This is a genomic window from Luteolibacter sp., from assembly GCF_039920825.1.
In the GTDB taxonomy this organism is placed as follows: Bacteria; Verrucomicrobiota; Verrucomicrobiia; order Verrucomicrobiales; family Akkermansiaceae; genus Luteolibacter.
This window is the reverse complement of record NZ_JBDSCX010000002.1, coordinates 1-45543: the sequence shown is the minus strand read 5'-3', so window position 1 is coordinate 45543 and position 45543 is coordinate 1. Positions and strand designations below refer to the sequence as shown.

Annotated in this window: 40 protein-coding genes and 1 tRNA gene; 26 read left to right on the top strand and 15 right to left on the bottom strand. The window is 57.5% G+C overall.

Annotated elements, in window-relative coordinates; genetic code table 11:
* Positions 1 to 185: 185 nt before the first annotated feature.
* Positions 186 to 2459, bottom strand: a complete 2274-nt coding sequence (locus ABIQ96_RS00250; RefSeq protein ID WP_348212515.1) for a transglycosylase domain-containing protein — start codon at positions 2457 to 2459, stop codon at positions 186 to 188.
* Between the two features lie 64 nt (positions 2460 to 2523).
* Between ABIQ96_RS00250 and ABIQ96_RS00245 the strand changes: the two genes are divergently transcribed.
* Positions 2524 to 2955: a cytochrome b562 gene (locus ABIQ96_RS00245; protein WP_348212514.1), complete on the top strand. Its 432-nt coding sequence runs from the start codon at positions 2524 to 2526 to the stop codon at positions 2953 to 2955.
* Positions 2956 to 3041: 86 nt separating this feature from the next.
* Here the strand turns inward: ABIQ96_RS00245 and ABIQ96_RS00240 are convergent, their stop codons facing one another.
* The gene (locus tag ABIQ96_RS00240) at positions 3042 to 3683 is read right to left on the bottom strand and encodes a L,D-transpeptidase (RefSeq protein WP_348212513.1); all 642 of its coding nucleotides are present in this window, start codon (positions 3681 to 3683) and stop codon (positions 3042 to 3044) included.
* A 98-nt stretch (positions 3684 to 3781) separates the two neighbouring features.
* A complete protein-coding gene (locus tag ABIQ96_RS00235) occupies positions 3782 to 4942 on the bottom strand; it encodes a LacI family DNA-binding transcriptional regulator (RefSeq protein WP_348212512.1) in 1161 nt (386 codons plus the stop codon).
* Here ABIQ96_RS00235 and ABIQ96_RS00230 point away from each other — a divergent pair.
* The 8 genes from ABIQ96_RS00230 to ABIQ96_RS00195 all read left to right on the top strand — a co-directional run bounded on the left by ABIQ96_RS00230 (position 4941) and on the right by ABIQ96_RS00195 (position 15360).
* The gene (locus ABIQ96_RS00230; RefSeq protein ID WP_348212511.1) at positions 4941 to 6602 is read left to right on the top strand and encodes a ribulokinase; all 1662 of its coding nucleotides are present in this window, start codon (positions 4941 to 4943) and stop codon (positions 6600 to 6602) included. The genes ABIQ96_RS00235 and ABIQ96_RS00230 overlap by 2 nt on opposite strands.
* Positions 6603 to 6606: 4 nt before the next feature.
* Positions 6607 to 8094 carry a fucose isomerase gene (locus ABIQ96_RS00225; protein ID WP_348212510.1) on the top strand — a complete coding sequence of 496 codons (1488 nt, stop codon included), beginning with the start codon at positions 6607 to 6609 and terminating at the stop codon, positions 8092 to 8094.
* A 4-nt stretch (positions 8095 to 8098) separates the two neighbouring features.
* Positions 8099 to 8788, top strand: coding sequence for an L-ribulose-5-phosphate 4-epimerase AraD (gene araD, locus ABIQ96_RS00220; RefSeq protein ID WP_348212509.1), 690 nt, complete (start codon positions 8099 to 8101; stop codon positions 8786 to 8788).
* 20 nt (positions 8789 to 8808) lie between these two features.
* Positions 8809 to 9768 carry a sugar-binding protein gene (locus ABIQ96_RS00215; protein WP_348212508.1) on the top strand — a complete coding sequence of 320 codons (960 nt, stop codon included), beginning with the start codon at positions 8809 to 8811 and terminating at the stop codon, positions 9766 to 9768.
* A gap of 32 nt (positions 9769 to 9800) precedes the next feature.
* On the top strand, positions 9801 to 11321 hold the full coding sequence (locus tag ABIQ96_RS00210; RefSeq protein ID WP_348212507.1) for a sugar ABC transporter ATP-binding protein: 1521 nt from the start codon (positions 9801 to 9803) through the stop codon (positions 11319 to 11321).
* Positions 11322 to 11340: 19 nt separating this feature from the next.
* Positions 11341 to 12345, top strand: a complete 1005-nt coding sequence (locus tag ABIQ96_RS00205; protein WP_348212506.1) for an ABC transporter permease — start codon at positions 11341 to 11343, stop codon at positions 12343 to 12345.
* Between the two features lie 91 nt (positions 12346 to 12436).
* Entirely contained in the window at positions 12437 to 13423 is a 987-nt protein-coding gene (locus ABIQ96_RS00200; protein WP_348212505.1) for a hypothetical protein, read from the top strand.
* Positions 13424 to 13518: 95 nt separating this feature from the next.
* The gene (locus ABIQ96_RS00195; RefSeq protein WP_348212504.1) at positions 13519 to 15360 is read left to right on the top strand and encodes a phosphoenolpyruvate carboxykinase (GTP); all 1842 of its coding nucleotides are present in this window, start codon (positions 13519 to 13521) and stop codon (positions 15358 to 15360) included.
* A 49-nt stretch (positions 15361 to 15409) separates the two neighbouring features.
* On the opposite strand, the gene ABIQ96_RS00190 is transcribed toward ABIQ96_RS00195, so the two are convergent.
* The 7 genes from ABIQ96_RS00190 to ABIQ96_RS00160 all read right to left on the bottom strand — a co-directional run bounded on the left by ABIQ96_RS00190 (position 15410) and on the right by ABIQ96_RS00160 (position 22586).
* On the bottom strand, positions 15410 to 15829 hold the full coding sequence (locus ABIQ96_RS00190; protein ID WP_348212503.1) for a putative toxin-antitoxin system toxin component, PIN family: 420 nt from the start codon (positions 15827 to 15829) through the stop codon (positions 15410 to 15412).
* The gene (locus ABIQ96_RS00185) at positions 15826 to 16074 is read right to left on the bottom strand and encodes a hypothetical protein (RefSeq protein WP_348212502.1); all 249 of its coding nucleotides are present in this window, start codon (positions 16072 to 16074) and stop codon (positions 15826 to 15828) included. Before ABIQ96_RS00185 ends, ABIQ96_RS00190 begins: the two co-directional genes overlap by 4 nt.
* Before the next feature lie 204 nt (positions 16075 to 16278).
* Entirely contained in the window at positions 16279 to 16980 is a 702-nt protein-coding gene (locus tag ABIQ96_RS00180; RefSeq protein WP_348212501.1) for a DUF1080 domain-containing protein, read from the bottom strand.
* Positions 16981 to 17376: 396 nt separating this feature from the next.
* The gene (locus ABIQ96_RS00175; protein WP_348212500.1) at positions 17377 to 17802 is read right to left on the bottom strand and encodes a universal stress protein; all 426 of its coding nucleotides are present in this window, start codon (positions 17800 to 17802) and stop codon (positions 17377 to 17379) included.
* 9 nt (positions 17803 to 17811) lie between these two features.
* Positions 17812 to 19209: an Nramp family divalent metal transporter gene (locus ABIQ96_RS00170; RefSeq protein WP_348212499.1), complete on the bottom strand. Its 1398-nt coding sequence runs from the start codon at positions 19207 to 19209 to the stop codon at positions 17812 to 17814.
* Between the two features lie 51 nt (positions 19210 to 19260).
* Positions 19261 to 20031: a transporter gene (locus ABIQ96_RS00165; RefSeq protein WP_348212498.1), complete on the bottom strand. Its 771-nt coding sequence runs from the start codon at positions 20029 to 20031 to the stop codon at positions 19261 to 19263.
* A 122-nt stretch (positions 20032 to 20153) separates the two neighbouring features.
* The gene (locus tag ABIQ96_RS00160) at positions 20154 to 22586 is read right to left on the bottom strand and encodes a transglycosylase domain-containing protein (protein WP_348212497.1); all 2433 of its coding nucleotides are present in this window, start codon (positions 22584 to 22586) and stop codon (positions 20154 to 20156) included.
* On the opposite strand from ABIQ96_RS00160, the gene ABIQ96_RS00155 reads away from it, so the two are divergent.
* From ABIQ96_RS00155 to ABIQ96_RS00140, 4 genes are all read left to right on the top strand, one after another.
* Positions 22585 to 23799 (top strand): SAM-dependent methyltransferase, encoded by a 1215-nt coding sequence (locus ABIQ96_RS00155; RefSeq protein WP_348212496.1) that lies wholly within the window; start codon positions 22585 to 22587, stop codon positions 23797 to 23799. The genes ABIQ96_RS00160 and ABIQ96_RS00155 overlap by 2 nt on opposite strands.
* A 122-nt stretch (positions 23800 to 23921) precedes the next feature.
* Positions 23922 to 25805 (top strand): tetratricopeptide repeat protein, encoded by a 1884-nt coding sequence (locus ABIQ96_RS00150; protein ID WP_348212495.1) that lies wholly within the window; start codon positions 23922 to 23924, stop codon positions 25803 to 25805.
* Between the two features lie 55 nt (positions 25806 to 25860).
* Positions 25861 to 25942: transfer RNA gene (locus ABIQ96_RS00145), tRNA-Leu, on the top strand.
* 26 nt (positions 25943 to 25968) lie between these two features.
* Positions 25969 to 26169, top strand: a complete 201-nt coding sequence (locus tag ABIQ96_RS00140; RefSeq protein ID WP_348212494.1) for a hypothetical protein — start codon at positions 25969 to 25971, stop codon at positions 26167 to 26169.
* A gap of 336 nt (positions 26170 to 26505) precedes the next feature.
* Here the strand turns inward: ABIQ96_RS00140 and ABIQ96_RS00135 are convergent, their stop codons facing one another.
* Together ABIQ96_RS00135 and ABIQ96_RS00130 are read right to left on the bottom strand one after the other, a co-directional pair.
* Positions 26506 to 27009 (bottom strand): DUF2164 domain-containing protein, encoded by a 504-nt coding sequence (locus ABIQ96_RS00135; RefSeq protein ID WP_348212493.1) that lies wholly within the window; start codon positions 27007 to 27009, stop codon positions 26506 to 26508.
* A 712-nt stretch (positions 27010 to 27721) separates the two neighbouring features.
* Positions 27722 to 31786, bottom strand: coding sequence for a kelch repeat-containing protein (locus ABIQ96_RS00130; protein WP_348212492.1), 4065 nt, complete (start codon positions 31784 to 31786; stop codon positions 27722 to 27724).
* A gap of 708 nt (positions 31787 to 32494) precedes the next feature.
* On the opposite strand from ABIQ96_RS00130, the gene ABIQ96_RS00125 reads away from it, so the two are divergent.
* Complete coding sequence (locus ABIQ96_RS00125) at positions 32495 to 33574, top strand: tyrosine-type recombinase/integrase (RefSeq protein WP_348212491.1); 1080 nt, start codon at positions 32495 to 32497, stop codon at positions 33572 to 33574.
* 238 nt (positions 33575 to 33812) lie between these two features.
* On the opposite strand, the gene ABIQ96_RS00120 is transcribed toward ABIQ96_RS00125, so the two are convergent.
* Positions 33813 to 35417 carry a hypothetical protein gene (locus ABIQ96_RS00120; protein WP_348212490.1) on the bottom strand — a complete coding sequence of 535 codons (1605 nt, stop codon included), beginning with the start codon at positions 35415 to 35417 and terminating at the stop codon, positions 33813 to 33815.
* An 18-nt stretch (positions 35418 to 35435) separates the two neighbouring features.
* Positions 35436 to 35894 carry a hypothetical protein gene (locus ABIQ96_RS00115; protein WP_348212489.1) on the bottom strand — a complete coding sequence of 153 codons (459 nt, stop codon included), beginning with the start codon at positions 35892 to 35894 and terminating at the stop codon, positions 35436 to 35438.
* A 226-nt stretch (positions 35895 to 36120) separates the two neighbouring features.
* On the opposite strand from ABIQ96_RS00115, the gene ABIQ96_RS00110 reads away from it, so the two are divergent.
* The 4 genes from ABIQ96_RS00110 (at position 36121) to ABIQ96_RS00095 (ending at position 38530) form a co-directional block, all read left to right on the top strand.
* On the top strand, positions 36121 to 36567 hold the full coding sequence (locus ABIQ96_RS00110) for a hypothetical protein (RefSeq protein WP_348212488.1): 447 nt from the start codon (positions 36121 to 36123) through the stop codon (positions 36565 to 36567).
* A gap of 37 nt (positions 36568 to 36604) precedes the next feature.
* Positions 36605 to 36952: a hypothetical protein gene (locus ABIQ96_RS00105; protein WP_348212487.1), complete on the top strand. Its 348-nt coding sequence runs from the start codon at positions 36605 to 36607 to the stop codon at positions 36950 to 36952.
* 13 nt (positions 36953 to 36965) lie between these two features.
* On the top strand, positions 36966 to 37250 hold the full coding sequence (locus ABIQ96_RS00100; RefSeq protein ID WP_348212486.1) for a hypothetical protein: 285 nt from the start codon (positions 36966 to 36968) through the stop codon (positions 37248 to 37250).
* Positions 37251 to 38179: 929 nt separating this feature from the next.
* Positions 38180 to 38530 (top strand): hypothetical protein, encoded by a 351-nt coding sequence (locus tag ABIQ96_RS00095; RefSeq protein ID WP_348212485.1) that lies wholly within the window; start codon positions 38180 to 38182, stop codon positions 38528 to 38530.
* 16 nt (positions 38531 to 38546) lie between these two features.
* On the opposite strand, the gene ABIQ96_RS00090 is transcribed toward ABIQ96_RS00095, so the two are convergent.
* A complete protein-coding gene (locus tag ABIQ96_RS00090; RefSeq protein ID WP_348212484.1) occupies positions 38547 to 38786 on the bottom strand; it encodes a helix-turn-helix transcriptional regulator in 240 nt (79 codons plus the stop codon).
* Positions 38787 to 39135: 349 nt separating this feature from the next.
* On the opposite strand from ABIQ96_RS00090, the gene ABIQ96_RS00085 reads away from it, so the two are divergent.
* The 8 genes from ABIQ96_RS00085 (at position 39136) to ABIQ96_RS00050 (ending at position 45460) form a co-directional block, all read left to right on the top strand.
* Positions 39136 to 40353, top strand: a complete 1218-nt coding sequence (locus tag ABIQ96_RS00085; protein WP_348212483.1) for a hypothetical protein — start codon at positions 39136 to 39138, stop codon at positions 40351 to 40353.
* A gap of 9 nt (positions 40354 to 40362) precedes the next feature.
* On the top strand, positions 40363 to 41157 hold the full coding sequence (locus ABIQ96_RS00080; RefSeq protein WP_348212482.1) for a metallophosphoesterase family protein: 795 nt from the start codon (positions 40363 to 40365) through the stop codon (positions 41155 to 41157).
* Positions 41154 to 41435 carry a hypothetical protein gene (locus ABIQ96_RS00075; RefSeq protein WP_348212481.1) on the top strand — a complete coding sequence of 94 codons (282 nt, stop codon included), beginning with the start codon at positions 41154 to 41156 and terminating at the stop codon, positions 41433 to 41435. The genes ABIQ96_RS00080 and ABIQ96_RS00075 overlap by 4 nt, the downstream gene beginning before the upstream one ends.
* Positions 41436 to 41647: 212 nt before the next feature.
* Complete coding sequence (locus ABIQ96_RS00070) at positions 41648 to 42277, top strand: recombinase family protein (RefSeq protein WP_348212480.1); 630 nt, start codon at positions 41648 to 41650, stop codon at positions 42275 to 42277.
* A gap of 171 nt (positions 42278 to 42448) precedes the next feature.
* Positions 42449 to 43132 (top strand): hypothetical protein, encoded by a 684-nt coding sequence (locus ABIQ96_RS00065; RefSeq protein ID WP_348212479.1) that lies wholly within the window; start codon positions 42449 to 42451, stop codon positions 43130 to 43132.
* Positions 43133 to 43442: 310 nt separating this feature from the next.
* A complete protein-coding gene (locus ABIQ96_RS00060; RefSeq protein ID WP_348212478.1) occupies positions 43443 to 43742 on the top strand; it encodes a hypothetical protein in 300 nt (99 codons plus the stop codon).
* Between the two features lie 219 nt (positions 43743 to 43961).
* On the top strand, positions 43962 to 44963 hold the full coding sequence (locus ABIQ96_RS00055) for a hypothetical protein (protein ID WP_348212477.1): 1002 nt from the start codon (positions 43962 to 43964) through the stop codon (positions 44961 to 44963).
* A complete protein-coding gene (locus ABIQ96_RS00050; RefSeq protein WP_348212476.1) occupies positions 44960 to 45460 on the top strand; it encodes a hypothetical protein in 501 nt (166 codons plus the stop codon). Before ABIQ96_RS00055 ends, ABIQ96_RS00050 begins: the two co-directional genes overlap by 4 nt.
* Positions 45461 to 45543: the final 83 nt, after the last annotated feature.

Below are 45543 nucleotides of genomic sequence, written 5' to 3'. Positions count from 1 at the left end.
GAAAAACGGCAGGTGGGAGATGGATGGGTCAGACACCCACCCAATCAAAACATCTGTTTTAAAAGTACCAGTGCAAAACGCTCTGTTAGACAGCTGGTTGAATCCTTAAAGGCATTGCCCTAAAGGGCGTCTTCATCTTTGCGCGCCGAAGACGCCCTAAAGGGCTAAACTACATACAAAACCGCTCATAGCGACTTCACCCGCAGCGTCAGCGTGTGGATTTCGCCCGTCGCCGGATCGGTGGCGGTGACGATGTGGGTGCCGGCGGTGAGGTGGATGATGGGCTCGGGGGTGCCGGGCTCGATGCGCAGGGTGGCGGACTGCCAGCGGGCGGTGCCGGGGAGATTGGTGACGGGGCGCAGCTTGTCGGAACCGGAGGGGATTTCCGGATCTAGCAGAAACGTGGCGTTGTCGGCGGGGCTGATGATGCGGAGCGGTTCGCGGGCAGGTGTGGCGGGATCGAGCGCGAGTTCGTTGCGGCGCAGATTGTGACTGCTGGCGAACCATCCGGCGTAGGTGGGATCTAGCAGAGACTTGCCGCTGGTGTCGTAGTCGGCAGGGGTTGCGAAGGGCGGGAGCTGGTCTTGGGCGGCGAGGTCCTGGCGGGCGGATTTCGCATCGGCGGGGACGAGTTTCCCGTTGCGGGGATCGATGGTGATGTCGATGAGTCCGTTAGACCGCTCGAACCACGTCGGCTTGATGTCGCGGTGCAGGCGGAGCATGGCGCGATGGAAAATCGGCCCGGCACCGGCGATGCCTGATAGACCTTTCATCGGCTGCTGCTCGAAATTTCCCGCCCACACGCCGATGGTGAAGCGCGGCGTGAAACCGATGCACCAGTTGTCGTGAAAATCGGACGAGGTGCCGGTTTTCACCGCGCACTTGAACGGGAAGTCAAGCGGGCCGCCGGGCTGGAACGATGGCGCGCGCGCGTCGGCGTCTGATAGAATGTCGGCGATGAGGTAGGCGCTGCGACTATCGAACAAGGAGCGCGGCTCGGGCGGCTTGCCGGGGAAAAGAACCGGCGGAAAATAGAGACCCTGGCGGGCGAGGGTGGCGTAGGCGTTGGTGAGTTCGAGGAGCCTAACGGGTGCGTTGCCGAGAGTGAGCCCGAGGCCGTAGAGGTTGGGATCGGCATCGAGGGTGGTGATGCCGAGGTTTTCCAACAGCTCGTAAAGCGGCTTCGGGCCGCCGAGGAAATTGAGTTCGCGCAGGGCCGGGACGTTGAGCGAACAAGCAAGCGCGGTGCGCAGAGTGACAGGGCCGCGGTAGCCGCGGTCATAGTTTTCCGGCAGGTCCAGCCCCTGCGGCGTGCGGAACGGACTGGGGATGTCGGCGAGGATGGAAGAGGGAATCCGATGATTCCGCTCCATGGCTAACAGATACATAAACGGCTTGAGCGTGGAGCCGGGCGAGCGCGGGATGAGCGCGCCGTTCATCTGTCCGCCACGCGGGTCGTCCCAATCGGCGGAGGAAACGAGGGCGAGGATTTCGCCGGTGGGATTGTCGATGACGACGACGGCGGCATGTCGGAGATTCGCGGCCTTGAGCTTGGCGGTCTCCTCGCGGACGATGGCTTGGAGGTCGTTTTGCAACGGGAGGTCGAGGGTGGTTTGGATTTGCAGCGTGGGGTTCTGGATCTGCGCGAGCCAGGGCGCTGGCTGTTTCTCGACGAGGGGCCGCAGGGTGAGTGGCTCCGCCATGGCAGCGGCAATGCGGGCGGTATCGGCTTGTCCGTTGGCGGCCAGCCGCTGGAGGACGAAGTTTCGCCGCGAGATCGCCCGTTTCGGATGCCGGAGCGGATTCAAGTGGGAAGGGCCCTGCGGCAGTCCGGCGAGCAGGGCGCACTCGGCGAGCGAGAGGTCTCCTAACGGTTTTTGAAAATAGAAGCGGGCGGCTTCCGCCGCGCCGATGCGGAGATTGCCGTAATCGAGGCGGTTGAGATAGGCGGTTAGAATCCGATCCTTGGACCACGTCATTTCGAGATGGCGGGCGGCGAGCACCTCACGGAGCTTGGTAAGCGGCACGCGTTTGGCCGGAGGCGAAGAAATTTTGACGAGCTGCTGGGTGATCGTGGACGCGCCGGAAACGCCGCGGTAAACCACCCTGTCGCGGGCGGCGCGCATCGTGGCTAACAGGTCCACGCCGCCGTGACTGCGGAAGCGCTTGTCCTCGGCGGCCAGCGTGCAGGCGATGAGATCGGCGGGAATTTCATCCAGCGAGACTGCGGCGGCGTGGGTGGAATCTGGTAGCGCCAGATGCAGGATCGGTGTGCCGTGGCGGTCCAACAGCACTGGCGAGGAGGCGGGATTTTCCAACAATCCGGCGGGCAGCGAGACCGCGAACGGCAGCACGAACCAGCCAAGCACCGCGGCGAGCGCCCCGGCACCGAGCAACCGGAGGATCCGGCGCCGCCATTTCAACTTGGGATTCAAGCGCGGAAAGATGGGTGATTTCACCCGGAAAAGAAACGGGAAATTTACGATTGGAAAGGCAGGGGGTTTTCGGGCGTAATCGTCGCGTATGAAAAAACAAATGATTTTACTGGGCTGTGCATTCGGTCTCCTGCTGGTCCCGGCGAGAGCTCAGGATAAGGAGAAAAAGGACGAGACGCCGCTGGGCAAACAAATGGAAGCGATGGACGACGCGTTCAAAGGCTTCCGCCGCGAAACCGACCCGGTGAAGGGTGCCAAGGAAGCGCGGGACGCCCAACAAGGTGCGCTCAAGGCGGCACTGGAAATCCCGGTGCTGATCAAGGAAATGCCGGACGGCCCGGACAAGGACAAGGCCGCCAATGAATACCGCACGATGATGGGCAAGCTCTTCATCACCCTGTGCGATGTGGAAGGCGCGTTCCTCGCCGGGAAGCCTGAGGAAGTCGCGAAAATCGTCGACACGCTGAAGGGCATGAAGAAGGACGGTCACAAGAAGTTCGTCAAAGAGGAAGACGAGTAACCCCGGAATTCCCCGGAATTTTTTGAAACGAAAAGGCCCGGATGCGAATGCGTCCGGGCCTTCTCCATTCGGGAAAATCAGATGGCTCACTCGACGGTGACGCGCGTCCCTTCCTTCACTTTGGAGTAGACGACCGGCATCGTCGCGCTCGGGCCGCGGATGCAGGCGTGGGAGGCGGGATGGCGTTTTACCGGACCGATGTGGTGGCCGACGCCGTCGTTGGTGAGGCGCATCCAGTAGCGCATCGAAGCGCCTTCGAATCTGCCGCCTTCGGGGACGGGATCGATGCCCATATCCGCATTGGAATTCACGACTTCACCGGAGGCATCGAGCATTTTTCCATACTTGTTGGACTTCTTATCGACGACTTTTTCGAGGATGTAGAAGGTGCCGGTTGGAGTCGGGCGTTCAGGGATTCCGGAGCAAATCGGATAGTCCATCACCACTTGATCGCCATTCATCAGGAAGCCGCGTTGTTTCTCGAGGCTGATGAGGATGGAGGAATTGCTGGCGTCGGTTTTCGAAAGGAGTTCTTCGTTTTTCCAAACCGAGTAGGTTTTCGGATAGGTCGGCTCGGCTTTGAAATTGTCATAAGTTCCGGCCGGATAGGGATTCACGAACTTGCCGTCCTTGGTGGTCTGGGCGGAGGGTTTCTGATTGGCGCAGTTGGCCAACAAAAGCGTGGCGATGGCGGCGGCAAACTTGGCGGCGGTTCTAAGCTGGATCATGGGTGGAGAAACGGGACGGGCGCGACTTAGGGCAGATTTCCTGAAATTGCAACTCCCATGAACGGCAGCACGTTGCGGGCCAGTGGGCGGAGCAGGATTCAGTCGACGGCGGAGGCGGCTTTAACCGTCGTCCCGTCAACCCAATGACTGCCGATCAATGTCGCCCGCGGGTGCTCGGGAACGCCGCGCTCGTTGTGATGGACCAGGGAAATCAGCATGTCCACCGCCGCCGCGCCGACGAGATCGTTGCGCTGGTCCATGCCCGCCCAGCCACCGTGGTCGGACCGCCATTCGTACTGGATCAAGCCGACGTCTTCCGGCACGCGCAGGCCCATTTCCTGGATCCAGCGCTTCACTTCATGGTAGAGGGTGAAAATGACGTCCGGCTGATTTTCGGCAAACCACTTGGAGAAAATCGCCCGGTCACCCCGTGCCGCCGCGACGTCGTAAAATGGCTGCGTCCTCTGCCCGACCGGCACCAAGCGGCTCTGCCCCGTGAGGAATCCGGCGGTGAAGCGTCCTTCAATCAGCGCGTCGATCACTCCGTCCAAGACCAGCGCCGGCCGTTGATAACCCAGCGCCACCGCTTTTTCGAACGCCATCAGTGCCAGCGAGTGCTGATCACTGCAGGCGAAGGAAAGCGCCGGCTCGCGTGTCCGCACCCCGGTCACCAGCGCGGGAAACTCATCCCACAGCGGTGCCAGATGCGCGGGCAGGCGGTTGCGCTGCATCAGCCCGACAATCACCGCGCCGCGGATGTTTCTCGCCCGGAAAATCGACTGCCAGCGGGCCAGCGGCATGTTCGTCTCGTGCAGCCAGAACTCGTCGAGCCGGTAACCGAGCTGTTGCGCCCGCTGGCGGCAACCCGCGACATAGACCGGCACTGTCGGGTGCTTTGACATCGCGTCGCGGTCCTCGTTCGCGTTGATCATCGCCAGCGTCGCTTGAAATCCGGGCGAACGGTTCTGCCGCAGTTCGGCCATCAGGTGGGCGACCGTCGGATTGAGCCGATAGCCCAGATTCCGAGCCACTTCCTCGATCCGGGTGCGGGTCGCTTCCGAAATCCTCGGACTCCCGCGCAAGGCCAGGCTCACCGTGTTTTTCGAAACTCCTGAGGCTTTCGCCACCTCCGCCATCGTCGGTTTCAACATCGCCGGGGATTTTCCGCCGAATTCCCGCATGGTCCAGCGCCAAATATGACTGTCATACGATTTGCCGCTTTCCGCGATGCCCCCTGATCTGCATGAAACAAGAGTCATGCCATACACCATCGGTCTGGATTACGGAACCAACTCCGCCCGCGCGCTCGTCGTCGATTGCAAGGACGGCCGGGAAATCGGCACCGCCGTGGTGGATTACCCCTCCGGAAATCAAGGGATCCTGCTCAATCCCGCCGATCACCACCTCGCCCGCCAGAATCCCGCCGACTACGTTTTCGCGCTGGAAAAAGCCACGCTGCTCGCGCTCGAAGCCGCCCGCGCCGCCGAGCCGTCGTTTTCAAATGACCAGGTCATCGGCATCGGCATGGACGGCACAGGCTCCAGCCCGCTGCCGGTCGATGCGACGAACACGCCACTCGCTAACAAGCCGGAGTTTTCCGCCAATCTGAACGCTCAATGCTGGCTCTGGAAGGACCACACCAGCATCCCGGAGGCCGCCGCCATCACCGCCACGGCACGCGAAATCCGCCCGCAATACCTCGCGAAAATCGGCGGCACCTATTCGTCCGAGTGGTTCTGGGCGAAAATCTGGCACTGCCTCAAGGTCGATCCCGTGGTGTTCGACGCGGCGTTTTCGTGGGTCGAGCTTTCGGATTTCATCCCGTCCGTCCTCGCCGGCGTCACTGATCCCCGTGAAATCAAACGCGGCGTCTGCATGGCCGGACACAAGGCGCTCTACGCCGAAGATTGGGGCGGCCTGCCCGATCAGGAATTTCTATCAGCGCTCGATCCGAAGCTCGCCCCTCTCCGCGACCGACTCTACACCGAAGCCCACGACGCATCCGCCATCGCCGGAAACCTATGCGCGGAATGGGCGGAAAAACTCGGCCTAACCGCCGGCATCCCGATCGCCATCGGCGAGATGGACGTCCACTACGGTGCCATCGGCTGCGGTGTCGATGAAGGCACGCTGGTGAAAGTCATCGGCACCTCCACCTGCGATTGCGCGGTCGTCTCCGCCGACAAAACCGTCGCCGACATTCCCGGAATCTGCGGCATCGTGAAAGGCGCGATTCTCCCAGGCTACTTCGGCATCGAGGCCGGCCAATCCGCCGTCGGCGACATTTTCAAATGGTTCGTCGAAGGTGTGTTAGGCGACTCCGAGCTCCACGGAAAACTCACCGAAGACGCCGCGAAACTGAAGCCCGGCCAATCCGGCCTGCTGGCTCTCGACTGGAACAACGGCAACCGCACCATCCTCGTCGATCAGCGCCTGACGGGACTTCTGCTAGGCCAGACGCTCTACACCACGCAAGCGGAAATCTACCGAACGCTCATCGAAGCCACCGCCTTCGGGGCCCGCGCGATCATCGACCGCATCCGCGAATACGGCGTGCCCGTCGAACGCATCGTTTGCTCCGGCGGCATCGCGGAAAAGAACCCGCTGCTCATGCAGATCTATGCCGATGTCACCGGCTGCGAAATGCGTCTCTCCCGTTCATCCCAATCCTGCGCACTCGGTTCCGCCATCGGTGCCGCCGTGGTTGCCGGAGCGCATCGCGATTTCCCCGCCGCACAGGCCGCCATGACCGGGTTGAAGGAAATTTCCTATCGACCCGACCCGGAAAATCAAAAATGCTACCAGTCGTTGTTCGATCTCTACATGACCCTCCACGATGCTTTCGGCGGGGTCACGAAATCCGCGGACCTCTCGCAGGTCATGAAAACCCTCCTCGATCTCAAATCCACCAACCAATAACTCCATGTATCTGCCACTCGGCCAACACTCGCCCGACATCAAACTCGGCTTCGTCTCCGCATCCCGCAACTGCTTCCCCCGCCCCCTCGCCGCGGAACGCTCCGAACGACTGGTCGCCGCAACCAAGGCACTCGGCATCGAGCTAACAATTCCGGAAGGTGATTGCGCGATCGTCGAGACCCGCGCCCACGCTGCGGACGCCGCCGCGCAACTCGTCGCCGCCGGTTGTGATGCCGTCATTTTGTTCCTCGGAAATTTCTCTCCGGAAATCGAAGACGCCGCATTCGTCAAAGCCTTCCCCGGTCCGGTCCTTCTCATCGCCGCCGCCGAGGAAAGCGGAATGAGCATGCTGCAAAAACGCGGCGACGCCCTCTGCGGCCTGCTTTCCGCCGCGATGGCCATCCGCAAGCGCGACCTCCAGGCCCGCGTCCACATTCCCGAGCTGCCCGTCATTTCCGCGGAAGACGGCGCGAAGGAAATCGCCCATTTCGAAAAAGTCATCAAGGTCGTCAAAGGCACCCGCAACGCCACCATCGGTTTGTTCGGCCCGCGCCCGCGCGATTTCGAAACCTGCAATTACAACATCGCTTCGATCCAATCCATCGGCGTGGAGATCGAGGAGTTAGGTCACTTCGACCTCCAGAACGAAATCAAGCTCATCAAGGAGTCCAAGGACATCGCCGCGGACATGAAGCAGGAAATGCCCTCCATCCCGAAGGACGAGGAGTTCGTCGGCCGCCTATCCGATTACGAGCAGGCGATCCGGAATTTCCGCGACCGCCTCAAGCTTTCCGGCGCCGCTTCGCAGTGCTGGTCCGAGCAGGAATTCGCCCTCAAACACGTCCCGTGTTTCATCAACGGCCGCATGGCGGACAAGGGCTTCCCGATCGCTTGTGAGAACGACGCCTACTCGCTCGTCGCCGAGCTGATGGGCCAGTACGCCAGCGACAACACGGTCACCGTGCTCGACATCAACCACTCGATCCCGAGCAACCTCCACGAATCGCTCAAGGACTATCCGATCCGCGACATGGTCGGCATGTTCCACTGCGGCAACACCGCCGGCAAGCTGCTCAAGAATCCGGAGATGAAATACCAGGTTATCATGAAACGCCTGATGGAGCCGGACACCGATCCCGACATCACCCGCGGCACCATCGAGGGCCAGATCGCCGCATCGCCAATCACCGTCGTCCAGGTCCACGGCCACGGCGACAAGCTCCGCGCCTACATTTGCGAGGGACATTTCCTCGATCTTGATCCGAAGACCTTCGGCTGCACCGGCACCGCTTACATTCCGGGCTTCCACCGCTTCTATCGCCACGTTTTGTTAGGCAACTACCATCACCACGCCGCTGTCGCCTTCGCCCATTGCGGCGCGGTGTTGTTCGATGCCTTCAAACTGCTCGGCATCGAGGTCGTGGATACTCCGAATCCCGCCGGAATTCCCTATCCCGGCGAAAACGTTTTCCGCGGCGGCTTCAAATACTAACGAAATGCCCTTCGCCTCCCTCAAGGAAGAGTGCCTCGCCGCCAACCTGGCGCTCCCGAAAACCGGCCTCGTCGATCTCACCTTCGGAAATGTTTCCGTCGCCGATCCCGAACGCCGTGTTTTCGCGATCAAGCCCAGCGGTGTGAGCTACGATGAACTTCGTAGCTCACACATCGTGGTGCTCGACTTTGAGGGAAACGTGATCGAAGGAACCCTGCGTCCGTCGTCGGACACGCCGACGCACCGCTATCTCTATCAGCATTTCGCCGGTATCCGCGCCGTGGTCCACACCCACTCGCGGAATGCCGTCGCCTTCGCCCAGGCCGGGATGGATCTTCCCTGCCTGGGCACCACGCATTGTGACTATTTCAACGGCCCGGTGCCGGTCACCCGCGGCATGACTCCGGAAGAAACCGGCGGTGATTACGAGTGGGAAACCGGCAAGGTCATCGTCGAGCGCTTTGTCGGCATCGATCCGCTCGAAGTTCCCGCCGTGCTCGTCCGCAACCACGGCCCCTTCGCGTGGGGACCAACCGCCGCCAAAGCCGTGGAAACCGCGCTCGCGCTTGAGATCATCGCCGACATGGCGCTCAAGACGCTCTCCCTCAATCCGACAGCGCCACCTGCGCCGCCTCACCTGTTGGAAAAGCATTTTTCCAGAAAACACGGTCCCTCGGCCTATTACGGCCAGTGATTTTTTCCAAAACCAAGCCCATGAAACTTCGAACACTCCGCATTCTATCAACCGCCCTGCTCGCCCTGACCCTCGCCGGCTGCGGGGAGAAATCCGGTGCCGGCAAGAAACTCAAGCTCGCGTTCGTGAGCAACAACGCCGCCACCTTCTGGACCATCGCCCGTTCCGGTTGTGAAGCCGCGGAAAAAGAACTCGGCAACGTCGAGGTCGATTTCCGGATCCCGTCCACCGGCGGTGCCGCCGAGCAACAACAGATCCTCGATGATTTGTTAGCAAAGGGCGTGGACGGCATCGCGGTCAGCCCGATCGATCCCGCCAACCAGACCGCGTTCCTCAACAAGATCGCCGAACAGACGCTGCTCATCTGCCATGACAGCGACGCGCCCGACAGCAAGCGCGTCTGTTATATCGGCACCGACAATTTCGCCGCAGGCGTGGAAGCGGGCAAACTGATCAAACAAGCCTTGCCCGACGGAGGAAAAATCATGGTCTTCGTCGGCGCGACCGATGCGGAAAACGCCAAGCAACGCTTCGGCGGTATCAAGAAGGAACTCGAAGGCTCCAAGGTCGAAGTCATCGACGTCCGCACCGACGATACCGACACCGTGCGCGCCCAGAAAAACGCCGAAGACACGCTGGTGAAATACCCGGACGTCGCCTGCCTCGTCGGCCTCTACAACTACAACGGCCCGGCCATCCTCAACGCCGTCCGCAGCGCGGGCAAACAAGGCAAGGTCAAGATCGTCTGCTTCGATGAAAACGACGAGACCCTCGAAGGTGTGGCCTCCGGCGACATCTACGGCACCGTCGTCCAGCAGCCGTTCGAATTCGGCAAACAGGCAATTACCCAGATGGCCAAGCGCCTCGGCGGCGACCAAACCGCGCTATCAGGCGGCAAACAGATCATCCCGACCCGCAGCTTGAAGAAAGACGACGTCGCCGCGTTCAAGGCCGACTTGAAAAAAGTCCTAGGCAAATAAGGAGGGTGGGACTTCGGCCCACCCACATCACCATGAGCAAACCACCTCTCCTCGAAATGCGCGGAATCTGCAAACGATTCCCCGGCGTGGTGGCGTTGGACAATGTCTGTCTCACCGTCAGCGAAGGCGAGGTCCTCTCCCTCTGCGGAGAGAACGGCGCGGGGAAATCCACGTTGATGAAAATCCTCGGCGGAGTCTATCAGCCCGAAGAGGGCGAGTTGCTCGTCGATGGCAAGCCGGTCAAAATTGAGAACGTCACCGACTCGATGGCCCTCGGCATCGGCTTCATCCATCAGGAGCTCAATGTCCTCGAAAATCTCGACATCGCGGCGAACGTCTTCCTCGGCCGCGAACCACTGGTGTCGCCGTTCAAGCTGATCGACCGGAAGAAGATCCATGCGGATACGATCCCGTTGCTCAAACGCGTCGGGCTCGATGTGCCGACCCACAAACGCCTCGGCGAACTCCCCATCGCCCAACAGCAGATGGTGGAAATCGCCAAGGCGCTTTCACTGAACGCGCGCATCCTGATCATGGATGAACCGACATCCAGCCTCACCCTAACGGAAACCGACAAGCTGCTCGAACTCATCGCCGGGCTTCGCAAACAGGGTGTCAGCATCATTTACATTTCCCACCGTCTCGGCGAGGTGGACCGCTGCTCGGATCGCGTCGAAGTCCTGCGCGACGGAAAAAACGCCGGTGGCCTGACCCGTGCGGAGATCAGCCACGACAGCATTGTCAGCAAAATGGTCGGGCGCGAGATCAAGAGTGTTTACACCCCATCCGGAGCGACCGTGACAGCGGGCTTCCTCAAGGTCCGCAACGCGAGATCCAGCCGCTTTCCAAAACAACAGGTTTCATTCGACGCCGCGCGCGGCGAGATCCTCGGCTTCGCCGGATTGGTCGGCGCGGGCCGCTCCGAAATCGTGAAAGCGATGTGCGGTCTCGACGAACATGGCTGCGCAGAAGTCAGTCTGGGCAATGAATCGCTCGTCATTCGCAAGGCCGGCGACGCGATCGGCCATGGCATTTTCCTCGTCCCCGAAAACCGCCGGGAGGAAGGACTGGTCACCGCGATGTCCGTTAGAGAAAACATCACCCTTCCTGATCTTCCCACCTATGCCTCCGCCGGACTCATCCGGAAGAACCGCGAGACGAAGGTCGCCAACGAACAGATCGCCGCCCTGCGGGTCAAAACCCCGCACGCCGAAACGCTCGTCCGCAACCTCAGCGGCGGCAACCAGCAGAAGGTCGTCATCGGCAAGTGGCTCGCCATGGGGCCGAAAGTCCTCATCCTCGACGAACCAACACGCGGCATCGACGTCGGCGCCAAGGCGGAAATTTACAAACTCATGCGCGAGCTCGCCGCGAACGGCGCGGTGATCCTGATGATCAGCAGCGACATGGAGGAAGTCCTCCACGTCAGCGACCGCGTCGCCGTCATGCACGAAGGCCGCATCACCGGCGTGCTGGACCGCGGGGACTGCAACGAGAAAAACGTCATGCAGCTCGCTGTCGGACGCCCCGTGGCAGCAGCCAAATCCGCCTAACTGAATTTCTTTCCCACCCATGAAAAAAGAACTCGGAATTTTTTCCCTTCTCGTCGTGCTCTGCCTGGTGGTTTGCGGGGTTGACCTCGGCAAACAAATCCACGCGGGTATTTCTATCAGCCAACTTGAATTGCCACGCTTCCTGTCGCAGACCAACCTTACCAACACCACCAACATGATCGGCATCTTCGGGGTGTTCAGCATCGGCCTCGGCTTGGTCATCATCACCGGCGGAATCGATCTATCGGTTGGCTCGATGTTCGCGCTTTGCGGGGTTCTGTTACCCATGGCCCTGACCAAATGGGGACTGGCGTGGCCGCTGGCGGCGCTGCTCGTCCTGGGAATCCCGATGATTCTCGGTTGGGGTCACGGCATGCTGATCACCCGCATGAAAATGCAGCCGTTCATCGTCACCCTCTGCGGTCTGATGATCTATCGGGGAGCCGCCCGCTTCATCGCGAATGACAGCACGCTGGGCTTCGGCGAGGGCAAGGGCTTCGAGACACTCAGGAGCATCGCCAGCGGCAAGTTGCTAGGAGTGCCCATGCCGTTCGTCATGCTTGTCATCGTCGGCCTGATCATGTGGGTGCTGCTCCACCGCTCGGTTTACGGCCGCTATCTGCTGGCGGTGGGCCGCAACGAGGAGGCCGCGCGTTTCTCCGGCATCAACACGCGCCGGGTCATCACCGGAAGTTATGTCATCGCCGGCCTGCTCACGGGAGTTTCCGGCATCATGCTCGCCTTCTACACCAACTCGGTTTCCCCCTCGAACTACGGAAACTCTTATGAACTCTACGCCATCGCCGCCGCCGTGCTCGGTGGATGCAGCCTGCGTGGCGGCGAGGGCTCGATCATCGGAATCGTTATCGGCACCGCGCTGCTGCAGGTGCTTCAAAACCTCGTGAACCTGCTGGGGATTCCGAGTTCCCTGAACTTCGCCGTCATGGGCACCGTGGTTCTGCTAGGCGTCATGGCCGACCAGATGATCCAGCGCCGCGCGGCGGCGAGGCTGAACGTGAATTGAATCGGGGCTACGGATGATCTAACGATTTTTCTTCCGCTCATGGAAATTGTCGATAGGGTCCCGCTCGAAAAAGGAGCCGACCCGCCGTAAAATGAAATCGATCATTCCCACCGTTGTCGCCGCTCTCGTCCTTTTCCTGCCGACTTCGCATGCGGAGCTGATCATGCGATTTGTCGTTCTCAAGATGCCCGCCAAGGAGGCTCCAGCCGTCCGGACCGAACTCGCCTCGAACGGATCGAAACCCGAAGCGATGGACGCCGTCTTGAAAATCCCAGGCGTGAGCGAATTGGCCGGATTCAAGGAGACCGATCCGTGGCGGCGCGATGTCGGCTTCCTGTCCAGGGAAACCGGCAATATTATGTTAGATGGTCAGATGAGGAAAGCTCTCGGCGTGCAACTCGTTCTGGCCGATGCCGACGAGGGCATCGGCCTTGCCGAAGATCTGGCGACCGACATCGTTCTGCCCACTTCCGCCACCGGCTACCGGGAATTCGAAAACACCGGCAACTGCATGATTTCAAGGATTGGAAAATGGCAGGAACGCGCCTGCTGGGGTGATGGGACGGCCACCCTCATCTTGTGGCAATATGCCTCGGCGGAAGGAGAATCCGATGCCGGCCGTCTCCTCACCGACGGCGTAAAAGACGCCCTGTGGGTGGAAATGCAATGGTTCAAGGTCACCCTCAGCGATTTGGAAATGATCACCCGCTCGAAGCCCGAGACACGCGGAAACGCCCTCCAGTGGCTGTCCACCCAGGCGAAGTTGTGGAAGGATTGCGGATTCCGCGCGAGACCGGATGACAAGATCTCATGGCATGATTCACGTGGCAAACTCTTGATGGAGGAAGGCCGCGTGGTCACCAAAAAAGAGATGTTCTCCCTCACCGCCGAGGTCTCGGAAACCGACGGCAAATATCAGCTCGCATGGGAAGCCAAAGCCCGGACACCCGAACTTGAAGATGTGCCAACCCATTCCAAATCAGGAACCATCACCCCGGGCATCTGGGAGTTCGTCGTGATCGAAGGCCTAACGGATGCGAACCTCGTCGCCTGCCGCTTGTCCAAAGACCGGCGGTGAGCTCCATCCCCACCCTGCGCGTTTCTTGACATAATCGACTCCATTTGACTCATCGGATTGCCATTGGCAGGATTGATCGATTGAATATCCCCTACATGAGCAACGCCCTCCCCACCTCCCACCCGGCCCTGCGGAAATGGGTCGATGAAATGACCGCGCTGTGCACACCCGATTCCGTCGAGTGGTGTGACGGATCGCAGGCCGAATGGGATCGCCTCACCACGCTGATGGTCGAGAAAGGCACCTTCACCCGGCTTAATCCCGACAAGCGGCCCAATTCATTCCTCGCCCGTTCGACTCCGTCGGACGTTGCGCGCGTGGAGGAACGCACCTTCATCTGCTCGAAGCGGCCTGACGAGGCCGGCCCCACCAACCACTGGGCCGAGCCAACCGAAATGCGGGAACTGCTCATGGAAAAGTTCCGCGGCTCCATGAAAGGCCGCACGATGTATGTCATCCCTTTTTGCATGGGACCGCTCGATTCGCCACTCGCCAAGATCGGCGTGGAGGTGACCGACAGCCCCTACGTCGTGGTGAACATGCGCATCATGTGCCACATGGGAGCCACGGTCCTCAAGCGCCTCGAAGACGAAAAAAGCGGCACGTTTCCCAGGAAACGCCATGGTCACACTTTTTTCATTCCCTGCCTCCACTCCGTCGGCGCGCCGTTGGAACCCGGCCAGGCGGATACTTCGTGGCCCTGTAACGACGACAAATACATCGTCCATTTCCCGGAAACCCGTGAGATCATGTCCTACGGTTCGGGCTACGGCGGCAATGCCTTGTTAGGAAAAAAATGCCTTGCCCTGCGCATCGCGTCGAACATCGCCCGCGAACACCAGTGGATGGCCGAGCACATGCTCATTGTCGGCATCCACGCTCCGGACGGCACGAAGACCTACCTAACAGCAGCCTTCCCGTCCGCCTGCGGAAAGACCAATCTCGCGATGCTTATTCCGCCGAAGTCCTATCAGGATGCCGGCTGGAAGACCTCCATCGTCGGTGACGACATCGCCTGGCTGTGGCCGCATGAGGACGGCAAGCTCCACGCGATCAACCCGGAAACCGGTTTCTTCGGCGTCGCTCCCGGCACCGCCTACGAGACGAACCCGATCGCGATGGAGTCGATGAAGGAAAACACCATCTTCACCAACGTCGCCCTCACCGACGACGGCGACATCTGGTGGGAGGGCATGACCCAGGAAAAGCCCGCGCACCTCATCGACTGGACCGGCAGGGAGTGGACACCGGATTGCGGCCGTCCCGCCGCCCACGCGAATGCCCGTTTCACCGCACCGGCCGTCCAATGTCCCACCATTGATCCAGAATGGCAGAATCCGGACGGCGTGCCCATCGACGGCATCGTCTTCGGCGGCCGCCGCCCGACCACCATGCCGCTTGTCTATCAGGCGTTCAACTGGAGCCACGGCGTTTACGTCGGTGCCACCATGGGTTCCGAAATGACCGCCGCCGCCGCGGGAACGATCGGCAAGGTCCGCCGCGATCCGATGGCCATGCTGCCGTTCTGCGGTTATAACATGGGAGCCTACTTCGGCCATTGGTTGGAAATGCGCCGCTATCTAACCAACCTGCCGCGCTTCTTCCACGTCAACTGGTTCCGCAAGGACGAGGACGGCAAATTCCTCTGGCCCGGCTACGGCGAAAACATGCGCGTGCTCGAATGGATCTTCAAACGCTGCAACGGCGCGGCCGCCGGTTACGAAACCCAGATCGGCTGGACCCCGGCCTACGAGGATTTCAACATCGAAGGGCTCGAAGGTTTCACCAAGGAACGCTATGATAAGGTCATGGCCTTCAACCGCCAGGAATGGAAAAACGAGCTTATCAGCCAAGGAGAACTTTTCATCGACCTCTACGACCACTTGCCGAAGGAACTCATCTTCCAGCGCGAGTTGCTGGCCGCCCGACTTACCTGAGGAACATTCCGCTCGGTCCGAAGTCACACGGCGTTAGCCGGAATCCCATTCAAAATACCGGATACCGCTGGATGAACTCAGCCGGTGTGATCGGCTGCGGCTTGTAGCCGGAGCCAGTCAATACATCGAAATGGTGGTCGGAAGTGATGATGTGATCGGCTCCAGCCACGATGGCGCAATCAGCAAAGGCATCGTCGTCGGGATCGCCCGTGATCGTGTGAAAACGGTAATCCGGGCCGATGTGGCGGATATTGCCGTGAAGCAAATCGATCAATGTTAGAAACCTCCACACATCATCCCAACGGCCAGGGCCCGAGTAGCGGAGAATCACTTCCTCATACTCCAGCAGAATTGGCGTCGAAACCGCGAGCATCAGTTTTCCACTTCGCAGGGCATCCCGGATTCCGGCGAACGGAGTCACCTTGCCGAAAATCTGGATCAGCGCGTTCGTATCCAACACGACGATCATTGTGACCGGCTGGAATGAAGCGATGCTCGAGCCGCACGGAGAATTTCAGGAAGACGGGCCAGTTTCCCTGCCGCCCGATCTTCATCAAATCCCGTATTCAGACGCTCCGACACCTCCTCCAGCTCCAGTTCCATCGCCACCCGGTGCAGCAGAAGCAGATTTTCATCCCGGAGCTTGTCCACCTCCGCATGCAGCAACGGACGCAACTCATTCGGATCGATGGGCTGGACAGAGAGGGAACTCATTGTGAAAAGACTGCCACACGGCCCCTTCCGTTGCAAGGCTCAGGTCAGCGGCGATTTTCCCAGGTAAGAAGTAAATATTGGTCTTGCCCGTTACACTCCCTCGCATCCCTCGTCATCTCCGTTGTCGTAGGCCGTCAAAGGCGATGACGCCATGATATCCGGCCATGCCGGCGCAACACCTAACAGACATTCGAAGACCACGTCTCAGGGCGTGGTGATTTCGTGGATTCTGATGTTCTTGAAATCGATCGGCGACCCCTCGGACTCCAGGCACAGGTAACCTGACGAGGGGTTGGACTTTTCGCCACCGGAGACTTCCTCGCCATTCACCCAAAGGCGGATGACACCATCGACCGCACGGATCAGATAGTGGTTCCACTCGCCGAAGCCTTTGGTGAGATTCTTCTTCGGAAAACTGCGGGAGCCGTTCGGTGACAGCGGGGGAAAGGGCGTCATGGTGGACTGGCCGACGGGAAACACATCGCCGTGGCAAGTGAACCAATCGGCTTTCTTGCCGGTCGATTTTTCGTAGGAGGCGGTGTAGCCAAGATCGAGGATCTGCACCTCGATGCCGACATCGGGCAGACCGGGCTTGGTGAGTTTGGCCAGCGCTTCTTCAGAGGCCCAGATGAAGACGCCCGAGTTGCCGGCGTCCTTGAGGTGGCACCAGGAGATCGCCATTTCAAAATTCTGATAGATCTTCTTCGTCCGCATCACGCCGACGGGATTTCCCGAACAGTGGAGGATTCCATCGTCCGCCCAACGCCAGGTGTCGGGATCGCCGTTCATCGGAGCGAAATCGTCTTTGCCCATTGAATGCCATCCGGCGGTCGATGGGTCGGGAGCTTTCTCCTGCGCACCGAGAACGAGGGGAAACAGGCTGAACAAGAGCAGGGTTTTGATCATCCGCTCTAAACGCGGAATGAGGTTGGAGGTCTTTCACGCGCCGGATTCCCCGAGCTTCAAGGCCACGCTGAAATCAGGAGGTGGAAACTTTGGACTGCGGTGAAAGCGACAGCGCATCACCGCTTTGAGGAGCAGGTCGGTTTCAACAACGGCCACCCAAGCTGGAAAAAGTTCCCGCATTCACGACTTTTCCGTGAAGGATCAAATGGAAAAGGAACGTCAACGCTTCCTCTCAAAGCGGTGATTCCCACCGCAGTCCAAAGTGCGGCAGCGTGCCGGAAACCCGACCTAACTGGAAAAGAGAAGAGCAACCTGAAGGTTGAACTCCGGACGATCTTCCGGAGTTCGGCCGCTGGACTTTGATCCGGGACGTCGTGGATGCGGGTGCAGCATGGATCACCGCTTCGCCTTCAGAAGCAGCACCGGGATATCCACGGTGTGGCGGACCTTGGAAACGGTGCTGCCGTAGAGCAGGTCGCTGATGAAGCGGTGGCCGTGGGTGGACATGGCGATGAGATCGACGTCGTAAGCGGCGGCGGCCTTGACGATTTCGTCAGACGGCTCGCCGAGAGCTAACAAAAAATCAACGGTGAAGCCTTCGGCACGCAGCTCGGCGGCGCGGGTTTCAAGATAGGCGCGGTCCTCCTTCATCTCCTCGCTTTCGGCGAGGTTGAAATTCTGATAGTTGCGGGCGACCCAGCCGTCAGCGACGTGCATCAGCAGGAGGCTAGCACCGGTTAGACGGGCGAGCGGTTTGACGTGGTCGAGGATGGTCTGGTCAGCCGCGCTGTTTTCGACGGGAATGAGGATCTTGTGATACATGGCGGTGGATCAGTGTGGCAGGCCGAGGGCGCTGTAGAAAGCCTCGCGGATCGGATCGGGAGCGAAGGTGTCGAAAAGCAATTTTAGATTGAGGACAATGATGATCGTCGCGGTCGTCCAGCCAAGGATTTTAATCCATAGCGGATTGACGAACTCGCCCATCTTGGCCTTTTCACCGGTAAAGCGCATCAACGGCCAGACGGCGAATCCGAGCTGCATGCTGAGCACGACCTGGCTGGCAACGAGCAGCTCCGTCGTCTTGCCTTCGCCGTAGAGGCCGATGATGACCACGGCGGGAACGATCGCGATGGCCCGCGTGATGAGACGTCGCAGCCACGGGCGGATGCGAAAATTCAGGAATCCCTCCATCACGATCTGTCCGGCGAGTGTTCCCGTTAGAGTGGAGTTCTGTCCGGAGGCGAGCAGTGCGACGGCGAAAAGCGTGCTGGCGATGCCGACTCCGAGCGTGGGGCTGAGAAGCCGATAGGCGTCCTGGATTTCCGCGACCTCGTGATTTCCCGACCAGTGGAAACTCGCGGCGGCGAGGATCAGGATGGCGGCATTGATGAAGAGCGCGAACATGAGCGCGGCGGACGAGTCGATGGTGGCGAACTTGATCGCCTCACGCTTGCCTGCGGGCGTGCGTTCGAAGTTGCGCGTCTGGACGATGGAGGAATGCAGGTAGAGATTGTGCGGCATCACGGTGGCACCGAGGATGCCGATGCTGATCAAAAGCATATCCTGGTTTTTCAGGATCTCCGCGGATGGCACCAGGCCCAGCATGACACCTGCGAGACTTGGCTTCGCGAAAAACAACTCCGCGGCGAAGCAACCGCCGATAGTTAGAATGAGTGTGACGACGATCGCCTCGACGTAGCGAAATCCCTTGTTTTGCAGATAGAGAACGGCGAGCACGTCGAGACAGGTGATGACACAGCCCCAGACGATCGGGATGCCGAACAGTAACTGCAAGCCGATGGCCGAGCCGACGACTTCTGCCAGATCACACGCTGCGATGGCGAGTTCGCAAATCACCCAGAGAAACCAAACGGTCGGCTTGTTATAATGATCGCGGCAGGCTTGTGCGAGATCGCGCCCGGTGACGACTCCGAGTTTCACGCAAAGGTGCTGGAGCAGGATCGCCATCAGGTTGGAAATCAGGATGACGGAAAGCAGCGTGTAGCCGAATTTCGCGCCGCCTGCCAGATCGGTCGCCCAATTTCCCGGATCCATGTAGCCAACCGCCACTAGAAATCCCGGACCGCTGAAGGCCATGAGTTTTCGGAAAAACGAGCCGTTTCCGGGGACCATGATGCTGCGATGGACCTCAGGCAGAGAGAGGTCGCCCGCTGCTTTTCTCCAAGCGGTATCGGCGGAGGGTTCGGTAGGAAGCGGAGATTGGCTCATGAAATCGGGACTGTTATCTTTTTGAAAATGGAAAAGGGCGCGGACTTCGGATCAGAACTTCGTGCTGGCCCCCACGAATGGAATAAGGTCCGCCGATGCTTGGGTGAGCCCGGTGCGGATACCGCCATCAAGCTGACACATCGGAGCGAAAGCCCATGTCATGCCGATGTTGAAATAGGCTTCCCAATCCTCGCTGGAATCGGTGCCGAGGATGCTGACCAGTTCCAAAAAAAAGCCGGCGTTTTCGCTGATGGGATGGCTGGACGTCGCCGAGGTGAGGAAGTCCACGTGATAAACACCATCATCGTCAGCCGCGAGATCGGCTTCTCCCTGGACACCAAACGACCAGTCGCAAGGACCGTCGAAGCCGAATGGGACGATGATTCCGCCCTCGTACTCGCCATTTCCAAGACCGCCGTTCGCCGTGGGAAGCTTGATGAACGGCATGATCGCCAGCGCGGTGGAGCCTTCGTCATTCCCCCAGAAATTGTGCTTCAGGCGGACTTCCATATCGCCGAAACCTTCGCCGCCATCGTGGACATGGGCATAAAACGGCAGGACCAGTTGCAGGTCGTTTGCTGAATCGAGGCCGACCTTGGAATTGAGTTCGCCGAGGGAATACCCACGCTCGCTGCCATCGCGGGCCCAATTGGCGATTTCCGTTTCAAATTGAAAATGCCCGGCATCGACGGTGTAAGGGCTCTCGGTGATATCCGGCCGATCCGTGCTGAGCGGTCGCAGCCCCGCACCTGCGGCAACCAAAGGCACCAAAGCCATTGCCAGAAATGGCAACACGCTGATTTTTCCTGTCGATCCTTTCATCCGGGCGGAAACTTAGCCTCAGCTAATTTCTATGCGCAAGGCTAAATTTATAAACCTGATGAAGATCCCGGAATGAAAAATTGCGGAGAGAAACGGCGACGCCCGGTCGCCCGCAACCCAACTCACTCGTCCTCAATCTTCAGCCGCTTCGGGCGTCTGAGAGGGATTGCCTCCTCCAGCGTCCCGAGATCGAGACTGTCGAGAACGTTCGTGCGCTTCCGCACCAAGCCGGGTTCTGAGGAGATCGCCGCGAAGCTGGGAACTTCGGTGTGATACGGATCATCGCCGAGCAGCACAGGTTCTTTCGGCCGTACGGGGACGGCATCGAGCGCCGGCATATTGAGAAGCGCCATGTCAGGCGAAACCGACTCGCCGATGGTGCCGACACCGGAGTGGATACTGCAGAACGGGAGATTCTCGGTGCCCCTGCGGAAATACTCGGGCGTCGCGGTGGAGCGCGAACGGATGGTGCCGGTGTTGATGTCCTCGACGTGTTCCTGGCAGAACTGGGTGGCCTGTTGTCCCGAGGTCGAACAAACCGAAATCTTGACCACAGAGTCCGGCGGATTGAGAGGATCCCGGCCAAAGGAAGGTGCCGCCGCATTCATCGCCGCCTGCCAGACCGGCATCGACAGATCGCGGCTGAAGGCTCCCGGATAGATCGACTCGCCATTCCCCATCAGGAAACCGGTCCACACGCCGCAGGTGATCCGCTTGTTGTAACCGACGAACCAGGTATCCGCGAAATCGTGAACGGATCCACCTTTGCCCGCTCCGAAGAACGGCTTTTCCAGCAACCCGTCGAACACACCGTTAGAACTTCCGCGGAACATCGAGCCGGCCATCATGCTGTGGACCTGCCATGCGGTCGCCTCGTCGATGACCCGATGACTTTCCCGCGCCTCGTGCTTGCGGCGGTAACGGACGGCTCCCGACGAATCCTCGATGCTATCCAGATAGACCAAAGACTCCGGTCCCGACATGCCGCCAAGCGGAAAAACGGTCATCGCACGCACCGCCTGCTTCATCGACACCTCTTCGAATCCCACCGCAAGGCGCGGCAGCAACTCGGCTTTCTGCAGCGGCAGGCCGAAAGCGACGCCCGTATCGACGACGCGCCGCAAGCCCGTTAGACCGGCGAAACGAACGGTCGCGGCGATCTTGGAATTTTCCAACGCCTCGCGTGCGGTGATTCTTCCCTCATAAACCGGCGATGAGACTTCCATGCCCCATTCGCCGAGGATGCCTTCCTGGCCGCCGACCATGACGGCGCGGTTGTCCATCGGCTCGTCCTCGACAATCGTTGCCGGATTGAGTCCTCCACTCAATCCGGCCACGTAGATATAGGGGAAAAACCCGGTGCCGAGCGAACGCTTGCCGGACTCGATGAAATCATAAGGGACCTGGGCGTAGTCGCGGCCGCCGACGTGGGCGAGGACCTCGCCTGTTTCGTGATCCACCATCAGGACGGCACCTTGCAGGTATTCGGCAGGCTTGTTGCTGCTCTTCCGGTAGTCCTTGTATTTCGGATGCTGGTATCCCGGATGGGTTTCGGCCTTGGCGAGACTATCTAACAAAGCATCCTGCGCCGCGCTCTGCGCTTCGGCGAGGATGGTGGTGTGGATCTTGAATTTTCCGGACGCCAGCGCGTCCTCTCCGAGCGCGCGGCCCACGGCGTCGGCGATGCGTTCGTAGAGATGGGTGGTTCCCCGGCGCAGCGGCTGCGGATTGAGCCCCAGCGGCAGCGCCTTGAAGCCGGAAAGTTCGGACCTTGAAATGAATCCTTCCTCGCGCATCCGACCGAGGACATAATTCCGGCCGTTCAGGTTGACCTCCGCATTGTTCAGCGGCGATCGTCCGTTAGGATTTTTGATCAGCGTGACAATCGACGCGCACTCGGCAGCAGTTAGATCCATCGGCTCCTTGCCGTAGTACCCCAGCGCCGCAGAGCGGATGCCGTAGAACCCGCTGCCGAAATAGATGCGGTTCAGATAGAAATTAAGAATCTCCTTCTTGGAGTAACGGTCCTCGATGCGGCGTGCGAGAAACGCCTCGACCATCTTGCGCTGAATGGTGGTCTCATTCCGTTTCACCGCTTCCTGTTTCAGCCCGTAGGCATTCCGCGCCAACTGCTGGGTGATCGTGCTCGCGCCCTGGTTGCCCCCCTTGGCATTCAGAATTCCCGCGCGGACCACCCCGATATAGTCCACGCCGTGGTGCGTGAAAAACCGCGAATCCTCGCCCGCCACCAACGCCTTGACGAAAATATCCGGCACCTTGTCGATCGGGATGACACTGCGGTTCTGGACGAAAATCCGGCCGATTTCCTTGCCGTTGCGATCGAGGATGATGCTCGGCTCTTCAAGGTCGTTGATCCGGTCCAGATCATAACTCGCAGCCCGCTGCCGGTATTCCTGAGTGTAGCCTTCCAGAAAAATCCAACCGGCACCACAGCCGATCGCTCCGAACAACAACAGCGCCAGCCAAAAGCCTTTGCGCTTGAAGAACCAGCGCTTGGAGGTCTTCTTCCGATTCGTTTTTTGAATTTTAGCCATGCCAGATCCGGATTCATCACCACCTTCGAAAGCGGTCGAGTTGCGACGAGGCTATCCGATCGCCCCGCCGCCCGCAACCCCTTCGTTGGTGGCGATTCTACGGAATAAGATAGACCACGACGGCCCGCTTTCGTTCACCGATTTCATGGCGGCGGCGCTTTATCATCCCGAGCTCGGCTACTATGCCCGCGAGCCGCGCCAAGTCGGGCGCGGCGGGGATTTTTTCACCAGCGTGAGCGTGGGGCCGCTGTTCGGCGAGCTGCTGGCGCAAAGATTTCTCAAGGAATGGAAAACGCTGGGATCTCCCGAACGCTGGAGGATCATCGAGTGCGGAGCGCATGACGGCACCTTGGCCGCCGACATTCTCGGAGAGATTTCGCGGCTTGAACCCGCGGCGTTTTCGGCGCTGGAGTATGTAATTCCCGAGCCGCTTCCACGACTTCAGGCGGCGCAGCAGGAAACCTTGGCAGCGTTCTCCGGGCAAACGCGTTTCGTCAGTGACATCAGCGGGCTTTTCAGTGAGCCGCTGCCGGGCGTCGCTTTCGGCAATGAACTTCTGGACGCTCTTCCATTTCATGTCGTCGAGTGGCGCGACGGCCGTTGGAATGAATGCCGTGTCGCGACGAATCCCGCTGGTGATTTCATCTGGGAAACCTCTCATGAAATTTCCGCTCCCGGCTTGGACGACGCGCTTGCCGTTTTGGGAAATGATTTCGCCGACGGCTACCGCACCGAGGTTCGCACGAACGTGCGGGATTTCCTCGCCCCACTCACCCGCTGCCTGACCAGCGGCCTGCTCGTCTGGCCCGACTACGGCTTCGCCCGGCCCGAATACTACCAGCCGGATCGCAGGAAAGGCACGCTGCGGACCTTTTCCAAACACCGCGCCGCCGAAGACCCGTTGCTCGACGTTGGCGAAATCGACATCACCGCGCACGTCGATTTCACCGCCGTTGCCGAAGCCGCGATCACGCTCGGAGCGGTCCCCATTTGTTTCAAAAATCAAGGCTCGTGGCTCACCGAAACAGGCCGCGAATGGCTCCTGTCCTTGGAAGGAAATCCCGATGCGGGTCTGCTGCGCCAATTCCAAACCCTCACCCACCCGGCCCATCTCGGCCGGAGTTTTCATGTCATCGAACTCGCATGGAACCAACCGGGAATGGAGGCCACCGCGTCGGTTCTCCACGGATTGGCCATTTCCGCCCGGGACTGACTGAAAACCGTCGCCTCTTCACTTGCAGGCATCAGTCGAGTGTGGTTTTCTTAGGTGGATCAAAAGTGATCGATCCGCATGGATCGACTGACTTCGACCCGACATCCGAACCCCCGGTCATCATGAAAACTCTTTTTAAACTCTTGGTAGTTTCAGTGTTGTGTCAGGCCCTCGTTTGCCCCGCGGCTTTTGCCGACGGGAGAAATAGCGGCGGGCGGTCGGGTTCCTACCGCAGCGCCGGCCGACCGCAGTTTTCCGGCGGCCAGCGTTCGATGCCGGGGATGCGGCAGCCGGGCCGGCTTGCTTCCCGACCCTCTAACGGCTACATGCCGCGCCAAGTCGTGAGACCGCCTCAGTTTCAAACGATGAGGCCGTTCAACCAGCAGCAGATCCGGCCACGTACCCAGCCTATGGCGAATCAACTGCCACAGGTTTCCAGAAAATACAGCGGCTCCGGCCAAGCAGCTTCGAGGAACCCGATCGTGCAACCGCCTCAACGATCTTCCGTCGCTGCAAAATCTTCCGTCGCCGGCAAACAGCCGATCCTTCCTAACAACCGCGGCATCGCTAACAAAACCGCAAGGCCAAACCCAACAGGCAAGGAACCCTCGCTTCCGGGAAATCGTCCCGCGGTTTCCGGCGTGGTGAAAAATCAGCCTGCGCAAACCCGGAATTCCGCCACCCACGACCGGATCGTTGACACTCATCCCGCTGTCTCCCGCCCCGGACAAAACAAGATCGTCGGAAGCCATCCGGTTTGGCCAGGAAGCGCAGCGAAACCCTGGTGGAACGGCAACAACATCAATCGCAATTTCGCCACGACCGCCAACTGGAGCACCCGCCGCCAAAACTGGGGCTACGCTCCGTGGTGGAACCGCACCTGTTACCGTCCGTGGTATGGCGGCTGTTGGAACGGAGGCTGGAACCGGGGTTACTATTATAACAACTGCGGCTACAACCGTTGGTACGGCGGTTATGTCCTGCCGGGCTACGTCGTCTATGACAGCTATTTCCCGGTCGGCTGGGGCCTTCTAAGCTGGGGCCTTGGCAGCCTCGTCTATGACTGCGGATACCGCACTTACTACAATCCCTATCCGGTCAGCACACCCGTCGTTTCCCAAGGACTCGATGTTAGCTACACCGAACCGATTGCCCGCATCGCCGCCAACTCCGCGCCTGCCGATGAAACAGGCGTTGAGAAAATCACCCGCGCCTCCGAGTCCTACATCGCTGATTCGCAATCCGCCTTCAAACAACGGAACTACCTCGTCGCCCTTGAACTCGCCGACAAGGCCATCGCCGAATCTCCCGGCGACGGAGCGCTTCACGAATACCGCGCGCTGGTGCTTTTCGCCCTCGGCAAATACGGCGACGCCGCCGGTGTGCTCAACCCGGTGATTGCTTCCGGCCCCGGTTGGGACTGGTCCACGATGATCGCGCTTTACGACACGCAGGACACCTACACCGGGCAGTTGCAAAAACTGGAAACCTACGCAAAGGAAAAACCGGACGCCGCCGACAGCCACTTCTTGTTAGGCTATCACCACATGGTCTGCGGCCACCTTGATCTCGCCACCCCGCAATTCGAACTCGCCGCCCAATTGATGCCCTCCGACGGAGTTTCCAAGGAACTCGCCGAGCTCACCAAATCGACCGCCCGCGACTCCGACAAATCACTCCCCGCCGAAGCCGAGCCGCCGAAACCCGCTCCCGCCCCGGTGCCGCTCGAAAAACTAACCGGCGTCTGGGTTTCCACCCGCGATTCCGGCAACACCATCACCCTCACCTTCGGCGACGACGGGAAATTCACCTGGACCTACAACAAGGACGGGAAAATCAACGAACTCACCGGCGAATACAGCATCAATGACAACGGCCTGCTGGTCCTTGATTCCAAGGAAAGCCAGATGAAGGCCAGCGTCGCCCTGCCGGCCGACAGCGAAATGAAATTCGTCCTCGCCGGCGGCCCCCCCGCCGATCCGGGCCTTGATTTCAAGAAACGGTGAATGCGAATTTGAGTGCTTGCCCAGCGCCGCAAGCCCGGTAGATTGGCCGCCGAAAGCCGGGATGGCGGAATTGGTAGACGCGCCAGATTTAGGTTCTGGTATCGCAAGGTGTGCAGGTTCGAGTCCTGTTCCCGGTACTTTCGCAACAACCCCCAGAAGAACCATGAACGAACTCAAGGCAAAACTCACCGCCCTCGGCCTTAGCGAGGACATGGCCGACAAGGCGATCGCCACCGTGGCGGAATTCGTGAAATCGAAAATCCCCGAGTCCTACCACTCGATGATCGATGATGTGCTCGCCGGAAAGACACCGGAACTCGGCGGCATCCTCGGCAGTTTGGGCGGCCTCTTCGGCGGCAAGTGATCCCGGCGTGGCGGGCGTAACCGCAATATTATTGCTCTTGTCCGTAAAGCCATAACCCTGCGCTTTGACAATCCTGCCACCCGCTATGACCGTCGGTGACAAACCGATGATATGCCGCTCGCGTATCCGATTGGCGATTAGGTCGTCCCCTTCGTCCGCCCGGGCTGTTGCAACACTTGCGTGGAGCAAGTGAACTAAGGCGAAGATTGCCAGCGCGGCGAAGCGGGTGGGCGAGCGATAAGACGGGGGTTAGCATTCATGTTAGAGGCGAGATTCATGACAGCCCGACTTGTGAGGATTGCCCGGCCTCGCCTCGTTCGGGGTCTTTCCGAAGTCTCAGTGAGGCTTTCTACGAACTCTTCCTGAGGCTTGCGAGCCAGACCAAAAGTCGAAAGGCTCTTCAAAGAATGTACCTGGCAAATCTTCTGCCTTTGAAAGGAAAAATCGCTGCGCATCTTCTACTCCTCTGTTGTACGAAAATGGGCCAAATTCCTGGATAATATACTTCAGTAGCAAATTCGCCTGCATCTCGCCGAGTTCGTAGTCAAAACTCTCCGAGAAATACCGTTGAAGCGAACTTATGGCTTCCGCTTTTTGTTCATTGGGGAGATCGGGTGTCATTTTTTCTGAACGATCTTTGAGCACACCCGCGGCGGGATGGAAGCTCGATTTCGGTTTGACGGTTTGTCGCCGCCGGATGCAAGGGCAGGCCTCTTCTGTCAGTGATGGCAATCGCGCCGTCTCCAGGTTCGGCACCCCGTAAAACCATCCATTCCGGCCAACTCGCTCCACACAGGAACTAGAAAGTGGACTTGGTGTGAAATTCGCAACAGTTGGCATGCGCGGAGGCGAATCGGAGCAAATTTATCAAATGTTCAAGAGAGCGGTTATGAAAAGAGTGAATTGCGGGAGATTAAGAAGAATGAGCGGAGTTAGGTTAGTTGTCTCCTGCTGATTTTCCTTGTCGTGAACAGGCGTTGCCAGCTTTCTCATTCTTCCGCTGTTCTACCGACCTCGAGGTGAATCCCATTTCAGATTCAGTTAGAATGAATCCTGACTCCATTTTGTCGATCCAGCTTATAGCCAGCGCCGGATCGCTCGCAGCGAGAAAATGAATGGAATTCCTCGTCGCGAATCTCCGGGCTCGTCCGTCCTTGGTGCGCTTCGCCACTAAAGCGGAGCTGATTTCCAGGGTTCACAGGCCGTGGAGCATAGGAGATTCGAACTCCTGACCTCTTCATTGCGAAAGAAAAGGCCGGGTTCCCTTTTGGGCGTCTTAAGCAATTGATTACCAACGCCATTTTATCCGGCGGAGCGCCGAAGTCGGGGGGAGTCCCCCCGGTTTTGCCCCCCCGATGGATTTGCATTTGGCTGGAGGCATTGGAAGAGTGATAGCTTGCGACGACTAATAACCAGCAAGTGCGTCTACAGTCCTGTGTAGGACAATCGCCTTTAGCATTTAATCAGGATTCGGAAGCCAATCACTATTGACGCCCCCTCAGCGAAGCGGTTTGTTTGGGGTCATTGCTCGCTGAAAGAGCATCAACCTGGTTCACTGCGACGATACGTATACCCGCCCGAAACGCTTTGGGGCACCGCTGACGTGGTCCGTCACGGTCACCCGCTCCCAGTCGGAATCGACGGATACCACGGTTTCTGTTCCTGAGAATGTGGACCATGCGCCATTGAGATCGGATGAAACCTGAGGGACGTAGTTGAGCCCGGGGTTCGTCGAAGCTTTGCGGCGGAGGTATTGGATGGAAAACTCGAACGGTGAATCTGTTCGGGAGATCAAGGGCAGTCCGGCCGTGCCGGGACCTGCTGACAGGATGGTAAGCGTGGCTTGGTTGGGGTTCAGATTGAAAGCCCGTTCGAGGAGGTTGACCAAGCCGTCGTGATCGGGGTCTTCACTGTCGGCGGCGTCGCCGGTGTTTTCAGTCTGACCAAAATACGAGTAGCGCCATGCTTCGGTGGAGGTGAGCGCTCTGGCGACGCGGAAGCCTACATCAATATTTTCGAATGTCGGGTTGCTGCTGCCACGGGTATCTGAACGAAGGCCGTTTTCGTTGCCGTTCCAAGCGCCTCCACGAGCCCCGCGCGACGAGCCGAAGATCACCGTATCGTTCCATTCCCATACGTTGCCCCCTTGATCGTTGGTGCCGTAATAACTTTCCGAATCCGCGCCGTAAGCCCCCACATCTGTGAGGTAATTCTGGCCGCTGGCAACGTTGGGATTTTGAGTAACAGCAAGATCCCCATCATAATAATTTTCTGCACCCGCCACGCCGATGCTATTACTTGTCATCGCATTACTTCGGTTCGCATGCTGCCAATATCCACCGGCCCCATCCTTGGTTGGATCATAATAGGCAGCCTTGTACCACTCGCTTTCACTCGGAATCCAGATTGTCGCATTCGTGCTCTTTTGAACGCTTACTCCACTGACCGCACCATTGAGTGAATAGGATCCGGCTTCTGTTGAGGAGGCGATCTGCGCACCCGTTGGCTGGCCATTTTGGAGCCAATTGCAGAAGCGGGCTATATCGAACCAGTTCACATAGGTGATGGGCCGCCTGCCGCTGCCGACAACCCAATATTTGTAGCTGCCGGAACTTCCACTCTGGGTGATGCCCGCGATTTCGCTCCGAGTCATGAGAGATGTATAGAGCCCGAAGGTGTCCGTTTTTGCGACGGCATTGAGGAACGCGCAATACTGGGCGATGGTTATTTCGAATTTCGCAATTTTGTAAATATGTGCCACCGCGCCGAATCCGGTGCTGTCAGGCGGATTTCCTTCATTTCCGACAGTGACATAGTCGATGATAACATTGTTCACCGTGCCTGTGAGCACGAGCGTGAAAGGATTCTCGTCCGGATCGTTGCTGGCGAGGGAGAGCGTGGCGACTTTCGCCCCTGGGGACGTAGGGGAGAAACGAATCGTGAACGCGGCGGATGATCCTGCTGCCAGCATCGTGGGCGGCGTGGAAACTAGCGTGAACTGTCCGGCATCTGCCCCAAGGATGGAAGTGGTGATGGAAGTGAGGTCACCGCTGCCCGTATTACGCATCGTGACATTTAGATCGGAGCTTTGGCCGGTGCCGAGAGAGTCGTATGCAAGCGTACCGCTGCCATTGATTACGGGATTACCGGTTGGAGCATCAAGCGCGATGTCCGGAATGGGCAAAACATAGGAAACAGCCGCACTGACGCTTGGGATGCCGTTCGTGAATATCGTTGCAAGTGCATACCCCGAAAATGGGGGAACCGGCTGTGACCTCAAGAAGGTGGCGGAGACGTCCACCAAGGGATCATAAGGGATAAAGAGACACTGCCCATTGTCGAGACGGCGCAGTTGGAGTAAAGGATAGTTTGTCGGCGAATCTTGTGAACCGTTTCCCCCGGTTGCACTGGAGATACCTAGAAATCCTGTGCCAGTGAGCACTAACTTTCCCGAAGCATCAAAGGATACTGAGCCAATGCTTGGCCGCCATGCGGCAGAATAGCCAAGTCCCACGTCGTAAATTTCGGCACTGGCCAAATAACCATTACCATTGTAGCCGCCCGCGACGAACACTTTGCCGGTCGGTAGAAGCGTGGCGGTGAAAAATTCGCGGGCTATGGCGAATGAGGCGGAAGAGGTCCAACTGCCGGTGGCGGGGTCGTAGAGTTCCGCGCTAGCGAGAGAGGTGCTGTTGCTTCCCTCACCACCCGAAACGAGCACTTTGCCATTGGGCAACAGCGTCGCGGTGTGGCTGTCGCGTGCGGTGATCAAATTACCGGTGCCAAGCCAGGTACCGGTGGCCGGGTTGTAGAGTTGTGCGCTAGAGAGATAGGGGTTTGTTTTGCCACCCTGCCATCCCCCCGCCACAAGCACCATGCCATTGCCTAGAAGGTTTGCAGTGTGTAACGAGCGAGGCGCGGCCATCGGGTCTGTGGCGAACCATGTTCCATTGGCTGGCTCATAAAGTTCGCAGGTGGCAAATGAACCTCCCGTACGCTCGCCTCCCGTCACGAATACCTTGCCGTTTGGGAGCAATGTCGCGGTATGGCTTTTGCGGGGGTAACCGAGTGAACCGGTGATGGACCAAGCGCCGGTGTTTGGATCGTACAATTCAGCGCTGTTTAAGAGACTGGATCCGTTATATCCTCCCACGACGAGCACCTTGCCGTTGGGCAACAGCGTCGCGGAGGGCGATTCACGCGCATTGATCAAATTGCCGGTGGCCATCCATGTTCCGGTGGCGGGATCGAAAAGTTCCGCACTGGCGAGAGAGCTTCCATTGTTGTTCCCGCCCGCAACGAGCAGCTTCCCGTTCGGCAGCAACATCGCGATATGGGCGTGGCGGGCAGTCGTAAGGGGTGCGGGGGTGGTCAAGCTACCGGTGGCGGGATCGTAGAGTTGCACATTGCCAAGAGAGATTCCGTTGCTATTACCGCCCACCACAAGCAGCTTCCCGTCACGCAATAAGGATGTCGTGTGGACATAGCGCGCGACGGCTAGGGGGGCGGTTGTTGTCCACAGACCGTTGGCAGCATCGTAGAGTTCCGCACTGGCGAGGTAACCGTTATTGTAGCCCCCCGTGATGAGCAGCTGACCGTTAGACAGCAGCGAAGCGGTATGTGTGGTACGGGCAGTGGAAAGCGAGCCGGTCGCGGACCAAATTCCGGTGGCGGGGTCGTAGAGCTCCGAACCCGGGAGTGAGCTGTTGCCAATGTTGGTTTGCCCCCCGGTAACAAGCAACTTACCATTGGGAAGGAGGGTCGCGGTGTGATAATAGCGGGCGTTGGCGAGCGGATTGGCTCCATTCCAGGTGCCGGATATGGGATCGTAGAGTTCCGAAGTGGCAAGAGATATGCCACTATTGTTTTGCCCCCCTGTGACGAGCACCTTGCCATTGGGCAGCAGCGTCGCAGTATGGCCGCCTGCGCGGGCGGTGCCAAGTGGGTTGGCAGCGGTCCAGACACCTGTGGTCGGGTCGTAGAGTTCCACACTGGCGAGAGAGCCGCCGTTGTTTTTCCCTCCCACGACAAGCACCTTGCCATTGGGCAGCAGCGTCGCGGTGTGCTGAGTCCGGGGGACGGCGAGGGAGCCTGTGTCGGTCCAGGTGCCAGTGGCGGGATCATAGAGCTCCGCACTTGAGAGAGCGCTGCCGTTGTCACCCCCCACGACAAGAACTTTGCGGTTAGGCAGCAGAGTCGCAGTGTGAAAACGGCGGCCCTTACGGGTGGAGGCGGTGCCGCTCCAACTTCCGGTGTTGGGATCATAAAGTTCCGCAGTAGATAGGTAGCTGTCAAGATAGCCGTTGTATCCTCCAACGATGAGCACTTTGCCGTTCGCCAACAGCGTTGCGGTGTGAACTACGCGCGCGATGGCCAGCGGGCTTGTGGCGGTCCAAGCGCCGTTGGCGGGATCGTAGAGTTGCGCACTAGCGAGATATCCCGAGCCGACTCCCCCTACAACGAGCACCTTGCCACTGGGCAGCAGCGTCGCGATGTGACCTGCTCGGGCGGTGGCAAGCGAGCCGGTGTTCATGAACGTGTTGGCCGCTTGGGAGATACACGATATTAGGAAAATCCAAATGACACTCAGGACAGAGAGCCTGGTAACGAGTTTCATGATTGCCTTGCGCATAGGACGGATGTTTGGGGGGGCAAGTTGGGAGATGGAACTTAAAAAGGGGAGAGCGGGACCCTTCCGCGAGAGATCTGCGGAAAACGCACATCCCCTGGAAACAGGTTCGATTGCAGACTTGAAGATGAGCTTGGGTACGACGTGGTGAGACGATAGAAACCCTTCAGTTCATTTTATGGGCGGGAGTTAGCCCTCATTGACCAGATCGTGGAACGTGTTTGATCGCGACGGAGGATGAAAGTATCTGCCGATTGTTTCGCGTCGCACGGGGCATTCCGGAAAGACGGTCTTGGATCTGGCTTTAACGTTCACTTGAGAAAGTTTGCCCGATCTTTGCCGGGAGACACTCAAAATCGCCACCCGTTGGAAATTCCTTTCGGTCGGCCTGAAGCCGCACTTTTCGTTTTCAGACGAGATTGCCCTTATGCACCGCTGTTGTCGTTTTTTCGGAATCTGGGGAATTCCGGTATCGTTCGGCGAGCCCAGCGATATTTTGAGGCATTCGAGACCGATCAACCATGAAAAGCCGGTCAGCAATGCCGGTGTCATGTATGTCAAGCAAAATAGTTTGCTAAAAGTTGCCTGTTTTCCCAACTTCGTCCAAAAAAACCGACATACTAGCTAGTGAAGGACCTAGCTTCGAAATCACCTCCAGTACGGCCCAAATCCGCCAAATCGTCGGAATATGCCAAGGTGCCAAACGTGCCCGGATTGTATCGCAATACGAGGACCGGCATGTATTACGGGTGCAAGAAGGTGGACGGAAGGCGCAAGGAGCGCAGTCTTGCAACAGCGGACAGGAAGATTGCCGAGCGGCGGCTGAAGGAGTGGATTGCCAATTTGGGCAAGGTGGACTCCGCTGTAGAGAAGACCACCCTGAAACAGCTCTGCGTTCGCTTCATCGCCGTCAGCCAGGGTAAGGCGGACAGCACCCTGTGCATCATCAAGGCCATCGTCAAAGAGTTCGAGAACTGGTGGCCTTACGGTCCTAATCCAGAGGTTCGCAACATTCGCCCCTCCCACGTGGAGGAGTGGCTGGCGCTGCACGAGAGGCGGCTCAAGAACACCAGCTACAACCGGTATGCAGGCATCCTGAAGCAGTTGTTTGAGCTGGCAGTGAATGACAGGATCATCGCCGAGTCCCCCTTCGACCGGGTCAGGACAAGATGGAAGAAGCCGCAGACGCCGGTTCGCCGCGTGCCAACCTTGGAGCAGTTCCAGGCCATCGTGGATGAAGTCCGGTCTGAAAAGCGTTCCAGCCATGCCCGCGAGAGTGCCGACTTCCTCGAATTCCTTGGGCTGGCAGGAGTCGGACAGGCCGAGGCGTCATCCCTGACTTGGGGCGACGTGGATTTTACGCGGAACTCCATGTCATTCCGACGCCACAAGACGGACACGCGCTTCCCCGTGCCGATCTATCCGCATCTTCGCCCCCTACTGGAAAGGCTCCGGCAGGAGGCTGGGCCAAAGATTGAGCCTGCCCAGCTCGTTCTGAAGATCAAAGACGGCAAGAAGGCCTTGGCGAACGCCTGTGCCCGGCTGGGACTGCCCCATTTCTCCCAGAGGAATCTCCGCCAGTGCCTAATCATGCGGCTCTGGAAGTCAGGCATCGACAAAAAGCTGATAGCGAAGTGGCAGGGCCATCAGGACGGAGGTCAGCTCATCTTGGACACCTACACCGAGATCTTCGGTGCCGACGACGCTGCATACGAGATGCAGCAGCTTGCGAAGCTTGAAGTGGCACCCAGTCCGGATCCAGCCGCGAAGAATTAAACGGCAGGGGATCGCAGCGCAGAGGCTGACGCCGCTTAGCGGCATCCTTGCCACAGGACTTCGCAGCTTTCGGCCCTAACGTCCCGAGTTGAAGGGGCGTCCCATTGCGCCAAGGAACCGTATCCCCCCAATCATTCTCCCCGCTCAAATTCCTCCGCTGCGCCCGATGGAGCCCTTTGCGCCCTTGCGGCAACTCTTTTCTCCCACCCACGCATACTTCTCCCGGCTCGCACGGCTCTTAGAGGCGTTCCCAGCAGGTCCATAGGCGGGGCAAGCCAGCGACCAATTCTCCAGGTATTGTCCCGAAGGAATCCAAAGACGAAAGTCGAATTCGCCCGCTATCCAGATGCTCCTGTATCGCAGGAAAGATGTCTCCTAGAACCCTTCCGCTCAACAACCGAACAAAGCATCCTGGAACCTGCGGAACCTTGAACATTAGCCATTGTGGCATACTATCCTCCGTCCAAAAGGCCGCTGAATTACCTTCTCTTGAAGCTTTGTGCAAGGTGTCCTTCACCGTGAACAAAAACTCAACATCTGAAAACTCCGCGAACCACATAATCCAAGGAATCAAGTCCCCGGCAAAATACCAAAAAACCTCGCTCTGGGGGTCGAATCTCACACGGTCGAATGTATACAATTCCAAAATTTGTCGCATTGTATTTTCATCGTGCCTAACTTCTTCCACCGTAAGACCCACCATCCACTTAAAAGGCCATACAGGCATACCCGAGCATGCTAGTTTAGTACGTTGTTTGACCGAATTGAATAGGGCTTCCCTATCGACTCTGTACGCATAGGTTCCCCCCATTGAGTCGCTAGCCGAAAAGAGATACCACTCTGTTTCGTCCGTGTAAGTTTCCGGTGAAATCGCGTAACATAGGGGAGGCTTGTGTTGAATTATCTCCAATCCACCAGATCCCGCCAACTCCGGGATACCCTGCTTGACTACTCGGGGATTATGAATGGAACAACGCCCACCTCGAACCACACGAAATTGACTAGGCGTTTGTTTGTCAACTGCCATCTCCATTTGCGAATATCGATTGAGGTTTGAGAGAAAGCCCTCGACAGCAGCACTATGAGCAACTTCGTTGGGAGATCCGAAGCAGGGCACCAGATGATTCTCTATCCATTCTCGGGATCTTTCAATGACCATTGCATCCATGGACTCCTGCACGCCTTGTGGAAGATTAAACCAGTCCTTTTCTTCTTGAACATCAAGCCGCAGCCCAGAGCTAAGGTCTCTTAGCACCCCTTCGGCACCATGTTGAATACTCTCGAAAAGTTTTTCGAAGCCAAGACTCGATAGCGCGTCTACAACGCGATTCAAACGAATATCAGGAGCAAGATAATCTTCTATAACTGCAGTCGTTTCGGGAGTCCATGACCTTAGATTCTCCAAAATCTCGGTGGAGAGGCAAAACTCCATGATAGCCTTGCCAATTCCGTATTGGGTATAACTGGTAGAGAACCTCTGATCTATAATATCGGCCATCGTTTGATAATAATTCCGATACGCACCAGGATATTGCTCAACCATAGCTTCGTGCTGATCCTTCGGAAACGCCTTCACAGAAAGATACGTCGCATACACTTCGTGTGTCCTTACAGAAGCTCTGAACAGGCAGTCCTTCCACCTGCCAAAACTTGCCTTTAAATCGGGATTCGTTGAACGACCAAAAGCGAAAGCAAAAGCTGTTTGGGCGGCGCCATATCTCGTTTCCGTTAGGGCGCGATCATGCAATTGTTCGTGCCAGTGAAATAGAATATTGCCCCCGTAATCGGGAAGAAGATAGGGGCGATCATGATCATGAAATCCCGCAAGTGAGGCGTAATTCATAGGATTCCTCTCAGTGGTTCAGCTGGAGCTTCTGCCCTGCGGCGGTGAAGCTGACAAGGAGTAGACCGAGCCGTCACGCATTATATAGAGGACGTAGTGTTCCTGGGAGGCCTGCGTCGAGAGTTCAACCTTGCACGGCTCATTTTTAGACTCTTTAAGCGCCTCGAAATTTGTTATTTTCAGTATCTTCGGGTTTTCGAAACCAAGTTTTAGACACTCAATTTCGACTGTCTCTCTAAACCGTTCGGGAGACCAAACCTCTTTTTCCAGATGCTCAGTTAATACCTTGCTCGCTGTCATAAGGAAGCCACAAATCGCGAGGACAAATTTGCTGATTTCTGCTATTTGCCCTAACTCGATATGCTGTGCGACATGGCCAGGATCAATTACTAACGATCCGTTGAAAAGGCGTTCTGCTTCAGCTTTAATGACTGATTTTTGGGTTCGCTCAAAACCTGCGAGATTGATAGTTATCATGGGCGTATTACCATCAATGGGACGCTGTTAAGTTAGCATCACTGTAATATAATAGGCAATATCGGTATCAGGGTTTGATTTGGATGACAAGGGCAAATTTGGGTAGCACAGGGTTCTCGGGAACGCTTTGAGAGCGAGCCTTTCATGGTGGGCGCGAGGGTACGGGGTTGGCGCGTGCCGACTGCCACAGGATCAACCCTCTCGGGGAGAAACCAATTCTTCTTATATGGAGAACCCCTACAAGGCTGACGACAAAGTGTTGATCCAACGAAAAGGCTCCGAACTGGAGGCTGTAGTCCGAACGACATGGAAACATGAGGTGCAGGTTCGTGTCGTGGTTGACCGCGAATTGCTCTGGCGCACCGTGAAGACAGTGAAGAGTCTGGACAGGCCGGACACGTCAGCCAACCCGGACAGTCCCGATACCTTTGAGTCCGCAGCGCCCCCTATTGCGACCGATCCCCCCTCCGAGGTTGGCCATCCTGAATCGGAGCCGGAGGTTCTGCCTGACAGCCATGATGTTCCCGAGGCGCCTCCCCCCAGCGAGGAGTCTGTGGCAACTGCGTCGGACAGCTTGAGCAACGATCAACCTGGCAAGCGCACCGGGAAGACGAGGAAGCGCCGTAGGGGCACTCCCCGCAAGTCGGGTCTCGATGACAACTTCGACCAATGAGCCGGAAGCCAACCCTGCCTCATCTTGGCAACTTCCTATGAATGTCGAAGTCACTCGCTACCGCAAACCAGATGGCTTCGCCACCCGGCACTGGGCAGTTTTGGTGAACGGCGAATTGCTCGTCGTCACTCTCTTCCGCAAGGGAGCTGATGCTGTCGCTCAACCTATCAACAACCTCATCATGCCAAACAAGCCCGAACCCTCTCAGTTCCAGCCAGGACAGACGCCAGTCACCCCGGAGGATCTGCCAGAGGGTGCTCCTGCCAATGTGGAACCTATTCCGCCAGACGGGATCATGCTGCCCCAGTTAGAGTCGGAAGCGGCCAGGAGAAAGCGCCGACGCAAAGGCCTCCGCCGCGAGATCCTGGGTGAAGCTCCCTTTTGACCTGAATACCACCATGGACAACGACATCACCAAATCCAAGTTCCACCTTGGGCAGCTCTTGGCCACTCCGAATGCCCTGAGCAAAATTCCCAACGAAGACATTCAAACCGCACTGGCGAGGCATTCTCGCGAAGACTGGGGCGACGTTTGCCCGGAGGATTGGAAGGCGAATGATCATGCTCTCAAGACGGAAAGGAGACTGCTCTCAGCCTACCGCTCGACGGAAGGCGTCAAGTTCTGGATTATCACAGAATCTGATAGATCGGTGACGACCGTGTTGCTGCCCGAGGATTACTGACGAAAAGAACATGGCTAGCAAGCCCGAGGAAGCGCAATCGTGTTGCGCCGTGGGGCATTTGTTGGGGCGTATAACACATGGGAATCCTCGTCCACACCGTAAGCATACGGCCGAGGTTTTGACGTTAGGTTCCCCATCAGATCCGCATCACTAGTTCTAGAAAGTCGGAGGGAAGTTTTACCAAGTTGAAAGGAGACACCACCGACCAACCTCAAAGCCAACACATTCATGCCCAGTCCTGCGACAGGCTAGCGTCGCACCTCAACTTCGGGTTCGCTGGGCAGTTCCATGACATTGATTAGATCCCGCTTCGAACGATTCAAGAGGTGGGTGGCTTCAGTCGGCCTGCCGTTACTCGCAGGTGTGTTGTGTTCGTGCTGTGAATTCCGGCAAAGTGTTCTTGCCAGAATGGGATCAGGGTTCTCCTGCTGCCAAAGCGAGTTTACCAAAGCCAGCGGTCGGAACTGGATCTGGGCTCTCCTAATACCAAGGCGAATCGGGCAACATGAAGAAGCGAAGACAGATGCCTACCGTCACACCGATCCCGATAGAGTGGGTAACAGTGTCAAGAACCGTTCCGAGCTCATGATTTTATGGAGGTTTATCCTTTCTAAAGAAAGGATAGGTTTCGCATTGGGGGTAAGGGTGGCGAATGTGATTCATGGCATTGAATTCAACGTCGGAGACAACCTGTGACATCGCTTGTCAAATACTTCTTTGCCACTATCCAATCCATACCCCTATGCGCACGTTCGAGATATCCTACATTCTGAAGACATCCTCCAATTCAGCCACGCAGAAAGCCTCTATTCAAGCCAGTGACAGCGTCATGGCACGTCGCTTGTTCGAACAACAGAATCCTGGGTGCAAGGTGGTTTCGACTCCTCGCGAGATTCGATAATCAACTGTGAAGATCGTTCGCTTGAGCCATGGAAGCAATGACCGTAAGACAGAAGATTGATGAATGGAAGGAGCGTCCGGATGCTCTTGGGTCAGAGAGCAAAGTGGCAGTCATTATCGGCGAGGTTGCGGCCATGGTTGGGGAGGATGTTCCTTCCAACGTCATGGAAGCCCTGAGAGCCCTCTCGCTTCGAGGGACGATGCGGGACATTGCGTCAACCATTCAAGATGGCGAGGAATGCGTCCCTCGCCAAAGTCTGGCAACATTCCAACGCTCTGTTGACCCTGTCGCTTCAACCTGCCGAATTTCATGGGGAGAGGCTTTGGCAGTCATCGCCAAGTATTTCGCAGAACGGGAATCGAAACTTAAAGGGCGATGAGCTGGAGCAAGTCAGATCACTGCTTGCGGGCGTCGGCTAGAATCTTCTCTGGTTCAATTTCGAGCGCTGCACACAATCGCAGGAAGGTAGTTATCGAAGGACTGTTCACACCACCTTCGATGAACGCCACCGTCTGGACCGCCACGCCAGCCTTTTGGGCAAGAGCGTTTTTGGAGATGCCAGCAGATTCCCGTGCCGAACGCAGAGAGTTCGCAACTGCCATACTGATCAGGGTGATTTCCTCGTCACGAAGCATTCAAGAAGCGTCCGATGCCTCGTTGGGAAAACTGGCTTCTAGAATTCTGGAAACCCACTTGACGAACGCCAGGCGAGCTGATTGCCTTCCAGATAGATTCGTTTCAATAAATCAACAATCACACAACGTAACATCCAGCCACCATGCGCTCATTCGAAATCTCGTACATGCTGAAGACGTCCTCAAATGCAGCCACTCTGAAGGCCGTTATCCAGGCCCCCGACAGCGTCACGGCACGTCGCATTTTTGAGCAACAGAACCCCCAATGTAAGGTCGTTTCGACCCCTCGTGAAATCAGGTGATCTAGTTCAGCCATTCGGTCGATCGACAGCAATGGCAACCAACCAACATGGCAACTAACGCCCAAGGCGACCTCTTGGACGGTTTGTGGATAATTCCACACCTCGGAGACGAGGGAGCCGTGTATGTTGATGAAGAGGACTACCTCCGGGAGAATGCTCAGGCAAAAAATGGCGGCGAATATTATATTCCGGCTCATATGCTGCGCCAAACGCTAGCGCAGATATATTCCGTTCAATCCAGTCACTCTAAAGCGCTTGACCAGCTCGACGTGAAAGGCATTGACACATTACTCAATGCTCACGCCATTGATGACTCCTATAGAGTGGCTCAAACTGTTGATGGCGTAACTATTTCCATTAGTGATGAACGATGGCATCAATCGCTGACCAGGGGTTCTGTTCAATGCGGATTGACCTTGATGTGGCGTGGAATAATTACCACTTCTTTGCCAGACATTGAGAGCGTTGGACAGCTTTTGAGAGAAGTGGAATCCAAGGTGAAGCAACTGGGATGGCCTTCCGAAAGCTTGATCGACATCGCCTATGCCCACAAGGGAATGTTCGATATTGATACGGTCCCCTTGGGCCAGCTCACGGGAGAGTTCGAGCAGGTGAGGGCAGCCAATCATGATGCCGCGGCTGCTACAGATGGCGATTCAGAGCTTCGCCAGCGGGATGAAGAGACTGTGGACACAAGGGAGTTTCCTCGGGCGGCGACCGTCTCGCCAGAGGAGTTGTTCACGGACGATGAACTGGCGGAGATGAAAGCGGAGGTTGAGTCGGAACCTGTAAACCACCGCGATGAATATTCGCCATTTTCGGCAAGAGAAGGATGGATCTGCGACGATGATGGCAACTTGTCCAACCCCGACCACGAGCATGAACGCTGGAAACGAAATGAAGAAGCGTTCGATCGATGGCAGGAGAAGCGGCAGAGACAGGAAGAAAGGGAGGCGGCGCGGGAGATTAGGGACCATCAGGTGGAGACCTCATGGGATGTCCTTTTCCCTTCCATCGCCGGTGCAGTGGCGGTGTTTAGTCTGTCCATACCTCTCTACTTGATAGGAGTCAATCAAATCGTAACGTCGGAGGATAAGTCGAGAGATCCGATAGACATTTTCTTGCCAGCCTTTTTGGCGGCAATTTGTTGTTACTACGTGGTCAAACGAAAACGAACAAAGAGCATCCTTCGGGAGCTGCGTATGAAGGGGAAGGCTGTGAAAGTGGTGGACGGCAAGAGCGCTAAAGGTGATGCTCCGAGTTGAAGCGAAGCCATGCCCACCATAGCAATTCTGTCTGACATCCACAGTAACCTTCCTGCCTTGGAAGCCGTGCTCCGCGAGGTGGAACAGTGCCGGGTTGAACGCATCGTGTTTCTTGGCGACATCGTTGGCTACGGCGGCTCCCCATCCGAATGCGTGAACCTGGTCCGCAAGGCGGGGGGCGTATGTGTCATGGGCAATCACGACGCCGAGATTCAAAGCCTGCGCCAGCGGGGATGCACCTTTAGTGTCCCGGATTGGAAGTGCCTTGAGTATGAGGCCGGGTTGGCTCATTCTGCCAGATGTTTGGATGCCGACCAGGCACAGTGGCTCGCCACCTTGCCGTATCGCATGAAGCTCCCTGGGGCTATTGCCGCGCACGGGAGCTTGGACAAACCGGAGGCATTCAACTACATTGAGGATGCCGAAAGTGCTGCGCCTACGTTAGCCGTCCTCAGGAAGGAGTCTGTAAAGGTCGGTTTCTTCGGGCACACTCATGTGCAAGACATTTTCGCCGCGGAGTTCGACGCCTTGGAGTGGCTGGATGCGGCGAGGGTCAAAATCCCGCTAGGCTGGGCCTGTGCCGTTACTGTAGGCGCAGTGGGGCGACCTAACCATGACGCTGAGCGCCGCGCCGCATGGGTCCTGTGGAATCCTGAAGACGGTGTAGTGGAGTTTAGGAAGACACCCTACAACCGGCTCCTGGCAGCGAGCGCCATTGCACAGGCGGGGCTGCCCTTGGAATCGTCTCTCATATTGTTGACTGCGGAGGAGGTGGACGAGCTGCTCAACAACTCACACCTATGAATGAACATCCGGCCCGGATACTGGCACGAGGCTACATAAACCACTGCGACTGGAATTGTGAACCTAACGACATGTTCGTTGAGACCAATTTCAGCGAGCCCAGTGAACTCACCGGCAATTCCGAACCTGTAGTCCATATCCGCATCGGCGTCATACCGACCGAGCGCCCTATCAAATGTCTGGTTGAGCACTCAGCTACTCTTTCGATTGAGCAAGCTCGCGCATTAGCTATGTGGCTTCTTTCCGAAGCGAGGGAGGCGGAAAGTTTCGGCTCGTAGAGGAACACAGCGGTGAGGACGAAGGAAGCGAAATCACCTGCCACACCGACCACTCCACCACCTTCCCACATGTCGTTGGTGGGTATCGTCGAATGGGTTGTCCCGCTGTAAAAGTGAAGTTATTCAGCCTGAAAAAACTCCACGCAACTTCGTGGAGATTAACAGACGTTGAACAAGGTAAACCGAAGGATGATTTTCAGCGATTCTTTCTCATGGACCCCAGAGTAGCCGTCTATCTGCGAGTCAGTACCGAGAACCAAAATCATGACAGCCAGGAAAGCGAATTGCGGGAATACTGCGCACGGAGGGGGTGGGACAAGAATGTGGAATGGTATCGAGAGGTGGCCTCTGGTGCCCGACAGGACAGGGAGGGTTTGAACGGCCTCATGACGAAGGTCCGTCGGGGCAAGGTGGATATCATTCTAGCATTCAAGCTGGACCGAATCGCTAGGTCCCTGAGCCACTTAGCTCAGATCATCGCGGAGCTCCAGCTGTATCGGGTGGCGTTGGTCTGCCCCTCACAGGGCCTGGACACGAGCAACGGCAATCCTGCGGCACAGCTACAGTTGAACATTCTAGCAGCTGTTGCTGAGTTCGAACGCGGTTTGATCACCGAGAGAATACACGCAGGAATCACCGCCGCCAAAGCTCGTGGCGTGACCCTGGGCAGACCCGCCACTCCTAAGGGGAGAAAACAGTTGGTGGCCGAGTTGGTAGCCGAGGGACTGAGTGCTAGGGAGATCAGCTCCAAGTTGCAAATACCCTATTCCACAGTAACCGAACTGCGGAGGGAATTTCGGACCGCAGACAATGAGGAAATTCGCCAGAACGGGCCAGGATAGCCGGGGCAATGGCATTTTTCGTCGTGTTCATAGCAACTTTTACCAAGACGAGTGGCTTCGGGTCGCGTTAATTACAGGACAGAGTAAATTCGCCGGACGGCAATGGTTGTGCGCATTTCGCTTGTCAGTCGTCGCTGACACGAGGGATATTCAGTTCAATTCAGCACCGCAATGTCCTTCCCTCCTGAGTTCATTGAAAACATCCGCTATGATCTTGTCACCCTTCCGGCAGATCATAATCCCGATACATTAATAGCCATTCCTCTCGGCGCAGGTCAATGGGCCCGCCAGGAGCCGTATCCATTCGTGTCTATTTTGGCAGCAGATCCCAATGAAGCCGTTTTTGCTAGAACTAGGATTTGTATTCATGTTGCCAATGAGGAGGGGACAGACAAATGGTGCGATGGCGCGTGTTTTGCTGAGCCTGGGCATCCGATTGTTCTTTCACCAGTTCCGTTTCCCGAACTAGCCAGGGCATTGCGGATGAAACGGGGAGCTTATTCAAAATTAATCAAACCCAAAAAAGGGGAATCGCCGCGTTTCGCCATTAAGAATTGGCACGAAGGCGACAAATTGTTAGATTTTAATGATAAGCGGCTTTCAATATGCAAAGCTATCAAAGCAATAGAGAAATGGAATCACATGAACGCGCAAAGAATGCCTTGGTTGCTCCGCTTCTATAGCGTCGTTGGCACGAAGGGATTGCTTAGAGGATCTGATAGCACGAACGCTGAGATCCTGATTCAAAGATTCTGCAATGAGATTGGATTGGAGTTGGGAAAAGACGTCGACAATGTTGACGCCAAATTCAAAGCCTTGAGGGACTGTATTGAGCTCGCGCGGTTAGTCGCTTAGTGAAAGCGAGATTTCCTTAGGGAAAGTCATAGCGGCATACAGCTGGGCTCCTAAAGAGCCAGGCCCTGTCAAGGAATTCTTCCTGCATTTTTTGCTTCTCGTACTGCTATACCGATGACGTGAACGGGCGGCAGTTCAGCGCAACTGTGCCGGCGTTATGCAAAATAACGTGAACACAACGTCAGACGCTGCCAGCAGCGTGAAACCGGCCTCGGAACTCACCCAAGGCACTCCCCCAATTCAAACATCCAAGGCCGAGTCTCGGCACTTCGTTGAAACCCTCCCACCCGAGGTGTTCCGGTTAACCGGAATGAGTCCTTACGAACTGCACACCTGGATCGAGGACAAAGTTCAATGGTTTCGCAAATTCGTGCTCATCGCTGTGATAGAGCCCAACGGAGACAATAAAGATGACGGTGGCAAACTGACTGAGGCTGCCACTAAGGTATTCCGCAAATTCGTAGCGGACAGTTTGACGGCTTATGGTGAGAAAACCCCCGAATTCATTGATCGATGGATCGACAGAAAAGCGGAGAGACCTTGGGACATGAAGGAAGCCTTGGAGGAATTCTTTGTCGGACTGACTCAGGAAGGGGGTTCCCATGAATAAGAAGGGTAAAAGCAAACCCGTCACAGTGTCAGCCGAGAAAGCACCGCTCCTCGTTAAGGCTCGCGAAGCATGTCGGCTCCTTGGCGGAGTTCATCCCCGCACGTTGGCCCGATTGGAAGAGCGCGGGCTCATCCGCTCTGTCCCGGGCCTAATCCGCCATAGACTCTACGTCCGTCGCGACGTGGAAGCGCTCGTGGAGAACCTCAACTCTTGGAAGCCATGATCCACGAAGATACGATATTAACACCACAGTCGAAGCTTCTCGCCGACCGCGGCATCGAGTTCCTCTGCTACGACGACGGTCTCGTCGAGTGCCCCGGGAAAGCCCTCCACACCACTCCCTCCACACCGAGCGACTGTAAGGTGTACATCAACTCAGTCGGACGCCGTCATGTTCTGCGTCTTCACTGCTTCCATAGTAGTTGCCGGGAAATCATTACCGAGGTGAACGATGCACTCTACCGGATTGCCACGAAGGGCGGCCATCAACCCATCCTCACAGGGGCAGCCGAAGGCAGCCCAAGAAAGAAGCTCATGCCGACGGGGCGGAGCATGCCGTTCGAGCACCTTCTCGACATGGTGCTCACCCACTACCCTTGGCCCTACTCGGAAATTTCCAACGACCCAATCGGCCGAGTGCTCGAAGATCCGGAACTTCATTTCGTCCATCTGCTCTCGCTCTTCGACGACGACGATCTCGTCTGGGTCGGCCGGGACATATACGACTCAGGGAGCCCGGGACACAAGTGGCGGTTCAGAACCCCCAACGAGTGGATAGAAGAGTATAAGCGGTTAGGTCCCTTCGTGTGTCCCAATCCCTTCAAGCCCGGAAGCATCTCTCGCTGTGAGAAGGCCGTTCTCAAGCGGAAGTTTCTCGTCGTCGAATCAGATGTGTTGACCCGCGACGAAACCGGAGCTGTTTTCCGGGCTTTGAACGAGAAAGTCTGCCGCCTCCGGGCGGTCGTTGACACAGCGAATAAGAGCCTCCACGGGTGGTTCGATTACCCGACTATTGGTGACGCCCGCGACCACGAAAACCTGCTGGTCTCGCTCAAATGTGATCCAAGCATGTTGAACCCAAGCCAGCCATGCCGACTTCCAGGCATGCTGCGCGATGGCAAGTATCAACGTCTGATCTATTTCGACCATCCACAATACAACGTCATCCCACCACCTGAGTCCGGCACCGCATGCAATTCACAACTACAACTAAACCTATGAACAACCTGATCGCACCACACCAAGACACCTACTACGACCACGAGAACAACCGATACTGGAAGGAAATGTCGCCCGGTCGCTGGGTGAAATTGGACCAGAACAGCCTGTGGAAACATCTGATGGCGTCAATGCCTCCCGTTCAGGGAATCGCATCGATCGTCAACGATATGATACTTGAGATTCAGCGTGACCACCATGTTGACTTTGCAGGCAATCTTGCTGGATCCCCCGCAGGACTGTGTATTCAGGGCGACACACGAATTCTAATTCGATCCGGCCCGAAATTCATCGATCCGATTCCGGGGGCTTGGAGCATGCTCCAGGGGGTTCTCGAAAACATGTTCGGTGGTGAGCAACTCCCCTACGTCTATGGCTGGATCAAGAAGTCGCTTGAGATGTTCCACTCCAGCAAGTGGATGGCGGGGCAGGTGTTAGTTCTCTGCGGCGAACCTGGTGTGAGCCGGTCCCCGGAATTCGGGCCAAGGGTTAAGCTATGATTGTGGTGTGTGGGTGCGGACTGTAAACCGAACCAAACACACACGAAATGAAAGGCAAACGCAGAAGACACGACCCCGAATTC

What these genes read in the sequence shown, in the direction of transcription:
- ABIQ96_RS00225 (WP_348212510.1), top strand. Translation starts at nt 6,607, where the DNA reads ATGTATCTGCCACTCGGCCAACACTCGCCCGACATCAAACTCGGCTTC.
- ABIQ96_RS00155 (WP_348212496.1), top strand. Translation starts at nt 22,585, where the DNA reads ATGCCAGATCCGGATTCATCACCACCTTCGAAAGCGGTCGAGTTGCGA.
- ABIQ96_RS00210 (WP_348212507.1), top strand. Translation starts at nt 9,801, where the DNA reads ATGAGCAAACCACCTCTCCTCGAAATGCGCGGAATCTGCAAACGATTC.
- ABIQ96_RS00105 (WP_348212487.1), top strand. Translation starts at nt 36,605, where the DNA reads ATGAATGTCGAAGTCACTCGCTACCGCAAACCAGATGGCTTCGCCACC.
- araD (WP_348212509.1), top strand. Translation starts at nt 8,099, where the DNA reads ATGCCCTTCGCCTCCCTCAAGGAAGAGTGCCTCGCCGCCAACCTGGCG.
- ABIQ96_RS00100 (WP_348212486.1), top strand. Translation starts at nt 36,966, where the DNA reads ATGGACAACGACATCACCAAATCCAAGTTCCACCTTGGGCAGCTCTTG.
- ABIQ96_RS00070 (WP_348212480.1), top strand. Translation starts at nt 41,648, where the DNA reads ATGGACCCCAGAGTAGCCGTCTATCTGCGAGTCAGTACCGAGAACCAA.
- ABIQ96_RS00085 (WP_348212483.1), top strand. Translation starts at nt 39,136, where the DNA reads ATGGCAACTAACGCCCAAGGCGACCTCTTGGACGGTTTGTGGATAATT.
- ABIQ96_RS00185 (WP_348212502.1), bottom strand. Translation starts at nt 16,074, where the DNA reads ATGAGTTCCCTCTCTGTCCAGCCCATCGATCCGAATGAGTTGCGTCCG.
- ABIQ96_RS00075 (WP_348212481.1), top strand. Translation starts at nt 41,154, where the DNA reads ATGAATGAACATCCGGCCCGGATACTGGCACGAGGCTACATAAACCAC.
- ABIQ96_RS00080 (WP_348212482.1), top strand. Translation starts at nt 40,363, where the DNA reads ATGCCCACCATAGCAATTCTGTCTGACATCCACAGTAACCTTCCTGCC.
- ABIQ96_RS00205 (WP_348212506.1), top strand. Translation starts at nt 11,341, where the DNA reads ATGAAAAAAGAACTCGGAATTTTTTCCCTTCTCGTCGTGCTCTGCCTG.
- ABIQ96_RS00200 (WP_348212505.1), top strand. Translation starts at nt 12,437, where the DNA reads ATGAAATCGATCATTCCCACCGTTGTCGCCGCTCTCGTCCTTTTCCTG.
- ABIQ96_RS00050 (WP_348212476.1), top strand. Translation starts at nt 44,960, where the DNA reads ATGAACAACCTGATCGCACCACACCAAGACACCTACTACGACCACGAG.
- ABIQ96_RS00065 (WP_348212479.1), top strand. Translation starts at nt 42,449, where the DNA reads ATGTCCTTCCCTCCTGAGTTCATTGAAAACATCCGCTATGATCTTGTC.
- ABIQ96_RS00090 (WP_348212484.1), bottom strand. Translation starts at nt 38,786, where the DNA reads ATGCTTCGTGACGAGGAAATCACCCTGATCAGTATGGCAGTTGCGAAC.
- ABIQ96_RS00130 (WP_348212492.1), bottom strand. Translation starts at nt 31,786, where the DNA reads ATGAAACTCGTTACCAGGCTCTCTGTCCTGAGTGTCATTTGGATTTTC.
- ABIQ96_RS00190 (WP_348212503.1), bottom strand. Translation starts at nt 15,829, where the DNA reads ATGATCGTCGTGTTGGATACGAACGCGCTGATCCAGATTTTCGGCAAG.
- ABIQ96_RS00140 (WP_348212494.1), top strand. Translation starts at nt 25,969, where the DNA reads ATGAACGAACTCAAGGCAAAACTCACCGCCCTCGGCCTTAGCGAGGAC.
- ABIQ96_RS00115 (WP_348212489.1), bottom strand. Translation starts at nt 35,894, where the DNA reads ATGATAACTATCAATCTCGCAGGTTTTGAGCGAACCCAAAAATCAGTC.
- ABIQ96_RS00150 (WP_348212495.1), top strand. Translation starts at nt 23,922, where the DNA reads ATGAAAACTCTTTTTAAACTCTTGGTAGTTTCAGTGTTGTGTCAGGCC.
- ABIQ96_RS00120 (WP_348212490.1), bottom strand. Translation starts at nt 35,417, where the DNA reads ATGAATTACGCCTCACTTGCGGGATTTCATGATCATGATCGCCCCTAT.
- ABIQ96_RS00165 (WP_348212498.1), bottom strand. Translation starts at nt 20,031, where the DNA reads ATGAAAGGATCGACAGGAAAAATCAGCGTGTTGCCATTTCTGGCAATG.
- ABIQ96_RS00095 (WP_348212485.1), top strand. Translation starts at nt 38,180, where the DNA reads ATGGAAGCAATGACCGTAAGACAGAAGATTGATGAATGGAAGGAGCGT.
- ABIQ96_RS00170 (WP_348212499.1), bottom strand. Translation starts at nt 19,209, where the DNA reads ATGAGCCAATCTCCGCTTCCTACCGAACCCTCCGCCGATACCGCTTGG.
- ABIQ96_RS00110 (WP_348212488.1), top strand. Translation starts at nt 36,121, where the DNA reads ATGGAGAACCCCTACAAGGCTGACGACAAAGTGTTGATCCAACGAAAA.
- ABIQ96_RS00195 (WP_348212504.1), top strand. Translation starts at nt 13,519, where the DNA reads ATGAGCAACGCCCTCCCCACCTCCCACCCGGCCCTGCGGAAATGGGTC.
- ABIQ96_RS00215 (WP_348212508.1), top strand. Translation starts at nt 8,809, where the DNA reads ATGAAACTTCGAACACTCCGCATTCTATCAACCGCCCTGCTCGCCCTG.
- ABIQ96_RS00060 (WP_348212478.1), top strand. Translation starts at nt 43,443, where the DNA reads ATGAGTCCTTACGAACTGCACACCTGGATCGAGGACAAAGTTCAATGG.
- ABIQ96_RS00175 (WP_348212500.1), bottom strand. Translation starts at nt 17,802, where the DNA reads ATGTATCACAAGATCCTCATTCCCGTCGAAAACAGCGCGGCTGACCAG.
- ABIQ96_RS00230 (WP_348212511.1), top strand. Translation starts at nt 4,941, where the DNA reads ATGCCATACACCATCGGTCTGGATTACGGAACCAACTCCGCCCGCGCG.
- ABIQ96_RS00240 (WP_348212513.1), bottom strand. Translation starts at nt 3,683, where the DNA reads ATGATCCAGCTTAGAACCGCCGCCAAGTTTGCCGCCGCCATCGCCACG.
- ABIQ96_RS00235 (WP_348212512.1), bottom strand. Translation starts at nt 4,942, where the DNA reads ATGACTCTTGTTTCATGCAGATCAGGGGGCATCGCGGAAAGCGGCAAA.
- ABIQ96_RS00135 (WP_348212493.1), bottom strand. Translation starts at nt 27,009, where the DNA reads ATGCCAACTGTTGCGAATTTCACACCAAGTCCACTTTCTAGTTCCTGT.
- ABIQ96_RS00180 (WP_348212501.1), bottom strand. Translation starts at nt 16,980, where the DNA reads ATGATCAAAACCCTGCTCTTGTTCAGCCTGTTTCCCCTCGTTCTCGGT.
- ABIQ96_RS00055 (WP_348212477.1), top strand. Translation starts at nt 43,962, where the DNA reads ATGATCCACGAAGATACGATATTAACACCACAGTCGAAGCTTCTCGCC.
- ABIQ96_RS00160 (WP_348212497.1), bottom strand. Translation starts at nt 22,586, where the DNA reads ATGGCTAAAATTCAAAAAACGAATCGGAAGAAGACCTCCAAGCGCTGG.
- ABIQ96_RS00245 (WP_348212514.1), top strand. Translation starts at nt 2,524, where the DNA reads ATGAAAAAACAAATGATTTTACTGGGCTGTGCATTCGGTCTCCTGCTG.